Genomic DNA, 56,709 nt, shown 5'->3' with positions numbered 1-56,709 from the left:
GGGAGCGTGCTTTCTGGACTGGTAATAGTGGACAAGCCGCAAGGCTGGACCAGCCACGATGTGGTTGGACGGATGCGGCGGCTCGCCGGTACCCGAAAGGTGGGCCACGCCGGCACCCTGGATCCCATGGCGACGGGTGTTCTGGTAGTCGGGATCAACAAGGCCACCCGCCTGCTGACCTACATTGTGGGCACTTCCAAGACCTATACGGCCACCATCCGCCTGGGCGAATCAACTGTCACCGACGACGCCGAGGGCCAGGTCACAGCCACCCGCAGTGCCGCCTCGGTCACCGAGGGTGCGGTCCGGGCCGGCGTCGCCGCCTTGACTGGTGAGATCGAACAGGTCCCCAGCAGCGTCAGCGCCATCAAGGTCAACGGCGAGCGCGCCTACGCCCGGGTCCGCTCCGGCGAAGAGGTCACGCTGGCCGCACGGCCGGTCACCGTCCACCGCTTCGAGGTCCACGGGATCCGTCGCGTCCACGCGGGGGAGTCAGACGTCGAGGCGCTGGACGTGGACGTGACCGTGGAATGCTCCTCCGGCACCTACATCCGGGCGCTGGCCCGCGACCTCGGCGAGGCGCTCGGCGTCGGCGGGCACCTGACGGCGCTGCGCCGGACCCAGGTGGGCCCCTACACGCTGGACCAGGCCCACACCCTCGAACAGCTCGCCGAAGAGTTGGACATGCTCGAAATGTCCCAGGCCGCGCGCGCGCTCATGCCCAACCGTGAACTCAGCGACGAGGAAACTACCGAGATTTCCTTCGGCCGCAGGATCGCCGCAGGAGCAGCCGCCGGCACGCCCGGGGCCGCCACACCGGAGACTCCGGCCGCCGCGTTCGCCCCGGACGGGACGCTCGTGGCACTGCTCGCCGACAAGGGGAGCTACGCCAAACCGGTGCTGGTCTTCGCCCCGGACAATGAGAAGCGCGCCCCGAAGCAGCCGGCTGTGGAACCGCAGGCGGGGCAGTAGTGGACGCGTATTTCTACATCATTTTGGTGGTCGGGCTGGTCTCCACCGTCGTCTGCCTGACCGCGGCCATCCTCAAGAAGGCCCCGAACGACACGACGATCCTCTCGGTGGCCGCCGTCGAACTGTCCCTGCTGGTGTACCTGGTCGGTTCGATCATCCGGGTCGCGGGCGGGGAACAGATCGCGGGGGAGCCCTGGGAGTTCTGGGGCTACCTGTTGACGGCGCTCCTGCTGCCGGTCGGCGCGGTGTACTGGGCCATCCTGGAACGCACCCGCTGGAGCAACTTCGTGCTGGCCGCCGTCGGCGTCACCGCGCTGGTGATGGCCGCCCGGATGAATCAGATTTGGTACTGACGTGGAAGAGGCAAAAAACGTGACGGCGAAACCTTCGCACGAGGACATCGGAACGACGCCGTACCCGGCGGCGGCCCCGGCCGGGACGGCGCGGGATACCCGCAATACCGGCCCCGGCCGGCTGCTGATCGCCGTCTACGCCGTGTTCGCCATTTCGGCGACGGCCCGGGCGGGATACCAGATCCTCACCAAGTTTTCCGAGGCCCCCGTGGCGTATCTGCTGTCGGCGTTCGCCGCCGTCGTCTATCTCGTGGCGACGGTGTCCCTCGCGAAGGCGGGCCGCACCTGGTTCAAGGTCTCCGTCGCGGCGGTGCTCGTGGAACTGGTGGGTGTACTGGTGGTCGGGGCGCTCAGCGTGTTCGACCCGGTCAACTTCCCGCATGAGACGGTCTGGTCGCTGTTTGGCCGCGGCTATGCGTTCATCCCGCTGCTGCTGCCGATCCTGGGCCTCATCTGGCTGTACCGCCGCCGTCCGGCCCCGAAACGGGCCTAAGAGGCCCAGCCGGGTGTGCCCGCGTTGAGGAGCCTGCTGCGAAGGCCTGGCCAGGCCGCGCCGAAGCCGGGATGCAAGTCCTTGCCGCCGACGAGCTCGACCGGCACCCACTGCAACTCCAGGCTTTCGGGGTCGCTGATCTCCGGTTCGAACGCGTCCATAACTTCGACGGCGACAGTCGTGTAGCTCCAATAGCCGACGTCGAATACCGAGGTGAACAGCACGCGCACGTTCTCCGGCGGCACGGCGGCTTCTTCTTTGGCCTCCCGCAGGGCGCCGTCGACTGCTTCTTCGCCCTCGTGCAGGGCCCCGCCCGGGAGACCCCAGGTGCCACCCTTGTCGCTCCACAGGGCGCGGTGCTGGAGGAGGACGCCCTTGGCGGGGTCATGTACCAGCAGTCCGGCCGAGCCAAATCGCCCCCAGAACCGTCCGCGGTCGCCCTCAACCCACGCGTCGCCTGGATCGCGGGGCCCGAGGGGGCGGCGCAATTCAAAGGGGAGCTCGGTGGAGTGTGCTTCGCCGGGCCGCCCGGTTTGGGGGCTGGCCGGGCTGGATGTCGGGGCAACAGTGCTGTCCATGCCCTCAGTTTCCCACGGACCGTGCCCGTACCTGCCGAAGTGTGACACCGCGGGAAGACATTTCAAACGGTCTGCGCGCCGGGGGCACGGCGGGATCCGTCGGTCAGCAGCGGGCGGTTTCCAGTCTTCGCCGCAACAGGTTGGCGCGATGGCATTGAGGTCGAGGTGACCTACTAAAACGGCACCAAGGAACGAGCCGTCTCATCCTCTGAAGCAACCAGACGCCTGGCCTGCTAACTCCCAAGAGGGTTTGCCAACGGAAACTCCCGGCCCAACACTTCGGTTATCCACATAGGGGAGCCACCGAGGGCCACCACAGCTGGAATCGGGAATCATTGGAGGTAGCCCCCCGGGGAGCCGGAGCAACGAATCATTCCCTAAGACCTGGTGATTACAGCTATCTCTCCGCCCGTATGTTCTTCAGGAGATTCCACAAAGTCACGGGCCCCCAGAATGTCACAGCATCGAGGAAGAATTTGGCTATGAAAGCCAGTGAAGATTTCATCCCGCTACAGGCCACACGGCCTGGCGCCGGACTACTCCTCGGAATTCCCCGGCTGACGCCCGTTCCACACGCAGCGGTTGACGTGAACTGTGCCCTGGATGGGGCGCTGGTCCTGCTGCGCTCTGCAAACGGGACGGCGCTGCCTGATGCTGCGATGTTTGGAGTGACCGAAGCCTCGGACTTTGCCGGGAGCGTCGAGGAGTTGTCCCGTATCGTCGACTACCTGCAACTTGTGGCCGCGGCGGCCGTCGACCGGACCCGAAACCAGGCGGCGGCAGCCAGGAACGCGGCTGCGAAGTGTGGGTCTGGTGCCCGTGCCGGCTGGTTGACCGGCTGGAACACTGACGCGACGGCGACGACCGCTGAAACCCCAACCCCGGCCACGACTGCGAACCCGGCCACGACCACGACCACGACTGCGACTATGCCGGTGCCGGCGGCTAAGGCTGCCGGGCCCGATTCCGGTTGGAACGTCCAGGGCGGCGCGGACCGTGCGCAGGGCTGGGTCGATGACGGGTACCGGAATACCACCGAGTTCCTGCGGGCGCGGCTGCGGATCACCGCGGCGGAGGCGCGGCGCCGGCTGGCCCTGGCATCGGACGTTCTGCCGCGCACCGGCTTGTCAGGGCAACCCCTGCCGGCAGTGCGGGAGGAACTCGCGGCTGTCCTCACAACCGGGGACATTGCCTCCCGGGCAGCCACCCTGATCAGCCTGTCCATGGACCGGGTCAGGCATGTGGCCGCGCCCGGGGACGTTGTCCGGATGGAACATGCACTGACCCGCACGGCGGTGGAGAACGACCAGGATTTCCTGACCCGGATCGCGAAGCGCTGGACGGACGCACTGGACCAGGACGGTGCCGAGCCCAGTGAGCCGGAACTGCGCCAGCGCCAAGGCGCGTTCATCCGCCGGTCCCACCGTGGGCTGCAGCACCTGGAAATCTTCGCCACCGCCGACCAATTCGAGCACCTGCTCACGGTCATGAACACCGCCACCAACCCACGGACCGGTCTTGCCTCCGACCCCAACGCAGGCACGGCAGAAAATGCCGGTCCTGACGCCGGTCCTGACGCCAACGCCGACGCCGGCGCCGTGGACGATGCCGCTGCTGACGAGGCGGCCAGTGCCGGTCGGCTGGATCAGCGCACCCGTCCGCAACGGCTGCTCGATGGCCTGGTCGGTGCGTGCAAGGTGGCCCTCGCGGCCGGAGAACTGCCCGCTTCCGGAGGCCTTCGCCCACAGGTAATGGTCACCGTCGACTACCGGGACCTCCTCGAACAGCTCGGCGCCGCCAACCCGCAGACACTCGGGCCGGGATCCGGCGCGGGAGCCCTGATGTTCACCGGACCGGTCACGGCCTCGACCGTGCGCAAGATCGCCTGCGACGCCGACATCATTCCGCTCGTGCTCGGCGGCAACGGCCGCGTCCTGGACATCGGCCGGGCCTCACGGGTCTTCCCTCCGCACATTCGAAAAGCCATCATGGCGCGGGACGGGGGCTGCGCGTTCCCGCAGTGCACCATCCCCGCGCCCTGGTGCGAGGCTCACCACATCGACTACTGGTCCCGCGGCGGAACGACTGGAACAGAGCAAGGCGCTTTGCTCTGCTCACACCACCACCACGTCATCCACAAAGAACAGTGGACCATCCAGGTCCGCAGCGGCGTTCCATGGTTCATCCCGCCGCCGCACATTGATCCGCGCCAGGTGCCACGGCGGAACAGCTACTTTCGCCTGGAATGATGCCGGAGATCAGTGCGCGTCCGCGGGAAAATCCGGGACTACCGGAACTGCGCAAAGACCCGAACCGGCGCTGAAGAGTCTGTCGGGTTCCCGGGTATAAGCCGTCCAGCCTACAGACTCGTACAGCGCCAGCACCTCGGAGTCGGGAACAGGATTGCCGGTTAGGACTGTGAACTCTGGCATCGGAACAGTGTCGCACACGGCCGTCCCCCGGTCGCGGACGGGAGGTGCTAGCGTATCGCCGATGCGCAAAAAAGGGGGCCGGACCCTGTGTTGGCTACATCCAAGGGGGGACAAACCATGAACACATCCGTGAACATCCGCCAGTGCGCGGCGGACGATCTTCCCGCCCCCTCCCGCGTCCTCTTCTACGGAGTGACCGGCAGCGGCAAGTCGACAGCCGCCCGCGCCTACGCCCAGGCCACGGGGTTGCCCGGGTTCTCGGCGGACGCCGACATCGGCTGGTTGCCCGGCTGGCAGCAGCGCACCGTCGAGGAGCAGCGTGGCATCGCAGCCTCGATTGCAGCCCAGGACCGCTGGGTGCTGGACAGCGCCTACGGTGCCTGGCGCGACGTTGTGCTGCCGCGGGCGGAGCTCATCGTGGGCCTGGACTATCCGCGCTGGCTCTCGCTGGCCCGGCTGGTACGCCGCACGCTGCGCCGGGCGCTGACCCGGGAACCTGTCTGCAACGGCAATGAGGAAACCATTGCCAGGATCTTCATCGAGGACTCTATTCTCCGGTGGCATTTCCGGTCCTTCACGCGGAAGCGGCAGGTGATGCGGGGGCTTGAGGCGGACCCCGGGATGCCGGCAACGATCCTGTTCCGCCATCCCCGGGAACTCGACGCCTGGCTCGCGCAGCTGCCCGCCAAGTCTGCCCGGGCCGAAAGCCCCTGAACAGACAACGGGCCGCGGCTAGGCTGGAGGCATGGCTGGACTCAAAGCGCCACGAGAGTTGCGGAAGGCGCAACGTACGTCCCTGCTGAGGGCCGTGAAGGCATTCCACACCTTTGCCTGGTTCACGATCGAAGCCTGCATGGTCTATGTCCTGTACGCCGGTGTCCGCGGCCGCACGGACCGGCGGGTGGGCCTGGCCGCCGGCGTCGTGACTGCCGAGACCCTGGTCTTTGCCGCCAACGGCTTTCACTGCCCGCTCACCGCCGTGGCCAAGGACCTGGGCGACGAGACGGGCTCTGTCACCGACATCTATCTGCCGCACTGGTTTGCGAGGAACCTTCCGGGCATCCACGTTCCACTGATCCTGGCCGCCGTACTCCTGCACTGGCGGAACTACCGTGCCGCCGGTCGCACAGCCGTGTGGCTCAGTCCCGGCACGGTGGCCGGCGGAGTTGCGGACGCTAGCGCAACGGGTTGCCGCTGAGGTCGACGCGGAAGTGCTCGATCACCTTGTTGGTCGCCGGGTCGATGATGATCACGGACTCTGCCGGCCAGGACGGATCGGGAACAACGGTGTACGGAACGTCCGTGATTTTCGTGGGCCGCCCGGCGTCGTTGATCTTCCGGCTAAAGGCATCGACCACGGTGTTGGTCCTCGTGTTGATGGCCACCGTTTCCTGGGGGAGCGCCGCGGTGTTGGCGGAGGCCGGCGTGGCGTTCCACCAGCCTTCGTAGCCGCCGACCGCCGGTCCCGGCGCCGCCGCCGCCGCCGTGCCCGACCCGGTGGAATTCAAGGGAACGACGGCGTTCCCGGCCGCTTCCGCTGCACCGCCGCAGGCGCTCAGCGACATTCCCGCAGCGAGAATCAAACAAACGGTGGCAAGCTGCGGCGTCCTGGCGGTGAAGCTCACGATGATGTCCCCCAACATTGACCCGGCCGGCGGTCTCCGGCGCGGATGGGATGACCCTACCAGCCCCGCTTGCCGCCTGCCGTGTGCCCCGACTACTTCTTCCCGAACAGGCCGCCCAGGATCCCGCCGAGCCCGCCGGGCTGGTCGCCCTCTTCCTTCCGTTCGTCCGGCTGGCTCTCCGGGAGGTCGACGTCGATCAGCTCGCCGGGGCGCGGCGCACCGCCGTCGGGCCGGCCCTGCGGGTGAGCCTGTGGTTCCCGCGGGGCGTCCGGCCCGGCTTCCGGAACGGCCGCGGGTATCTTCGGCTGGCCCCGCCGAGCAGTCCGCCCAACAGGTCGCCCAGCCCGCCGCCCCCGGCCCCTCTGGCACCGCCCAGGATCCAGCCCAATATGCCGCCGAGGTCAATCCCGCCGGCCTGGCCGGACCCGCCACTACCGCCTGATCCATCCGCCCCGGAGGACTGTCCGCGGCCTCCGAGGACCTTGTTCGCAAGGTAGGACATCACGATCGGAGCCAGGATCGGCAGCAGCCTTTTTGCTCAGGTCCCCGCCCACACCACCGGGTTGGGACGTCCGGCCAGTTGGCTGGCCACCGAGGCATCGACCCCGCCCTCCATCAGCCCGCCCCGGTGCTGGCTGAGCGCCGACTCAAGCGAGGCGGCGCCGTCGGAGGCTCGAGGGTTGTTATGCATACCGGCCAGCAGCGTGGGCGCCGCGGCCTCCACTGCGTCCTGCGCTGTCTGCCGGTCCGTGCCGAGCATGCCGGCAATCTGGTCTACCGGGATCTGCCTCAGGATGTCGTCGAACTCGGTCATGGGGTTCTCCTTCAGCCGCACCTCGGGCGGTCCTCGCCGTAAGCGGCGCCCGCGCAGACGCCGCCGGATTGTTGCCTCTGCATCCTGGCCAGGGTGTCCTGAACCCGAAAGGGCGCTGCCGGCGCCCCGGCAGTACCGTCGGAAGCCCGCCGCGTTTGCGGGTAATCTAGGAGAGTTCCGGAGCCGGCAGGTTTCTCCGGAGGTGCACATGGCAGGAAGCAAAAGGCGAGGTTGATGGTCCACATCTGGAACGATCCGTCCGAAGTCCCAGCGGACTTTGGTCCTTCCGTCGTTACCTTCGGCAACTTTGACGGTGTGCACCGCGGCCACCAACAGGTGCTTTCCCAGCTCATCCGGGTCGCCCGCCTCAACCACGCCCGGGCTGTCGCCATCACCTTCGACCCGCATCCGGCGCAGGTCCACCGCCCCGAATCCGCTCCGGAACTGATCATGGGTCTGGAAGACAAGCTGGTCGCGCTCGGCGAACTGGGCCTCGACGCCGTTCTGGTGATGAAGTACTCACTCGAGCTGGCAAGCCTCACCCCCGAAGAATTCGTCGCCGGCGTCCTGGTCGGCTGCCTCAAGGCGAGCCATGTGGTGATCGGCCACGATGCGCGGTTCGGCCGGAACAACTCCGGGGACCTGGAGACCATGCAGGACCTCGGCCGGAAGCTCGGCTTCGAGGTGCTGGTCATCAGCGAGTTCGGCTCGGAAGGTTTTCCGCTCCACGGCGAAGGACACGGCGAAGGACACGGCGAAGTTCACGACGGCGGCGACGGCGGGGACCGCCGTTGCTCCTCCACCTGGGTGCGCGAGGCACTGCGGGAGGGCGACGTCGCCACGGCCGCCGCCGTCCTCGGGCGGTCGCACCGGATGCGGGGCGAGGTGGTCCACGGCGCCGCCCGTGGCCGCGACCTCGGCTTCCCCACAGCCAACCTCGCCTCCGACGCGAGCGGCTACATCCCGGCAGACGGCATCTATGCCGGCTGGCTCGTGGACCAGGCCGGCACGCGCTGGCCTGCTGCCATCTCCGTTGGCTCCAACCCGACCTTTGACGGCGTCAGCCGGCAGGTCGAGGCGCACGTCATTGACCGGCCCGAAGAGGCCGTCGAGGACTTCGATCTGTACGGCCAGACAGTAGTGGTGGAATTCGTCGCCCGGCTGCGGGGCATGGTGGCGTACCGTGGCCCTGAAGCGTTGGTGGACCAGATACGCCTGGACGTCGTCCAGGCCCACAACATTCTGTACGCGCGCTAGGGCGCCAGGGCGCTGAACCGCTGCGATCAGCCGCCGTGCTGGACCTCCGCACCGCTGAACACGCCCGGAGGCGCAGGCCGGCGGCGGCCGGTTCCGGCGGGTTCGCCGGCCGGTCCGCGCGGTGAGGCACGGCCATTGGGCAAGGAAGGCAAGAAACGTGACGATTGAGAAAAATACGCGGGAGCTGGACAAGGACATTGTCCGCGACTTCAGTTCCCGGATGAGCTACGCGTCCTACCTGCAGCTCCCGACGCTGCTGAGCGCCCAGCAGCCGGTCAGCACGCCGGAGCACCATGACGAGATGCTGTTCATCATCCAGCACCAGACCACGGAGCTGTGGCTCAAGCTGGTCCTGCACGAGCTCCGCAGCGCCGCCGCCTGGCTCCGCTCCGACGACCTCGGCTCGGCGCTGAAGGCGATCGCCCGGGTCAAGCACATCCAAAAAACCCTCACCGAGCAGTGGTCCGTGCTGGCCACCCTCACACCCACCGAGTACTCGCAATTCCGCGGCTTCCTGGGCAACTCCTCGGGATTCCAGTCCAGCCAGTACCGGGCGGTCGAGTTCCTGCTCGGCAACAAGAACCGCAAGATGCTGCCGGTGTTCGAATCCGACCCCGAGGCCCACGCGATGCTGCTGGAAATCCTCGAATCCCCGAGCATCTACGACGACTTCCTCGCCTACCTCAAGCGCCAGGGCTTCGACGTGCCCGCCGCACTGCTGGAGCGGGACGTCACCAAGGCGCACGAGTTCTGCGCCGAGCTGGTCCCGGTGTTCAAGTACATCTACGAGAACGCCGCGGACAACTGGGGCGCCTACGAGGCCTGTGAGGAACTCGTGGACCTCGAGGACAACTTCCAGCTCTGGCGCTTCCGCCACCTTCGCACGGTGCAGCGCACCATCGGCATGAAGTCCGGCACCGGCGGCTCCAGCGGAGCCGCCTTCCTGCACAAGGCCCTCGAGCTGACCTTCTTCCCCGAACTCTTCGCCGTCCGGACGGAGATCGGCCAGTGAGCGCCCTGCACCCGGCAGAGGCCGCGGCAAAGAACGGCGACGCCCTGCTGCAGCGCGCCCGGGAACTGGACGCCGCCGATCCGCTAGCCGCCTACCGCGACCACTTCATCGGCGCCGACACGGAACTTGCCTACCTGGACGGCAACTCCCTCGGCCGGCCGCTCAAGCGCACCGTCACCGACATCAGCAGCTTTATCCAGGACAGCTGGGGCGGCCGGCTGATCCGCGGCTGGGACGAGGAATGGCTGGAACTCCCGCAGGCCATCGGCGACCAGCTCGGCCGGGCCGTCCTCGGCGCCGCCGCCGGGCAGACCATCATCGCCGACTCCACCACGGTGGTGCTGTACAAGCTGATCCGGGCCGCGCTGGCTGCGGTCGGGGACCCGGCGCGCACCGAAATCGTGCTGGACACGGAGAATTTCCCCACCGACCGCTACCTCGTCGAGGGCATTGCCCGCGAGGAGGGACTGACGCTGCGCTGGATCGACGCCGATCCCTCCTCCGGCGTGACCGTCGAGCAGGTGCGCGCCGCCACCGGCCCGGCCACCGCCGTCGTGGTCCTGAGCCAGATTGCCTACCGCTCCGGGTTCCTCGCGGACCTGCCGGGGATCACCGCGGCAGTGCACGACGCCGGTGCGCTGGTGGTGTGGGACCTGTGCCATTCCGCCGGGTCGGTGGAGATCGCCCTGGACGCCGCCGGCGTCGACTTCGCCGCCGGCTGCACGTACAAGTACCTCAACGGCGGACCGGGTTCGCCTGCGTTCGCCTATGTCAACGCCCGGCACCTCCCAGGTCTGCAGCAGCCGATCTGGGGCTGGATGGGCCGCAAGGACGCCTTCGAAATGGGACCCGGCTATGAGGCCGCCGCCGGCATCCGCGGCTTCCTCAGCGGCACCCCGGCGGTCTTCGGGATGCTCGCCATGCGCGGCACCCTGGACGTGCTCGAGGAAGTCGGCATGGCCGCGGTCCGGGAGAAGTCACGCCTGCTGACCGCCTTCGCCGTCGAACTCCACGACGCCCGGCTCGCCCCGGCGGGTGTTGAACTCTCGACGCCGCGGGACCCGGAGCTGCGCGGCAGCCACATCACCGTGGACCACCCCGCGTTCCGGGAGATGACCGCGGCGCTGTGGGAGCAGGACGTCATTCCGGATTTCCGGGCGCCGCACGGCCTCCGGATCGGGCTGTCCCCGCTGAGCACATCGTTTACCGAGGTGTACCGCGGGGTGGCCGCCATCCGCGAACGGCTGGATGAGGGCCCTTCCGGGCAACAGCAGGACCGGCCGTTTCGACAAGATTAGCGGCGTGCCGGTAAACTAAACGTTGGATCCGGCTGCAGTCCGTGGCGGCTGGCTCTTGTTGTGTACGGGAAATCCTCTCTTCGGAGCAGAATCACCGGCGCAGCACCCCCGGCAGTGAGTTACTGATTCGGGCCTCACGGCACATCTCTAGGAGTTATCGTGGCACTTGAAGCCGCTGTAAAGACGTCCATCATTCAGGATTTCGCAACGTCCGAGGGCGACACCGGTTCACCGGAGGTCCAGGTTGCAGTCCTGACTCAGCGGATCAAGGATCTCACTGAGCACATGAAGGTGCACAAGCACGATTACCACACCCAGCGCGGTCTGCTGGCCATGGTTGGTCGTCGCAAGCGCATGCTGACCTACCTCAAGAACACTGACATCACCCGCTACCGTGCGCTCATCGAGCGTCTCGGCCTGCGCCGCTAGTCAGCTTTAAGGGGCGGCCCCTTCCGTGACGGAAGGGCCGCCTTCTTCACACAAAACTCAACAGGAGGATCAACCGCATCACGCATTCGCGGTCTTCGGTAGTGACTTCCGGGAACGGCTTCAACGAGTGAAGCCTTAGCCCGTGGGTCTCGATCGATGACCGGGTGCAGTGCAGGCCAGCAGACAGATGCTGGACTGGGTTGATGCGGCTGGACTCCGTGAACCATGAAACGGAGGTGACTCTCTATGGAGGGTCCCGAAATCCAGTTCTCAGAAGCAGTCATTGACAATGGCCGCTTCGGCAAGCGTGTAATCCGCTTTGAAACCGGCCGCCTTGCCAAGCAGGCAGCCGGCGCAGCGATGGTCTACATCGACGAAGAGACCGCGCTGCTGTCCGCAACCACCGCCGGCAAGCACCCGCGTGAAGGTTTCGACTTCTTCCCGCTGACCGTCGACGTCGAAGAACGTATGTACGCCGCCGGCCGCATCCCGGGTTCGTTCTTCCGCCGCGAAGGCCGTCCCTCCACGGAAGCCATCCTGGCCTGCCGCCTGATGGACCGTCCGCTGCGCCCCGCCTTCGTCAAGGGCCTGCGCAACGAGGTCCAGATCGTCGTCACCGTGCTGTCCATCAACCCGGACGAGCTCTACGACGTGGTCGCGATCAACGCGTCCTCGATGTCCACCCAGCTCTCCGGCCTGCCGTTCTCCGGCCCGATCGGCGGCGTCCGCGTTGCCCTCGTCCAGGACGAGCACGGCCCGCAGTGGGTTGCGTTCCCGAAGCACTCCCAGCTCGAGAACGCCGTCTTCAACATGGTCGTTGCCGGCCGCATTGCAGGTGACGACGTCGCCATCATGATGGTTGAAGCCGAAGCCACCGACAACTCCTGGAACCTCATCAAGGAACAGGGCGCCACCGCCCCGACCGAAGAGGTTGTCTCCGAGGGCCTCGAGGCTGCCAAGCCGTTCATCAAGGCACTCTGCGAAGCACAGTCCGACCTGGCAGCACGCGCCGCCAAGCCGACCGTCGAGTTCCCGGTCTTCCTGGACTACCAGGACGACGTCTACGTCGCTGTGGAGTCCGCTGCCGCCGAGAAGCTGGCTGCTGTCTTCCAGATCGCCGACAAGCAGGAGCGCGACACCGCCTCCGACGAGCTCAAGGACGAGGTCACCTCTTCCCTGGCCGGCCAGTTCGAAGGCCGCGAGAAGGAGCTGTCCGCAGCCTTCCGCTCCGTCACCAAGCAGGTTGTGCGCCAGCGCATCCTCAAGGACCAGATCCGCATCGACGGCCGTGGCCTGACGGACATCCGCCAGCTCACCGCCGAGGTTGAGGTTCTGCCCCGCGTCCACGGCTCGGCCATCTTCGAACGCGGCGAGACCCAGATCATGGGTGTCACCACGCTGAACATGCTCAAGATGGAACAGCAGATCGACTCGCTGTCTCCTGTGACGCGCAAGCGTTACATGCACAACTACAACTTCCCGCCGTACTCCACCGGCGAGACCGGCCGCGTCGGTTCCCCGAAGCGCCGCGAAATCGGTCACGGTGCCCTCGCAGAGCGCGCCATCATGCCGGTGCTGCCCTCCCGCGAGGAATTCCCCTACGCCATCCGCCAGGTGTCTGAGGCTCTCAGCTCCAACGGTTCGACGTCGATGGGTTCCGTCTGCGCCTCCACGCTGTCCCTGCTCAATGCAGGTGTGCCGCTGAAGGCCGCCGTTGCCGGTATCGCCATGGGCCTGGTCTCCGACCAGGTTGACGGCCAGACCCGCTACGCCGCCCTGACCGATATCCTCGGCGCCGAAGATGCCTTCGGCGACATGGACTTCAAGGTCGCCGGTACCGCTGAGTTCGTCACGGCCATCCAGCTGGACACGAAGCTCGACGGCATCCCGGCCTCCGTCCTGGCCGCCGCCCTGAAGCAGGCCCGCGAAGCGCGCCTGCACATCCTGGACGTCCTGAACTCCGCGATCGACACCCCGGACGAGCTCTCCGAGTTCGCGCCGCGCGTCATCGCGGTCAAGATCCCGGTAGACAAGATCGGCGAGGTCATCGGCCCGAAGGGCAAGATGATCAACCAGATCCAGGAAGACACCGGAGCCGACATCTCGATCGAGGACGACGGAACTGTCTACATTGGCGCCACGAACGGCCCGTCTGCCGATGCAGCACGGTCCGCGATCAACGCCATCGCCAACCCGCAGATTCCGGAAATCGGCGAGCGCTACCTGGGCACGGTCGTCAAGACCACGACCTTCGGTGCCTTCGTTTCCCTGACTCCGGGCAAGGACGGCCTGCTGCACATCTCCGAGCTGCGCAAGATCGCCGGCGGCAAGCGCGTGGACAACGTCGATGACGTCGTCTCCGTCGGCCAGAAAATCCAGGTGGAAATCACCAAGATCGATGACCGCGGCAAGCTCTCCCTCTCGCCCGTTGTGGCTGATGAGGCAGGGTCAGAGAACCCCGCCGACGCTGAGGTCTCCCTGGAGTCCGCAGAGTAGTCTTTCCTGACTCAAGCGGCGGGGCCGGTGGATCTTCCACCGGCCCCGCCGCCGTTTAAGTTGCCGGTGCCGGTGCCGGACCGTCGGGGGAGTGCCCCGCTGGTACGATTGCAGGCAGATTTGGCATGTGTTTACTGAAAGGCCTTGATGACTGTCGTCCCCCTGCCGCTCGAGCAGAACCAGCACGCTGACACCCTGATCCACGGCGCCGACGGCGGTTCCGAGGTGCGCCGTTCGGTGCTGCCCGGCGGCGTCCGCGTGCTGACCGAGGCGATGCCGGGCCAGCGCTCGGCCACCATCGGCTTCTGGGTCGGTGTCGGCTCCCGCGACGAGGCGCCCGGACAGCACGGCTCCACCCACTTCCTGGAGCACCTCCTGTTCAAAGGCACCAAGCGGCGCACCGCCCTGGAGATCGCGTCGGCCTTCGACGAGGTCGGCGGGGAATCCAACGCCGCCACGGCGAAGGAAAGCACCTGCTACTTCGCCCGCGTGCTGGACACCGACCTGCCGATGGCCATCGACGTTATCGCGGACATGATCACCGGTGCCGTGCTGGACCCGCAGGAGATGGAGCAGGAACGCGACGTCATCCTCGAGGAAATCGCGATGGACAGCGACGACCCCACCGACGTCGCGCACGAACACTTTGTCGCTGCCGTGCTGGGCACCCACCCGCTCGGCCGCCCGATCGGCGGCACCCCGGACGCCATCCGCGCCGTCGCCCGCGACTCCGTCCGGGACCACTACCGCCGCTACTACCGCCCGGACGAGCTCGTCATCACCGCCGCCGGGGGGCTGGACCACGACGTCGTCTGCGGACTCGTCGTGGAGGCCCTGCACTCCGCGGGCTGGAGCCTGGAGCCGGACGCGGCCCCGGTGAAGCGCCGCTCCACCGATCGGGCCGCCATCACCGGCACCGCAGGCCTGCACGTGGTCAAGCGTCCGGTGGAACAGGCCAACATCATCATGGGCTGCCCCACCATCGTCGCCACCGACGACCGCCGCTTCGTGATGAGTGTGCTCAACGCCGTGCTCGGCGGGGGCATGTCCTCCCGGCTGTTCCAGGAAGTCCGCGAGAAGCGCGGGCTGGTGTACTCCACCTACTCCTTCGCCTCCTCCTACGCCGACGCCGGCTACTTCGGCATGTACGCCGGTTGCACACCGTCGAAAGTCCGGCAGGTCGTCGACCTGCTCGGGGCCGAACTCGACAAACTGGCCGGGGGCGGGATCTCCGAGGAGGAACTCCGCAAGGCCGTCGGGCAGCTGTGCGGCGGCATCGTGCTGGCGCTGGAGGACACCGGCTCACGGATGTCCCGGCTGGGACGCGCCGAACTCGTGTCCGGTGAATACCAGGACATCGACGAGACGCTGCGCCAGATCAAGGCCGTGACCGCGGCCGAAGTCCAGGAGCTCGCCCGCGAACTCGCGGCCGCCCCGCGGACCGTCACGGTGGTGGGTCCCTTCGAGGAAACCGAGACGTTCGGCCTCTGAGTCAGCCCGGTCCACAGGCCCCGCAGGCCCCTGAGCTGGGCCTGCACCGGCCGGAGTGGCGGGCCCGGACCTAGACACGGCAGGCGGCGCCGCGTGATGATGGGGACGGGGCCACCCCGGAGGGCCCCACCCGGAAGGAACCCCTGGAAGGAAACCCTGGAAGGAAAAAATGGACCGGCCGCTGCCAGGCAGTGCACACGAGGCGCTTGAAGCGTTCCTCGGGCATTGGGTGGGAACCACACAGTGGCAGGCCACGCCCTGGGGCCCGGCCCGTGAGGCCGCCGTCGAACTGACGTTCGCCCGCGCAGCCGCCGGGCTGGCCGTCACCCACAGCTACCGGCACACAGAGGCCGACGGCATCCGCTCCGAAGGCCACGGGGTCTTCACCATGGACCCGTCCCGTCTGGACACTCTCTGGTACCACGTCAACAGCATGGGGCTGCCCCCGGAGGCGCCCGCGCGCGCCAGCTGGCAGGAGGGCACCCTCACGATGGAACGGCGCAGCGACCGCGGCACGTCCCGGCACACCTTCCGGGTGGACGACGGCGTGCTGACGCACAGCGCCGGGCTCCGGCTCGGGTCCGCGAGCGAATTCACGCCCTTTATGACCTCGGTCTGCCGCCGCGCGGCCGCGGACGCCGCCGTCCCCGCCTGAGCGCCACAGCCGCCCGCCCGCGTCCCTTTCGTCTCCTCGCGTCCGGACTGCGACACGGCTGCGTCCACTGGATTCAAAGCTGGCGCCTCACTATTCACTCAGTGTATAGATGGGGGTGTGAACAACTCTCTCACCCTGTTGGGCCTCTTGAGCCGCGAGCCCAGCTACGGCTACGACCTCAAGCACTCTTATGACCGCTACTTCGGAACCGGAAAGGCCCTGGCCTTCGGGCAGGTGTATTCCACCCTGGCCCGAATGGTCCGTGACGAGCTGATCCGGGCCCTGGGTGAGGAGACCGGCGGCGGTCCTGACCGGAAGAAGTATGAGATCACCGTGGCCGGCCAAGACAGGGTGCGCGAGTGGCTGTTCACTCCCGACGTTCCGTCAGAGTCCCTGCAAAGCGAGCTTTTTGCCAAGACCGTGATCGCCTTGCTGCTCAACGACGACGCCGACCGGCTGCTCGATGTGCAGCGCGGTGAACACATGGCACGCATGCGTGAACTGACCCGGCTGAAGAAGGACGCGGACCTGCTCCGGATCCTGATGTGCGACCACGGCCTGTTCCACATTGAAGCGGACCTGCGCTGGATCGACCTCACCAGCGCCCGCCTGACCCAACTCAAGAAGGAGCTCCAGAGCGCATGAGCACCCATAACACCGTTGCACCGATCCTCAGTGCCCGCGGCCTGCACCACTCCTTCGGCCAAACCGAGGCCCTGCGTGGCGTCGACCTCGACGTCCACGCAGGGGAAGTGCTCGCCGTCATGGGCCCGTCCGGATCCGGCAAGTCCACGCTGCTGCACTGCCTGGCCGGTGTTCTTGTCCCCGACGGCGGTTCGGTGACCTACCGTCCCGCAGGGCGGTCTCCGATGGAGACAAGTGCCCTCGGGGAGCCGCAGCGGGCCCGGCTGCGGCTGACCGATTTCGGGTTCGTCTTTCAGTTCGGCCAGCTGCTGCCGGAGCTGACGGCGGTGGATAACGTCAGCATCCCGCTGCTGCTGGCCGGGACCCGGCGGCCGGAGGCATTGCGCCGCTCCACGGAGCTGCTGGAACGCCTTGGTCTGGACGGGCTTGGGGCCAAGCTGCCTGGTGAACTGTCCGGAGGCCAGGCCCAGCGCGTCGCCGTGGCCCGGGCTCTGGTGACGTCCCCTGCCGTGTTGTTCGCTGATGAGCCCACGGGTTCGCTCGATTCCCTCGCCTCGGAGAACGTGCTGACGCTGATGCTCGAGTTGGTCCGTGAAGAGGGCACCACGGTGGTGATGATTACCCACGATGCGCGCACTGCAGCGTATGCGGACCGGGAAGTCATCGTGCGCGATGGAGCAATCGGTGCCGGCTACCGGGTGTCCGCGTGAATCCGGGGTTGCTCAAGTTGGCAGTCGTCGGCAGCCGGTCCGCCTATGGCAGGCTCGCCGGAATCGCGGGAGGAGTCGCCGTCGGAGTATGCCTGCTATTGCTGCTGTGGGGCGGCGCCAACGGCCTGAGTGCACGTGATGACCGCGGTGCTTGGCTGCGCGAAACCGGACGCCCGTCCGTCGCGGCCCCGCCAACGGAAGATCCAACCACTTCAGGACCGGGGACTCCGGTACCGCTGACCCCCGCCACGGTGCTCATGGAAGCCAACCCGGTGGAGGTCTTCCGCGACCAACTGATTAACCGCCGCGATGTCGCGGCTCTGGATGCGGCCACCGTCAGGATCCCCGGGATCGGCAAACCTCCGGAGTCGGGCCATTACTACGCATCCCCGGCACTGCAGCGCCTGATCGAATCAACGCCTCGGGATCAGCTCGGTGACCGTTTCGGGAAGTTTGCCGGCACGATTGACGATGCTGCCTTACCCGGGCCGGACTCCCTGATCGTCGTCACGGGAGCAACGGAAGCCGAACTCCGCCAGAACGGCAGGGCCGTCCTGGTGTCAGACTTCACCACCGACCCCTACGGTGGCAGCGCGGCCGCCTACAACACGGTGCTGTCCATCGGGGCCATCGCAGTGTTCTTCCCCGTTCTGCTGCTGATCAGCATTGTCACCGGCCTGGGCGCCGCCCAGCGCCGTGAACGCTTCGCGACCCTGCGCCTCATCGGCGCATCCCCACAGCTCATCTCTCGGATCGCCGCCGTCGAAATCGCCGTCCCCAGCCTGATCGGCGCCGTGTCGGGCGTCGTGCTGGCCATCGTGCTGAGGCCGGCTGCCGCGCAAATACCCGTCAACGGCACCAGAATGTTCGCCGCCGACCTGGCCATCGGCCCGGCGGCGGCCGCCGCCGTCGTCGCCCTGGTGGTCGCGGCCTCGACGTTAGTCGCCGCGCACCGCACGGCCCGCGCCGGGATTGGCCCCCTGGGCGTGACGAGGGCCGTGCACGAAAAAACACCCACAATGTGGCGGACTGCGCCCGTGCTGACCGGACTCGCCGCCATGATCACGGCTGTCCTCGCGATCCGGACCGGCGACGCGGGACTACTATGGCTGGCATCACCGCTCCTTATCCTCGGCTTTCTGCTCATCCTCGTCGGCATCGTAGTCATCGGCCCCTGGCTGACCCGCCTGGTGAGCCGGATCGGACTGCGCCAGGCGCGAAGCGCGGCAGGAGTCATTGCCGCCAGCCGGATCCAACAAACCCCGGTCGCGACCTTCCGGTCCGTATCAGGACTGGTCATCGCCGTGTTCGTGGTCTCCGTCTTCGCCGGAGGATCCAGCATCATCGAATCCACTGAGGTACGCCCGGCCCGGCCAGGCCTGCTTCAGCCCACCAGCCTCCACGCCACCATAAGCAGCGGCCACACCCCGGCGCAGGCTACGGAGGCCGCCCGCCAGGCCAGGGACCTGCCCGGAATCCGCAGCGCCACCGTCGGCTTCGGTCCGGCAGCGCTCTCCGAAAGGGGTGCCGGTTCTAAGATCTACCTTCGCGCCGCGGACGCCCCTGGCCTCGGATTCCGGGACATCCCGGCCGCGGAGACCGTCGCCGTTGATTCCTCGTTCCTCCACTACTGGACCACGCAGCCACTGGCGCTGACCCCGGCGCCCGCCACCAACCTGGACGGACTGGTTCCTGTCGTGATGGTGCTCGGCACCGATGGGACCCCCGAGGCCATGGACCGCGCCCGGACAGCATTAAACGGTTCAGGCATCACGGCCATCCCGGCCACTTCCCCGTTGGACCTCAAACTCCAATCCAGCACGCGATTGATTCAGGGCCTCGCCGTGCTCGCCTACCTCGGCATGTTTGCCGCGATCGCAATCGCCGGCCTGTCGCTGGCCGTCGCCACCGCTTCCGCCGTTCTGGACCGGAAGAGGGTTCTGGGTCTGATGCGGCTGATGGGGATGCCGGTGTCCGTCCTGCGCCGCATCATCACCCGTGAAGCCGCCGTCCCACTCCTGGCCGTGCTGCTGCTCTCGATCGGCCTCGGATTCCTTGTGGCCTGGCTGATGGTGTCCTTCATCGACGACACCTATCGGGTGACCTGGCCGGCGCAGGAATACTTCATGGCCTTGGGTTTCAGCCTGGTCCTGGCCCTCGGAGCAGTCACCGCGACATTCGGCTTCATCCGGGGCAATACGGCAATGACGGCGGCACGCTTCGAATAGGTGATTGGATGCCGGCTGTGGGGTGCGGGGAAGTCGCAACCCCAAGCGTCTTCCTCAAACCGTTGCCATAACGTTGCAAAGCGGCCCAAGAAACCCGTTGACACGCCCTGAGCTGCGCCATAGATTTGCCGTAATCTGAATCACCTTTCAGGTTCAGCGCATTTCCTGTCCGATCTCCTGCTCAGATCTCCTGCTCAGTTCCCGGCGGGAGTTTCAACGAAAGGCATCCCGTGAAGGATACAAAGAAGTTCCTGATGGCCGCCGTTATGGCCACCGGGCTGGCCCTCAGCGCCTGCGCACCCACCGCGGGCAGCGCAGCGCCGGCCGAATCCGGCGGCACCAAGGCCGCCGAACCGGTCAACGTCGGCATCATCTACTCCAAGACCGGCCCGCTGGCCGCCTACGGCGCCACCTACTACGAGGGCCTGCAGGCGGGCATCGACCACGCCACCGGCGGGACCGGCGCCGTCAACGGTGCCAAGATCAACCTCACCTACGCCGACGACGGCGGCGATCCGGACAAGGCCGTCACGGCTGCCAAGGACCTGATCGGCAAGGGCTACAAGATCATCGGCGGCACGGTCGTCTCGGGCATCGCGCTCAAGCTCTCGGAACAGGCTGCACAGAACAAGGTCCTGTACATCTCCGGACCTGCCGCCACCGACGCCATCCAGGGCATCAACAAGTACACCTTCCGCTCGGGCCGCCAGAGCCTGCAGGACGTGGCCACCGCCGGTTCCTTCATCGACACCAAGGGCAAGAAGGTGGTTGTCTTCGCGCAGGACAACGCCTTCGGCCAGGGCAACGTCGCAGCCGTCAAGGCCGTCCTCGGAGCCAAGGGCGCCACCGTCGAATCCGTCCTGGTTCCGGACGGACAGGAACTCACCCCCTTCGCCCGCCAGCTCATCGATGCGAAGCCGGATATGGTCTTCGTGGCCTGGGCAGGGGCAACGTCCGGAACCATGTGGCAGACCCTGAGCCAGCAGGGGGCCTTCGACGCCGCCCCGATCGTCACCGGGCTCGGCGACGCCGCCACCTTCGGCGCCTATGGTGAGGCCACCGCCAAGATCAGCTTCCTGAACCACTACTTCCCGGGCGCCTCGGGCACCGAGGTGGAGAAGAAGATGATCGCGTCAGTCGAGAAGGCCGGCAAGAAGGCCGACCTCTTCACCCCCGACGGCTTCGTGGCCGGCCAGATGATTGTCCAGGCCATCAAGGAGGGCGGCTCCGACGCCGACGCCATGGTCAAGGCACTCGAGGGCTTCGGCTTCGACGGCCCCAAGGGCAAGGAAACAGTCCGCGCCTCGGACCACGCCCTGGTCCAGGACATGTACCAGGTCAAGCTCGTCCAGACGGGCGGCACCTGGGCCCCGGAGCTTATCAAGGTGGTCCCGGGCGACACGGTCGCCCCGCCGGAAAAGAAGTAATCCGACGCGGCGCTGTGCCGCACAACACGCTGCAGAACGCTGCACACCATGGCACAGCGCCGCCCACCACCCTCACGGCCCAGCGAGAACACAAAGGACCCGAATGAATTCCCCAGCCCTGCCCGCCCTCGCGGTGGACGGCCTCGGTCTGCAGATCGGCGGTGCCCGCATCCTTCAGGACGTGGGCTTCGCCATCGGCACCGGCGAAATGGTCGGCGTCATCGGCCCCAACGGTGCCGGCAAGACCACCCTGTTCAACCTGATTTCCGGTGTGATGCGGCCCACCGCGGGCACCATCACACTGAACGGCAGGGAGATCACGGCCGACCCGGTCCACCGCCGGGCCAAGGCAGGGCTGGGCCGGACGTTCCAGACCTCCAACCTGTTTCCCCGGCTCAGCGTGCTCGAAAACGTCCGGCTCGCCGCCCAGGCGAAACTCGGCGGCAGTTTCAGTATCCTGCGCTTCCCGTCCGCCTCCGACGAGGCCACCCGGATTGCCCGCGGCACCATTGAGGAAGTCGGGCTCACCGGCCAGCTCACGACGGCGGCGGGGGACCTCTCGCACGGCGAGAAACGCAAGGTGGAGATCGCCGTGCTGCTGGCGACGGATCCCGCCGTCGTGCTCCTGGATGAGCCGATGGCCGGGGTGGCGTCGGGGGACGTCCCGTCCCTCACCGCGATCATCCGGGGAATGCACCGGGACCGCGGCTGCACCGTGATGATGGTGGAGCACCACATGGACGTGGTCCTGGGCCTCGTGGACCGGGTGGCCGTGATGCACCACGGCAGCCTGCTCGCCCTGGACACCCCGGAGGCCGTGATGTCGGACCCGACCGTACAGAGTGCCTACCTTGGAGAACCCGTATGACCGCCGCAGTGGAAGCCCGCCCGATTCTTAGGCTTGAGGGCCTCAACGCCCACATCGCCGGACAGCAGGTCGTGGAGGACGTCTCCTTCACCGTCCCGGCCACCGGCATCACCGCGCTGCTGGGCCGCAACGGCGTCGGGAAAACCAGCACCATCAAGGCCATCATCGGCCTGATCGACCGCACCGGGGCCGTGGAGCTCGACGGCGTGCGGATCGAGAAGGACCCGACGTTCAAGATCATCCGCAGCGGGGTGGGCTACGTCCCCGAGGACCGGGAAGTGTTCTCCAAGCTCACCGTGGCGGAAAACCTCCGGCTCGCCGAACGCGACGCCGCACCCCGGCGCCAGCTCGTCGAGGAGCTCTTCCCGGACCTCCTGGCCCGGTCCGCCCAGATGGCCGGCACGCTCTCCGGCGGCCAGCAGCAGATGGTCTCGCTGGCCCGTGCGCTGTTGAACACCAACAAGATCCTCCTCGTCGACGAACCCACCAAGGGCCTGGCCCCGAAGATCGTCGCCGAGGTCGCCGAGACCCTGGCCGAAGCCGCCAGGACCGTCCCCATCCTCCTGGTCGAGCAGAACCTGCACGTCGTCCGGCAGCTCGCCGCGGGCGCCGTCGTCCTCTCCGGCGGCCGGGTGGTCCACACCGGCAGCGCCCTGGAATTCCTCGACGACGCCGAGCTGACCCAGCGCCTGCTGGGCGTCTCCGCTGAGGGCCACGCACGGGAGAATACCGGGAAAACAGCCGAAACACCGGCCGGGAAAGGCGCCGCCCTGTGAGTACCGTCGTCCTCCTGCTCTTCACCGGGCTGGGCCTGGGTGCACTGTACTTCCTCGTGGCCGCCGGCCTGTCCCTGATCTACGGGCTCATGGGCGTGCTCAACTTCGCGCACGGCGCATTCCTGACCCTCGGAGCCTTCACCGGCTGGGAAATCGCCCGCCGGACCGGTTCCGACAACTGGGGGACGTTCCTGCTGTCCCTCCTGGTCGGGGCCGCGTCAGGGGCCGCGTTCGCCGCCTTCACCGAGTTCGTCCTGATCCGCCGGCTGTACCAGCGGCACATCGAACAGGTCCTCATCACGGTGGGCCTCTCGCTCGCCGCGGTTGCCCTCTTCGACGGCATCTGGGGCACCGACCCGGTGTTCATCCAGGGACCTGCCTGGTTCAAGGACACCACCGAGATCCTCGGCGCCCGCGTCCCCAATGACCGGTTCGTCTGCATCATCGCCGCCGTCCTGGTGCTGCTGGCCCTGGTGTTCTTCCTGAAGAACACCCGCTACGGCATGATCATCCGGGCCGGCGTCGAGAACCGCTCCATGGTGACGGCCCTCGGCATCGACGTCCGGAAGGCCTTCACCCTCGTCTTTACGATCGGCGGTGCCGCCGCGGGGCTGGGCGGCGTCCTGGCCTCGCACTACTTCGGCTACGTCTCGCCGATGTTGGGCGGCTCGCTGCTGATCTTCGCCTTCATCGTCACCGTGATCGGCGGACTGGGCTCACTGACCGGCGCGGCCATTGCCGCCGTCGCCGTCGCCGTCCTGCAGCAGTTCGCCAACTTCTACCTCGGCGGCACCGGCGACTTCGTCGTCGTGCTGGCGCTGGCGCTTGTGCTGCTGTTCCGTCCCTCCGGCCTGCTCGGGAGAACCTCATGACCACTGATACCGACGCCGCCGGCACCAACCGGGCGGGCACCGACAGCACCGACACCCAGGGCACCGGCGGGGGCACAACGGGAACCCGCCCCGCCAACCGGCACAACCAGCCCGGCCGGCCGCGCCTGACCCGCCGGAAGATCGCCGGCACAGCCGCCGGGGTCGCCGGCATCGTGCTCCTGGTCCTGCTGCCGCTGCTCAACCTGTCCCTGCCCGGAGTGCTGCCCGGACCGACGTACACGCCGGGATCCCTGCAGCTGCTCGCGATGTGCATGCTGATGGCCGCCGCCGCCCTGACCTACCACCTGCTGCTCGGCGTCGCCGGGCTGTTGTCCTTCGGCCATGCGCTGTATTTCGGCGCCGGGGTCTACGGGCTGGCAATCATCCTGCAGAACCTGGACATCCCGCTGCTGCCCGCGATGGGCCTGACCCTGCTGATCGTGATCGTGCTGGCCCATGTGGTGGGCAGTATCAGCCTGCGGGTCAGCGGCATTCCGTTCGCCATGGTCACACTCGCGTTCGCCCAGGCCGGCTCGGTGATCGTCGGACGCAACCCTGACGGCACCACCGGCGGAGACGAAGGCCTGACGCTGCGCACCGACAACCTGCCCGACTTCCTCGTGGGCGTGGTCAATACCCGCAACCTCTACTGGCTGGCCCTGGCGGTGCTCGTGGCCGTCTTCGTCGTGGTCACCTGGGTGCAGTCCTCCCGCGCCGGCCACGTCGCCGCCGCGGTCCGCGAGAACGAACTCCGCGTCCGCGTCCTGGGCCTGCAGCCGCACCTCGTCAAGCTGCTGATTTTCGTGGTCTCCGCCATCCTGGTCAGCATCATCGGCATGGTGTTCCTGCTGCTGCAGAGCGGCGCCGTCCCGCGGGCCATGTCCGCGGACCTGACCATCACCTTGCTCGTGATGGTGGTCCTGGGCGGCGTCGGCTCGCGCTGGGGTGCGGTGATCGGCGGGGTCTTCTACACCATCCTGGACCAGCGACTCACGACGCTGGCGAACTCCGACGCCATCGATGCGCTGCCGGACATCCTGCGGGTACCGTTGTCTGAACCCCTGTTCATCCTGGGCACCCTGTTCATCCTCGTGGTGCTCTTCCTGCCCGGCGGCCTGACGGGAACCGCGCAGCTGCTGGCCCATCGCCGGGACCGGCAAAAAGCGCGGCGCGGCGGCCGCGGTGCGGGACCTGACAGCCCCGGACATGACAGCACCGGAAGTGAAAGGACAGCGATGTCCCGCGAGATCCTGGAGGAATCGGCATGAGCACCTCCGGAACCGGACGGCCTGTCGGGCTGCACACCCTGGGCCGCTGGACCACGGACCGCAGCCTCGCCACGCCGCAGCGGATCGCCATCGACGACCGCGGCTGCACGCTGAGCTACGGCGAGCTGGAACGCCGGGCGGCCGGCCTCGCCGCCGGCCTGACGGCGGCCGGTTACGCCACGGGGGACCGGATCGCGACCCTGACCGGCAACAGCTCGGACCACGTGGTGGTGTTCTTCGCCTGCGCCAAGGCCGGGCTGGTCCTCGCCCCGCTGTCCTGGCGGCTCTCGCCCAAGGAACTCGCCGCGCAGCTTGAGCTCGCCGACCCGCAGCTGCTGCTCGTCGAGGACGAACTGGAGTCCCTCGCTGCGGGGGCCTGCACGCTGCTGGCGCACCGGCCGCGGACCGCCGCACTGGGCCCCGGCGGCGTTGAGAAGTCCGTGCCCCCGCCCTCGCGGCCGGTCAGCGGTGGCCGGCATGAAGTCCGCACGGACGTGCGCGACGACGACCCCCTCCTGATGATCTTCACGTCCGGCACCGAGGGGGCCAGCAAGGCCGCCGTGCTGACCCATGCGAACTGCTTCTGGACCAACCTCTCGCTGTCCCGGACGCTGGACCTGGGCAGCACCGACGTCGTACTGGCGGTGCTGCCGCAGTTCCACGTCGGCGGCTGGAACATCCAGCCCCTGCTGGCGTGGTGGACCGGCGCCACCGTGGTGCTCGAACGCGGCTTCGAACCCGGCAGGGTCCTGCAGCTGATCGCGGAGCGGCGCGTGAGCATGCTGATGGGCGTCCCCACCCAGTACATGATGCTCGCCGAACATCCCGACTTCGCGTCCGCCGAGCTTGGCAGCCTCCGGCACGCCGTGGTGGGCGGTGCGCCCATGCCGGCGCCGCTGCTGCGGATCTGGCACCGCAGGGGAGTGGCGCTGAGCCAGGGCTATGGACTCACGGAGGCGTCCCCCAATGTGCTCTGCCTGGCCAACGAGGACGCCGCCCGGATGGTGGGGTATTCGGGCAAGCCGTACCCGCATGTCGCTGTCGCCGTGGCCGACCCGGTGACCGGGGAAATCCTCGACGGCGCCGCCACCGGGGAACTGCTGGTGGGCGGCCCCGGGGTTTTTGCCGGCTACTTCCGTGACCCGGCGGCGACTGCCGCCGTCCTGGCCGGGGACTGGCTGCGCACCGGAGACCTGGTGGAACGCGACGCCGACGGCTACATCAAAGTCGTGGACCGGCTCAAGGACATCTACATTTCCGGCGGCGAAAACGTGGCCCCGGCCGAGGTCGAGGCGGCGCTGCTGGCCCATCCGGCGGTGGCGCAGGCCGCCGTCGTCGGCGTGGAAGACGAGCGCTGGGGCGAAACCGGTGTGGCCTTTGTGGTGATCCGCCCCGGCCTGGCCACGGACGAGCAGGAACTTCTCGAGCACTGCGCTGCCCAGCTGGCGCATTTCAAGGTTCCCGCACGGATCGAAATGGTTGGAGCCCTGCCCCGCACGGCGCTGAACAAGGTGCTGCGGACCCGGCTCCGCCAGCAGCTCGACGGGAGCGGACCGGCAGGACGCCCCGAACACCCGGCCGCTGCAGTGCCCGCGGACGGGGGCCGGCGGTGAGCGCCGCGCCGCGCACCGCCAGGGGCACCCGCACCCGGGCCAAGCTGCTGCAGGCCGCCGAAACGGTGTTCGCCTCGGTGGGCTACCACGAGGCCTCGATTGTGAAAATCACCGAGGAGGCCGGCGTCGGCCTTGGCACCTTCTACCTGTACTTCGAGGGCAAGCAGGCCATTTTTGACGAGGTCGTCGAGGACCTGAACCGGCGGGTCCGGCACGCCATGACGGATGCCGCGCGCTCAGCCGGGACCCGGCTCGCGGCCGAACGCGCGGGCTTCCGGGCCTTCTTCAAGTTCACCGCCGAACATCCTGCGCTGTACCGGATCATCCGGCAGGCCGAATTCGTCTCGCCCGGCGCGCTGCGGCTGCACTACACCCGGATCGTCAACGGCTACATCGAGGGGCTCAAAGCCGCGCAGCTCAGCGGCGAAGTCCGGGCGATGGATCCCACCGTGGCGGCCTGGGCCCTGATGGGCATCGGTGAGCTGATCGGCATGCGCTGGGTGCTGTGGGATGAGGAAGGCACCGAACCCGCCCAGGGCGCCCGGCCGGATGTCCCGGAGGAAGTCTTTGAGGAAATGATGCAGTTCATCGAGCGTGCGCTCGCCCCGGCCCCGGGCGCCGCCCCCGGACCCGGCCCCGACTTCGGAACCATTCAGACCCCGGAAGGGACAGCCCCATGATCCAGGCAACCAGCAACTCCAGCTACCGGACCACCGAGGTCGCGGTCCGGGGCGGAACCCTGCACACCGCCCTCTGGGGCCCCGAGGACCCGGCCGCCCCGACCATCCTGGCGGTGCACGGCGTGACCGCGTCCCACAAGGCCTGGCCGGCGCTGGCCCAGGCCCTGCCGGACATCAGGATCATTGCCCCGGACCTGCGGGGCCGGGGCCGGAGCAACGCCCTGCCCGCGCCGTACGGGATGCCCTCCCACGCCGAGGACCTCGCGGCCCTACTGGCCGCGCTGAGCACCGGGCCCGTGGTGGTCGTTGGCCATTCGATGGGCGCCTTCGCCTCCGTGGTCCTCGCGAACCTGTACCCGGAGCGGGTGCGGTCCCTGGTACTGGTCGACGGCGGACTGCCGCTGCAGGTGCCGGCGGGACTCAGTGACGAGCAGATCGTCGCTGCCGTGCTCGGTCCGGCGGCGGAGCGCCTGAACGCCACCTTCGCCAGCCGGGAGGTCTACCGGAGCTTCTGGCGGCAGCATCCGGCGTTCAGCGCGGACTGGAGCCCGCTCGTGGAGGAATATGTCGACTACGACCTCACCGGCGAGGCGCCGGTGTTCCGGCCGGCCACACGGTACCAGGCGATGGCGGACGACACCGCCGAGCTGCACCGCGGCGCCTCACTCCTGAAAGCACTGGAGGAGCTCGCGGTGGAGACCCTCGTGCTGCGGGCGCCGCGCGGCCTGCTCAATGAGCCCGGCGGCCTGTACGCGCCCGGTTATCTGGATGCCTGGGCGGAGAAGCTGCCGGCGTTGACCGTCCGCGAGATCCCGGACGTCAACCACTACACGATCGTCATGGGCAGGACAGGCGCCGCTGCTGTCGCGGACACCGTGCGGGAGGCGCTGGCGGTCGCGTAGCCAGGTGGCGCCGGGGTGGCGCCGGCGCATCAGACGGCTGACTCCAGGATCCGGGTTTTCGGGGCACCCTGGAGGGCCGGGGCCGCTGCGGGGGACGTCCAGACGTTCGCCTCAAGGCTCGCCAGGAGGGCTTCCGCCTGGGCCCGCCGCTCGAAATCGAGTTCGACCACCACATAGTGCCGGTCCTCCACCGGCCGGCTGATCCGGTGCTCGGTCACGCCCGACGCCGCGCGGTTGACGGGGTCACGGTCGAATGCGCTCTTCCAGAGGCCAAAATCCTTGATCCCGTGCTCGATCTGCAAGGTGTACATCACAATCTTTCCTTCCGTTGGTGTCCCCTCGTTGCGGGGATGTTCCACGCTAGGCGTACGCGGGCAGCGTGCGGTATCCCAGAAATCTGGAGGCGGATTCAGCAGGCAAAGCCCAAGGGGCATACTGAATCCATGACCACCAGCTGGGCGCTGAGCCGGAGCCTGGAACGCATCGGGCAGCTCTGCCGCGACGTCCCCGACGACCGGGAGCTGCGCCGGGGGGTGCTGGCGGAACTGGGCCGTATGGTGCCGTTCAGCGCCTATGCCTGGCCGCTGGCGGATCCTGAATCGGCCACCGGCATCTCGCCGATGGCCAGGATCCCCTGTCCGGACGAGCTTCCGGACCTGATCCGGCTCAAGTACCTGACACCGGACTGCCGCTGGACCGCCCTGATGGGCCAGCCGCGGCCGGCCACCACCCTGCTGATGGCGACGGGCGGGCATCCGGCGCGCAGTCCCTTGTGGAACGGGCTGCTGGTCCGCTACGGGGTGACAGACGTGCTGTCCGCGGTCTTCGCCGACAAGCACGGCTGCTGGGGCTGGCTGGACCTCTGGCGTTCCGGGGACGAGGGCATTTTCGCCGAGCCGGAGGCGGAGTACCTTGCCACGGCGGCGCCGCTCGTGGCGGCCGGGCTCCGGCGGAGCCGCGCGGCACAGTGCCGGCGGGACGCGGACGGGAGCGGCCCTGCCGGGCTGGCAGTCCGGAATCCCCTGCCGCCGCAGGCCGTACTGACGCTCGATGAGGAGCTGTCCGTGGTGGGACAGACCGCCTCAGCCGGCGACTGGCTGGGGCTGCTGCAGCGCGGACCCCGGCCGTACGAGGGCATTCCGGCGGAGGTCCTCAACGTCGCCGCCCAGCTGCTGGCCAGGGAAGCCGGGGTGGACGCCCGCCCGGCGATGTCCCGTCTTCCCGTGGGCCGCGGCGCCTGGGCGCTGCTGCGTTCCACCAGGATGGACGCCAGCCGGCCGGGGGCAACGCCTCCGCTCGCGGTGACCATCCAGGAGTGTCCGGCGGCGGACCGGCTGGAGGTGTTCGCCCGCTGCTTTGCCCTGACCCCGCAACAGCACCGGCTCCTGGGACTCACCGCCGGCGGACTTAACACGTCCGGGCTGGCAGCCGCCCTGGGAATCCGCCCCTACACCGTGCAGGACCAGTTCAAGGCTGTTTTCGCTGCCTGCGGCGTCCGGAGCCGGAGCGCGCTGCTGGGCCTGGCCCTTGGCACTGCGGCTGTGCCGCCCGGGCCAGGCGCGGCGGGCGGCCGGTCGTGACGAGCCCCCGCGGCGCCTGGCGGGCCGGGCCTAGCCGCCGGCGAACGGCGGCAACACGTCGACGACGTCGTCCGGCTTCAGCGCCGCTGCACGGTTCCGCACCGCCACCTCGTTGAGCAGGAAGCTGCTCCGGGACAGCAGGCGCGCCAGCGGAGGGGTCCCGGCCGGTGGTTCCGGTCGGTCGACGGCGAGGATCGCGTCCAGGAGCGAGGCGACGGTGGCGTTCACGGGGAGGTCGAAGTGCTCCTCCTCGACGCCGGCGGCAGCGCGCGCGGCAGCGAAGTAACGTACGTTCACAGGTGGTTCAGCCTCCGATGGCGCTCATGCTGCGGTCCGGCTGGACGAAGTCCGGGGCGTCCAGTCCGACGTGGTCCATGCCGTGGGCCTTGGGCTTGATCCACATGGCGTCCTGCCAGCGCCCGGCGAGTTGTTCGTCGCTGGCGCCTTCGCGGAGCAGCCCCAGCAGGTCGACTTCCTCGCGGGAGAAGAGGCAGCTCATGATCTTGCCCTCGGCCGTGATGCGGGTGCGGCGGCAGTCGGAGCAGAACGGCTCGGTGACAGAGGCGATGATCCCCACGGTTCCCAGCACCGGGCCGGCAGCCTCGGCCGTGCCCGGGACCCTGGCCCGGACCTCGAAGCGTTCCGCCGGGGCGCCGTCGCGGTCCCGGGGATCGGCGCTGAGCACGTAGTCCACGGAGAGCAGCTCACGGATTTCCGCGGCCGTGATCATGTTCCGGCGGGTCCAGCCGTGGTCGGCGTCGAGCGGCATCTGCTCGATGAACCGAAGCTCGTAGCCGCGGTCCAGCGCCCAGGCCAGCAACGCCGGGGATTCGACGTCGTTGATGCCGCGCATCAGCACGGCGTTGAGCTTCACGGGACCCAGTCCGGCCGCCCAGGCCGCGTCCACGCCGGCCAGGACCTTGTTCAGGAAGGGGCGGCGGGTCAGCCGGGTGAACGTCTCCTCATGCAGCGAGTCGAGCGAGACATTGATGCGGGACAGTCCGGCGGCCTTGAGCCCGGCAGCCTTCTTGTCCAGCCCGACGGCGTTCGTGGTCATGGAGATGGGAAGGTCAGGGTGGGCCTGGCGGAGCGCCCAAATGATGTCCAGCAGATCGGCCCGGACCAGAGGTTCCCCGCCGGTGAGCCGCAGCTCGCGCACACCCAGCATGTCGACGCCGATCCGCACGATCCGGACTATCTCCTCCGCCGACATCACCGCCTGCTTGGACAGCCACTCCAGGCCCTCGGCCGGCATGCAGTAGGTGCAGCGCAGGTTGCATTTGTCCGTCAGGGACAGCCGCATGTCGGTGGCACGGCGGCCGTAACGGTCCACGAGGCCGGCGGGCATTCCGGCCGGGCGCGCGGCCAGCTGCGCGCCGGAGGTGCCCGCGCCGGAGGTGCCCGCGCCGGAGGTGCCCGCGCCGGGTCCGTCATCCGCGCGGGGCTGGGGCATACCTAGCTGAACACTCATAACGTCAGGCTACGCCACCCCGGCGCCGGCATCACTCCTGTTGTGCCAGGATTCCGCCGTCGGCGGTTCCGCCGGTCCGGCGCGTACCTATGCTGGTGGAGTGAACACCACCCCGCACGCTCACTCAGGCACGCCAGGCGCCACACCGCGGCCCGGCCGGCAGACGCCTGGCACGCCCACTTCCGGGACGGCCATCCCCGGGCCGCAGAAACCCGGCCGGCGAAGTCCGGCCCGGCACGTGACCGCCTGGGCGGCCGCAGCCGGAGTCGTGGCCGTCGGAACGGGGCTTGCCCTGGGGGAGCTCGCGGCAGGGTTCGTGAGCCCCTCACTGTCCCCGGTAACTGCTGTCGGCGGCGCCGTGATCGACGTGGTCCCGCCGGGCGTTAAGGATTGGGCTGTGTCGCTCTTCGGCACGGCGGACAAGATTGCCCTGCTGGGCGGCATGGGGCAACTCATCGCTGCACTGGCCGCGCTGTCCGGAATTGTGGAGCTGCGGCGCCGGCTCGCCGGGGTCGCCATCATCGCCGTCTTCGGGGTGGTGGGGCTCGTGGCCGTCCTTGGCCGGACCGAACTGACCGTGAACGCGATCCCGGTCCCGCTGCTCGCCGCCGTCCTGTCCATGATCCTGCTGCGGTGGCTGGTCCGGGGGCTGGGGGAGCGGCACACCGGCGAGGCTCGCCCGCCCGCGGATCCCGGTCCGGAAGCTGCTGTCCCGGAAGCAACTGTCCCGGAAACGACCGCCCCGGAAACGACCGCCCCCAGGCAGCCTCCCTCCCGCCGTCGCTTCTTCCAGGCGCTCGGCGGAACGGCCGCCGTCGCGGCCGTCGCCGGCGTCCTGGCCTCGACGATCCGGGGCGCCGCCGCCGTCGTGAGTGAACTGCGCAGCAAACTGGCGCTCCCCGCGCCGGCGTCCCCGGCCCCGCCGGTCCCGGCCGGAGCGGAGGTCCGGCTGGACGGCGTGGGCCCGCTGGTGACTCCCAATAAGGACTTCTACCGGATCGACACCGCGCTGCGCGTCCCGGTGGTGGACCCGGGCCAGTGGACCCTCAAAGTCACCGGCCTCGTGGAGCGCGAGATCTCCCTGGACTTCGCCGCGCTGCTGGCCAAACCCCTGATCGAACGGCACGTCACTATTGCCTGCGTCTCCAATGAGGTGGGCGGGGACCTGATTGGCAACGCCCGCTGGCTCGGCTGGCCGGTCCGGGAACTGCTGGCACTCGCACGCCCGAAGGACGGGGCGGACATGGTCCTGTCCCGCAGCACTGACGGCTGGACCGCCGGCACCCCGCTGGAGGTGCTGACGGACGACCGGGACGCGCTCCTGGCTGTTGGCATGAATGGCGAACCGCTGCCGCTGGAGCACGGCTTCCCGGCCCGGCTGATCGTCCCCGGCCTGTACGGCTACGTGTCGGCCACCAAATGGGTCACCGAGCTCAAGGTGACGCGCTTCGCGGATGACGCCGGATACTGGACGCCGCGCGGCTGGAGCGAGCGGGGGCCCATCAAGACCTCGTCCCGCATCGATGTGCCCCGGGACGGCCGCTCCGTGCGCGCCGGCACTGTGGCCTTCGGCGGGGTGGCCTGGGCCCAGCACACCGGAATCGGCCGCGTGGAGCTCAGGGTCAACCGCGGCGCGTGGCAGCAGGCGGAGCTCGCTCCCGGGATCTCCCACGACACCTGGTACCAGTGGAAACTCGACCTGCCGCTGACCCCCGGCCAGTACGAGGTCCAGGTCCGGGCCACGGACCTTAACGGCGCCGCGCAGGTGGAGGACCGCGCGCCGGTGGCGCCCAGCGGGGCCACGGGCTTTCACACGGTTAGAGTTGACGTGAAGTCCTAACGGGCCGGGCCAACACGCCAGGCCACGGAGCCGGGCCAGGGAGCCGGACCGGCGAACTCAGCCTATGGCTCAAGACGAGGGGTCACCAACGCATGCACCGCACCCAGGCACGGCACGTCACCGTGGAAGCGCACCGCGAAGCGGTCCGCCAGCTGCTGGCCCCGCTCCGCACCCCGGACCGGGTTGAACGGCTCCCGCTCCTTTCGGCGCTGGGCCGCGGGCTCGCGGCGGACATCGTGGCTCCGCTGGACCTGCCGCCGTTCGCGAATTCGCAGATGGACGGCTTTGCCATCCGCAGCGCCGACGTGCCCGACGGCGGCGCCGAACTGCGCGTCGCCGCCCCCGTCGCGGCCGGGGCCGCGCCCCCTGAACTGGCCCCCGGGACAGCCGCCCCGATCATGACCGGGGCCATGATGCCGCCCGGGGCGGACGCCGTCGTGCCGATCGAACAGGCCATCCCCGACGTCTTCCCGGCACCGGGGGTGCCGGCCACGGTCCGGCTGCCCGCCGCCCCGGCCCGGAACTTCGTCCGCGACGAGGGCAGCGACATCCGCACCGGCGAGCCCGCCCTCGCCGCCGGAACCTGCCTCGGACCCGGACAGCTGGGACTCCTGGCCGCCCTGGGATTCACCGAGGTCCCGGTCTACCGCGCGCTGCGGGTCCTGCTGGTCACCACGGGGGACGAAGTCGTGGAGCCAGGCAGCCCGCTGGGCACCGGCAAGATCTACGACTCCAACGCCACCCTGCTGGAGTCGTCCATGCGCCAGGCCGGCCTCGACGTCACCCGGACCGGAATTTCCACCGACCGCCCGGAGGAACTCGCCCGCCTGCTGCGCCGGCACGCGGCAGACGTGGACCTGGTCGTCACCACCGGCGGGGTCAGCAAGGGGGCGTACGAGGTGGTCCGGCAGGCGATGGAGGGCCACAACGTCGACTTCCTCGCCGTCGCGATGCAGCCCGGCGGACCGCAGGGGATCGGCACCTTCGACGGCGTCCCGGTCCTCGGCTTCCCGGGGAACCCGGTGAGTTGCCTCGTCTCCTTCGAAATGTTCCTTCGGCCCGCGCTGGGAAACCTGTTCGGCTCACCCGCGCCGCGGCCTGTGGCCAGGGCGCGGCTGGCCGGGGCGCTGACGTCGCCGGCGGGCAAGCACCAGGTGCGGCGCGGCACGGTCCTCCCCGACGGCACCGTCCGGCTGGAAGGCGGCGCCGGCTCCCACCTCGTCAGCGCCCTGGCGCACTCCAACGCCCTGATCCAGGTGCCGGAAGGAATCGCCGTGCTCGCCGAGGGCGCGGAGGTGGAAGTATGGATGTTGTGAACGAAGAAAACCCCGCACCTGAACACGCAGGCCTGACCCACCTCCGGCAGGACGGCACAGCCCAGATGGTCGACGTGTCCAACAAGGCGTCGAGCACCCGCGAGGCCACGGCCACCGCCACCGTCCGCAGCACGGCCGAGGTCCTGGCCCTGCTCGGCGCGGGCGACCTGCCCAAGGGCGATGCACTCGCCGTTGCCCGGGTCGCCGGCATCATGGCCGCCAAGAGGACCGCGGACCTGATCCCGCTGTGCCACCCGCTGCCGCTCGCCAAGGTCACCGTCGACTTCGAACTCGACACTGACTCGGTCACGGTGTTCGCCACGGTCAAGACCCTCGGGGTCACCGGCGTCGAAATGGAAGCGCTGACCGCGGCCTCGGTGGCCGCCCTCAGCGTGTACGACATGATCAAGGCCGTGGACAAACACGCGGTACTGACGGACATCAAGGTGCTGGCCAAAAGCGGCGGCAAGAGCGGGGACTGGACACGATGAGCATGCCCGAACCACACCGGCACGGCGAAGCCACCGGGCGGAAGGCCGGCGTGGTGATTGCCTCCACCCGCGCCGCGGCCGGAATCTATGAAGACCTGACCGGCCCCGTCATCATCGACTGGCTCACCGAACACGGATTCGAGGCCTACCCGGCCATGGTGGTCCCGGACGGCGACGCCGTCGGTGCCGCCCTGCGCGCACTCCTGACGCAGGCGCCCGCCGTCATCATTACCAGCGGCGGCACCGGCCTCAGCCCCACCGACGCCACCCCGGAACAGACCCTTCCCCTGCTGGACCGGGAGATCCCGGGCATCATGGAAGGCATCCGGGGCGCCGGGACCGCCAAGACCCCCATGGCGATGCTCAGCCGCGGCCACGCCGGCGCCGCCGGCCAGACCTTCATCGTCAATCTCCCCGGATCCCCGAAGGGCGTGATGGACGGACTCAGCGTGCTGGACCCCATCCTTGGACACCTGTGCGACCAGCTGGAAGGCAGCCATGGCCACTAAGCCAGCCTTTGAACCAGCCTTTGTAGTGGTGAACGCGGTGCTGAGTGCCGAGCCCATCTCCGTGGACCAGGCCATCGCCGCCGTCGAATCGGACACCGCGGGCGCCGTGGTCAGCTTCAGCGGCGTGGTCCGGAACCACGACGGCGGCAAACCCGTCCAGCGGCTCAGCTACAGCGCGCACCCGACGGCGCACCAGGTGATGGCCGACGTCGTCGCGCAACTCGTTGCCGAACAGGCCGCCGGGACAGCCGCCGCCGGAACAGAAACTGCAACCGGCGCTGAGACCGACAGCACCACAGCCCAGCCGGTACGGATCTGGGTGGCACACCGGATCGGGATGCTGGAGATCGGCGATCCCGCCCTGGTCTGTGCCGTCTCCGCCGCGCACCGGGGCCAGGCCTTCGAGGTCTGCTCGGAACTCGTCGACCGGATCAAGGCCCAGGTTCCGATCTGGAAGGAACAGTTCTTTACCGACGGCACCGTCGAGTGGGTGGGCGCGGGGGCATAGTCCGGCCCAACGTACGCAGTCCGAAGTACGCATCCCGAAGCAGGCAGCCCGAAGCCCGCGGGTGGAAGAACAGGGCCCGAAGCACGCAGCCCGGCGACGTGCGGGAAGCCTGTAACGCAGGGCCGCGGTTCCGGCGGGCAGCCGCCCCGGCGGTAGGGTTGAAGGCATGACCGAACAACTCGCAGTCGCCGTGCTGGGCGCGAACGGGCGCATGGGCGCCGAAGCCGTGCAGGCCGTCGAGGCCGCCGCGGACCTCAAACTTGTCGCCGCGCTGGGCCGGAATGATTCCCTGGACATCCTCGTCGACGCCGGAGCCCGGATCGTGGTGGATCTGACGGTCCCCGGGAGCACCGAAGCGAACGTCGCCTTCGCCGTCGAACACGGCATGCACGCCGTCGTGGGGACCACCGGCTGGGATGCGGAGCGGCTGGGCCGGCTTGAGGAACTCCTCGCCGGCCAGCCCGGCGTGGGCGTCCTGATCGCCCCGAACTTCGCCCTCGGCTCGGTCCTCGCCTCCGCGTTCGCCGCCAAGGCCTCGCGCTATTTCGAATCGGTCGAAATCATCGAACTGCATCACCCGGACAAGGTGGACGCCCCGTCCGGAACCGCCGTGCGCACCGCGCAGCTGATCTCCGCCGAGCGCGCAGCCGCCAACCTGCCCGGCAGCCCCGATGCCACCACGAGCGAGCGCCCCGGTGCGCGCGGCTGCGACGTCGACGGCGTCCGCGTCCACAGCGTCCGGCTCCGCGGCCTCGTGGCGCACCAGGAAGTCCTGCTGGGCGGGCCGGGGGAGCAGCTGACCTTCCGGCACGACTCCTTCGAGCGCGCCTCGTTTATGCCCGGCGTGCTGCTGGGTGTGCGCAACGTTGCCGGGAACCCGGGCCTCACCGTGGGCCTGGACGGCTACCTGGACCTGGGGCTCTGAGCGCCGTGGCCAACGTCCTGACTGCCTTCAAGGCCAACCGCACCAAGATCTGGGTCGGCGCCGTCACCCTCCTGCTTGTCTTCTACCTCGTGGTGTCCTTCCAGCGCTCGGTGCTCCTGATGACGGACGCCAACCCGGTGGCCAAGGCGATTGGCGTGGCCTACCTGCTCCTGCCGGTGATCGGAGCCTGGGCCCTGGTCCGCGAGCTGCTCTTTGGCGCCCGGACCGAACGGCTGGCGAAAATCCTCGAGGCTGAGGGCGGGCTGCCCGAGGACAACCTGCCGCGCACCCCCGCGGGACGGATCATCCGCGAGGCCGCCGACCTGGAATTCGAGAAGTACCGTGCCGAGACGGAAGCCGCGCCGGAGGACTGGCGCTCCTGGTTCCGGCTCAGCTGCGCCTATGACGCCGCGGGCGACCGCAAGCGGGCCCGCGCCTCGATGCGCGACGCCGTCCGGCTGTACCGGACCGGATCCCGCCAGGCCTGAGCCACCCCGGCCTGGCCCAGGCCCGCCCGTGGGCCCGCCCGGATAGAACCACAGCGGGCAGAGCCGCGGTACTGAGCCGCGGTACTGAGCCAGTCAGCGGACCCGGGCCGGCTGGTAGCGGCCGAGCTGGTTGGCGGCATGAGCCACCCACTCCAGCGGCCCCCGCCACGCCAGGGCCGCGAAGATTCCGCCCAGGGCCAGGATCGCCACGGCCTGCGCCCAGTACACGCCCTCAACCGTCCACCCCGATGGCAGCGGCTGGCCGTACAGCGAGGCCATCACGCACAGGTGGGCCGTGTACAGGCTCAGGGTCATGGCACCGGCACCCCGGACCGGAAGCAGCACGTCCACTCCGGCGCGCTCCACCAGCCGGCCCAGCAGCAGGCAGGCCCCGGCGACGGCCGCCGCCACCCCCGAGGTGTGCAGCAGATCCAGCGTGGTCCCCGAATGCGGGGCGCTGGAGGCGAGCCACCAGGCGGAGCCGGTTTGGTCCACGCCGGCCAGGTTGACCTGCAGGAGACTTTCCAGCGGATAGGAGGGATTCAGCAGGGACGCCTGCAGCGCCGCCCGGCCGCCCCAGTCCTCCATCAACACCACGCTGAGCCACTTGGCCAGGACCGCCACCACGGTTCCCACCGCCAGCAGCAGTACCGGGACCACCGCCGTCGTGAGGGCCAGCCGGCCGATCGCGAGGCCAATCAGCAGGTAGGCGATCCACTGGAGGACGGGGTAATAGCCGGTCAGGAAAAGGTCCCCGAGCAGCACGGCGGGGGTGGACAGATCCTCCCACTTCGGATTGTGGCCCAGCTGCAGGGGAGGCGATGCGGTGAGGAGCCACGGCCGCAGGAGGAAGGCGAGGGCCGGGGTGATGAGCACCCAGCCGGCAGCCAGAACCAGCAGATGTTTGACGTCCAGGCCGAGGAAGGGCAGCACACACAGGAACAACACTGCGTAGTGGACCAGGATGATGGCGATGTTCACCTCGAGCCCGCCGATGGAGAACCCGACGGCGCCGACCACCAGCGCCCGGAGGGCGACCCCCCGGCGGGCCGCCCACAGCTGCGGACCCTGGAACGGCTGCTGCTTGCCGGTTGACAGGGCCAGCCCGATCCCTGCGAGCACAGCGAAGAGGGCCGAGGCCCGTCCGGAAAACACGAGACCCACCCAGGTGGGTGTGAGCTGGGCGTTCGACTCGAAGGTGGGGAACACGTGGGTGGCCATCATGCCCAGGAGGGCCAATCCGCGGGCGGCGTCAATGCCTGAGAGCCGTATTCCGGTGGTGTTCGCCGCGTTCCTGGACTTGTTCCTGACCCTGCTCCTACCCCGGGCGGTCCTGGATGAGGAAGCCAATCCGCGCGGGGTCATGCCTCGATCGTCTCATATCCGCCTGTGCTGGGCCTGTCGAAAATTGTGTGACCGCCGCGGCCTTGTATTCGAATATATGTTCGAATACCATAGGGCCATGAACAACACACCAGAGCCCGTCGTTCCCGCATCCGGGACGCGCGACTCCACCCGGCCGGAACAGTGCGGCCCGGACCCGGCGTCCGGCGTCCTCAAAGCGATGAGTCCCGGCGTCGTGGATTTCCTCTTCCGGCAATTGGTGGCCGGCGAAGCGGCCGAGGACATCCAGTGGCAGCGGGAAGGCACGGTCCTCTCCGCGCAGGCTCCGGGGGCGGAATTGGCCCGCCGGCTCGCCGAGACGGACCTCGAATCGCTGACTCCCACCGAACTCTTCCACTACGTGCGGGCAGCGCAGCGGCTCGCGTCGTGGGCCGAGTCCCTGCGCGAAACCGCCGTGGGCCGCTACTGCACCACGCCGCCCGGGGGTGGTGCCGACTGACCTTCCCTTCCCGTATCCGAACAACCATCCGGACAACCATCCGAACAACCATCCGGACAACGGGCCCGCTGGAATACTGCGGTGCCTGGGATGGCAGGGTGAGAACCGCACTGACGCTTTCCGCCATCCAGTACACGGCCCTCGACGGCGGCATTCGCGCCAACGCCGCCGAACACGTCCGCCTCATCGAGGACGCGGACAGCCATGGCGCCCGCCTGGTGGTGTTCCCCGAACTCTCCCTGACGGGCTACGACCCGGACGGACTGTCGGACCCGGGGCGGTGGGTGACGGCCGCGGACCGGCGGCTCGACGGCCTCCGCGAAATCTGCCGGCGGACCGGGATCACCGCAGTCGTGGGTGCCCCCTTCCGGGAAACGGACGGCACGCCACGCCTGGCATCGCTCGCCCTGCACCCCAGCGGTGAGCTGGAAACCGGCTTCAAGGTCTGGCTCCATGGACCGGAGCGGCAGGTGTTCAGCGCCGGAGACCGGACTGCCGTCCTGACGCTGGACGGCTGGAAGGTCGCTTTGGCCATCTGCCTGGATACCGCCCGCCCGGTCCATGCCGGCGAGGCGGCCGCGGCCGGCGCGGACGTCTATGCCGTATCGGCCCTCTATACCGCGGGCGAGGACCACCGGCTGGCCCTGCATCTGGGAGCCCGGGCCATGGACAACCGGATGTTCACCGTGCTGGCCAACCTCGGCGGCAGCACTGAATGCGGGCCCTCGACCGGCAGGAGCGGCTTCTGGGGACCGGACGGACTCGTGATCCGGCAGGCGTCCGGAACGGGGACTGAGGTGCTGACCGCCACCCTGCAGCACAACGTCCTGGACTGCTACGCCCAGGAGAGTGCTGCCCTGAAGCGGACGGCTCCGGCATCCCGACAGCCGGCCCCCGGGTGAGGCTGACGGCCCGGGTTTGATCTTCATCACGTCGCCGTCATTGTCACATCATGCCGGGGACAGGGTAACGTTTTTCATATGGCTGACTCTCGCGCTCGCTCTTACACGTTCGGATCCCTCGTAACCGCCATGGTCACGCCTTTCACTTCCGACGGTGAGGTCGACTACCAGCAGAACGCCGAGCTGGCCAACAAGCTTGTCGACGACGGCCACGACGCCCTCGTCATCTCCGGTACCACGGGGGAGACCTCCACGCTGGAAGACGACGAGAAGGAAAAGCTGTTCCGGGTCATCGTGGAAGCCGTCGGGGACCGCGCCAAGGTGATCGCCGGGACCGGCACCAACCACACCTCGCACTCGATCGAGATGGCCAAGCGGGCCGCCAAGGCCGGGGCCCACGGCCAGCTGATCGTCACCCCGTACTACAACAAGCCAAGCCAGGCCGGCATCCAGGCCCACATTGAAGCCGTCGCCGACGCCGCCGACCTTCCCGTTATGGTCTACGACATCCCCGGCCGGGCCTGCGTGCCGATCCTGCCCGAAACCATGATCCGGCTCGCGGACCACCGGAACATTGTTGCGCTCAAGGACGCCAAGGCCGACTTCGCCGCCACCACGCGGGTCCTCGCCAACACCGACCTTGACGTCTACTCGGGCGACGACGGACTGACGCTGCCGTGGATGGCAGCCGGCGCCGCCGGGCTCGTCAGCGTCTCCGCGCACGTCGCGACGCGGCAGTTCCGCGCCATGATTGATGCCGCACTTGCGGGCGATTTCGCCACCGCCCGCACCATACATTTCGAACTGGACCCCGTGGTCCGTGCAGTGATGACCCATATCCAGGGTGCTGTTGCTGCGAAGCAAGTTCTTAAGTGGCAGGGAGTCCTGCCCAACTCGGTTGTCCGTTTGCCCCTCGTGGAGCCGGACAAAGCTGAGATCGAAACCATCCGCGAGGACTTGGCGGAAGCTGGAATGGTCTTTTCCTGATCAGGTGCTTGATTCTGATGAGTAAGGACCAGGCCGGTACCCGCCTGGAAAGTAGTGCATTATGACCCAAACCGCCCTTCCCGGCCTTGTCACGCCGCCGAAACTGCTCAAGGACACCCTGCGGATCGTTCCGCTCGGCGGCCTGGGGGAGATCGGCCGCAACATGACCGTCTTCGAAATCGACGGCAAGCTGCTGATCGTCGACTGCGGCGTCCTCTTCCCGGAGGAGACCCAGCCCGGCGTCGACCTGATCCTGCCCGATTTCTCCTACATCAAGGAGCGCCTCCAGGACATCGTCGCCGTCGTCCTGACCCACGGCCACGAGGACCACATCGGTGCCATCCCGTACCTGCTGCGCCTGCGCGCCGACATTCCCCTGGTGGGCTCCCGGCTGACGCTGGCCCTCATCGAGGCGAAGCTGCTGGAACACCGGATTAAGCCGGTCACCCAGACCGTCACCGAGGGCCAGGTGCAGAAGTTTGGCCCATTCGAATGCGAATTCGTGGCCGTCAACCACTCGATCCCCGACGCCCTCGCTGTGTTCCTCCGCACCAGCGGCGGCACCGTGCTGCACACCGGCGACTTCAAGATGGACCAGTTGCCGCTGGACGGCCGGATCACCGACCTCCGCCACTTCGCCAAGCTCGGCGAAGAAGGCGTGGACCTGTTCATGTCGGACTCCACGAACGCCGATGTGCCGGGCTTCACCACTGCCGAGAAGGAAATTGGTCCCACCCTGGACCGGCTCTTCGGCCAGGCCTCCAAGCGCCTGATCGTCGCGTCCTTCTCCTCGCACGTGCACCGCGTCCAGCAGGTCCTCGACGCCGCGGCCAACCATAACCGCAAGGTTGCCTTTGTTGGCCGCTCGATGGTCCGCAACATGGCGATCGCCGAGAAGCTCGGCTACCTCGACGTTCCCCCGGGCATCCTGGTCGACATCAAGAACATCGACAACCTGCCGGACAACCGCGTGGTGCTGATGTCCACCGGTTCCCAGGGTGAGCCGATGGCGGCCCTGTCCCGCATGGCCAACGGTGACCACCGCGTCGTCGTCGGCCAGGGAGACACCGTCATCCTCGCCTCCAGCCTGATCCCGGGCAACGAGAACGCCGTCTTCCGCATCATCAACGGCCTGCTCAAGCTCGGCGCGGACGTCATCCACAAGGGCAACGCCAAGGTGCACGTCTCCGGCCACGCCGCCGCCGGCGAGCTGCTGTACTGCTACAACATCCTCGAGCCGCTCAACGCGCTGCCGGTGCACGGTGAAACCCGCCACCTGATCGCCAACGGCAAGATCGCCCTGGACTCCGGTGTCCCCGAAGAGAGCATCCTCCTCGCGGACAACGGCACCGTCATCGACCTCCGCGACCACCAGGCCGACATCGTCGGCCAGGTCGAAGTCGGCTTTGTCTACGTCGATGGCTCCAGCGTCGGCGAAGTCACCGAAGCAGACCTGAAGGACCGCCAGACCCTCGGCGATGAAGGCTTCATCTCCATCATCACCGTGATCCACCGCGCCACCGGCAAGGTCGTCTCGGGCCCCGAAATCCACGCCCGCGGCGTGGCCGAGGACGACTCCGTCTTCGACGAGATCATCCCGAAGATCAACGCCGCGCTGGAAGAAGCCGTGCTCAACCGCTCGGACCACACCACGCACCAGCTGCAGCAGGTTGTCCGCCGTGTGGTGGGCACCTGGGTCAACCGCAAGCTCCGCCGCAAGCCCCTGATCATTCCGGTGGTCCTGGAGGCCTAAGTACCCGCGCGCCGCGCACGAACAGCACTCCGGCGGCCTTACCGGCCTTCCCGGCCTGCCGCAGGCTTCGGCTTGCGGCGGACCGGGAGGGCCGTTCTTGTGTCCGGGCGGCAAAATGGACCCCGCCCAGGCCCGGAAATCCGCGGTTTTCGGCCCGGCGTCGGGTACCGTAGCGGGTATGGCGACACGTACTTCCTCCGCGCCTAGAGGAAACCCCAGCGGTAAATCAGGCAGCTCTCCGGCCCGGGGCTCCGGCCCGGCTGCGTCCAAAACCAGCAAGCCTTCCGGAGCAACGGGCACGGCGCGCACCCGCCAGTTGGCCGCCGTCGAACCCAAACAGCCCTGGCTGGTCCGGGTTGTGGCCGGCGCCTGGCTGGGCATTGCCCACGTCGTCGGCGCGGGAGTCCGCCGGATCGGCTACGACGTCAGCGACCTCGCCCCCGAGGACCGCCGCGACGGCGCAGCCCTGTTCAACCTCGCCCTCGGGGTCTTCGTCGCCACCTTCGCCTGGTGGGGATTCCAGGGCTGGTTCCCGGACACGGTTTACGGAATCGTCAACGGAACCTTCGGCTGGATGTCGCTGCTCCTGCCGCTCATGCTGATTGTCTGCGCCTTCCGGCTGTTCCGCCAGCCCGTCGACGGCCGCGGCAACAACCGGATCGGGATCGGCTTCCTGATCATGACCTTCGCCGGCTCCGGCCTGGCCCACATCATCGGCGGGGAACCGACCGTCGCCGAGGGATTCGACGGGCTGCGCCGCGCCGGCGGCATGCTCGGCTACCTCGCGGCGGCCCCGCTGGCCGCCATCCACCCCGCCGTCCCGCTGGCCGCCTACAGCCTGCTCGCCTTCACCTCGCTGCTGATCGTCACCGCCACGCCGTTCGGCGCCATCCCCGGCCGGCTGCGTGGCGCCTACGAGCACCTCATGGGCATCGACCTGCAGGACCAGGATCACGACGGCGACGGCCACGACCGCAGCTACCTCTACGAAAACGACACCCCGGCTCCGGCGAAGAAGAAGCGCCGCCGCCTCTTCGGCAAGGACCACAACGAGGACGCCGGACTCGACGGCTACGTCGGCGACGAAGCCTTCGAGCGGGCGCTCATTGCGGACGAGGAAGCCGAGGCCGCCCGGGTCGCCGGTGGCGCCAAGCCGGTCGCCCCCGGCGTGCGCCGGCCCACCCAGGCCGAGCTCGCCGTCGAGAAGATCAAGGCAGCCCAGGGGCTCGGCAGCAATGCGGGCAGCGCCGCCGCCTCGGCGGGGGAGAACGCCACCGAGGCGATCCCGCTCGTCACCCCGGGCATGATCGCCGCCGGCTCGCTGAACGCGGCCCCGCAGGCACCCGGCGCCGCCGCCGTGGCCGCCGCCGCGAAGGTCCCGTCCAATCCCGTGGCCGCGGCACCGCTGCCCACCCCGATTCCGCAGCGCACCGAACAGCTGTCCCTGGCCGGCGACGTGACGTACACGCTGCCGCCGTCGGACGTCCTGACCCCTGGATCCATTCCCAAGGAACGCACCGAAGCCAACGACGCGATTGTCGCCTCGCTGACCGAGACCCTGAACCAGTTCAACGTGGAGGCCCAGGTCACCGGCTTCAGCCGCGGCCCCACCGTGACCCGCTACGAGATCGAGCTCTCCCCGGGCACCAAGGTGGAACGCGTCACCGCGCTGTCCAAGAACATCTCCTATGCCGTCGCCAGCTCGGATGTGCGCATCCTCAGCCCCATCCCCGGCCGGTCCGCGATTGGCATCGAGATTCCCAACACGGACCGCGAGACCGTGTCGCTGGGCGATGTGCTGCGCAGCCAGAACGCCCGGCGGACGGAGCACCCCATGGTGATCGGCGTCGGCAAGGACGTCGAGGGCGGCTACGTCGTCGCGAACCTCGCGAAGATGCCGCACCTTCTCGTGGCGGGCGCCACCGGTGCCGGCAAGTCGGCGTTTGTGAACGCCATGATCACCTCCATCCTGATGCGCGCCACCCCCGATGAGGTCCGCATGGTCATGGTGGACCCCAAGCGGGTGGAGCTCACCGCCTACGAGGGCGTCCCGCACCTGATCACACCGATCATCACCAACCCCAAGAAGGCCGCGGAGGCCCTGCAGTGGGTGGTCCGCGAAATGGACGCCCGCTACGACGACCTCGCCAACTACGGGTTCAAGCACATCGACGACTTCAACAAGGCTGTCCGCGCGGGCAAGGTCCACCCGCCGGAGGGATCCAAACGGGTCATCCGGCCGTACCCGTACCTGCTGGTGATCGTGGACGAACTCGCCGACCTCATGATGGTCGCCCCGCGCGACGTCGAGGACTCGATCGTCCGCATCACCCAGCTGGCCCGTGCGGCCGGCATCCACCTCGTGCTCGCCACCCAGCGTCCGTCCGTCGACGTCGTCACCGGCCTGATCAAGGCCAACGTGCCGTCCCGGATGGCGTTCGCCACGTCCTCGGTCACCGACTCCCGCGTGGTCCTAGACCAGCCAGGTGCCGAGAAGCTTATTGGCCAAGGTGACGCCCTGTTCCTGCCGATGGGCGCTTCCAAGGCCATGCGCGTCCAGGGCGCCTGGGTCACGGAATCGGAAATCCACAGGGTGGTCGAGCACGTCAAGGGCCAGCTCAAGGCCGTCTACCGCGACGACGTCGCCCCGGAAGCTCCGAAAAAGCAGATCGACGACGACATCGGCGATGACCTCGAGGTCCTGTTGCAGGCCACCGAGCTCGTGGTCACCACCCAGTTCGGTTCCACCTCGATGCTGCAGCGCAAGCTGCGGGTCGGATTCGCGAAGGCGGGCCGGCTCATGGACCTGCTCGAATCCCGCGGCGTGGTGGGCCCCTCGGAGGGCTCCAAGGCCCGCGACGTGCTGGTCAAACCCGATGACCTCGCAACCGTCCTCGCGGCCATGAAGGGCATGGACGTGCCCGCCATCGCCGATACCCAGACCGCGGCACTGAGCGATAACGCCAACGCGAACATCGCCCAGGGCGGTTACGCGGAGGACCTCGTCGCCGCCGACCTGGACCGGCGGGCGCAGAACACCGAGTATTATGACGGCGCCGACGGGGGTTCGGGGGATGACGAAGGCGGCTCCGAGGACGCCTGGTCGCTCACCGGACGGTAGCCTAGGAAGGTGACTAGCGCCGAAGCAAACGAGGCCGGATCCGCTCCCCGGATCTGGAACCTGCCCAACATCCTGACGATGCTGCGGATTGTGATGGTGCCGTTCTTCGTCTGGTTCCTCCTGCTCGACGCACCCGGACTGGTCGCCCAGAACGGCGTCTGGCGGTGGATTGCCGCGGTGACTTTCGCCGTCGCCATCTACACGGACAAGCTCGACGGCGACATCGCCCGCAGCCGCGGCCTCATCACCGACTTCGGCAAGATCGCCGACCCGATCGCGGACAAGCTGCTGATCGGCTCCGCCCTCGTGATGCTCTCGCTGCTGCAGGAGCTGCCCTGGTGGGTCACCATCCTGATCCTGGTCCGTGAATGGGGCGTCACCGCGCTGCGCTTCTTTGTCATCCGCTACGGCGTGATCCCGGCCTCGCGCGGCGGCAAACTCAAGACCGTCATCCAGACCGTGGCGATCTTCCTGTACATCCTTCCGCTGGCCTCGATCGCGCCGTGGCTCGGCTTTGTGGCCTTTGCGGTCATGATGGTGGCCCTCGCGATCACCGTCTGGACGGGCGGCGAATATGTTGTCGAGGCACTCAAGCTGCGCGCCAGCGGCATCCGGGCACAGCAACAGAAGATCCAGGAGGGCAAGCCATGACCAGTCTCCACCACTCGATCAACCTGCATCACCTGGCCGAAGAAGCCGTCACCGGGGCGATCGGCCTCGGCGTGACTGTCGCTACGGCAGAATCCCTCACCGCCGGCATGGTCGCCGCCGTACTGGCCGACACGCCCGGCGCGTCCGGGATGCTCCAGGGCGGTGTGGTGTCCTACCAGAACGCCGTCAAGGCCGATGTGCTGGGGGTGCCCCGGGAACTGCTGGACACCGTCGGAGCCGTCGACGGCCAGGTGGCAGAGGCCATGGCCGAGGGGGCGCGCCGGATTTGCGGCGCCGACATCGGCGTCTCCACCACCGGCGTCGCAGGTCCCGAGCCGCACGGCGGCAAGGACGTCGGCTCCGTCTACATTGGTGTCGCCACCGCGGAGGGCTCGACGTCGTACGGGTACAGCTTCGAGGGCAACCGGCCGGAAATCCGCGGCCAGGCCTGCGCTGCGGCGCTGGAACGCCTGCTGGAGGCTCTGGCAGCCAAAGGCTACCGGGCGTAAAGTTGCCGGGAACAAAACTTGATTCCTAATAGTTGTTACATTGTGTCGCTTCCGAATAAGGGAGGCGCCTAGGATGAAAGCATCATCAGTGTCCGCTTTGACCAGCGGGCTCAACATAAAGAGGGAGCAAGGCGATACAGATGGTAAAGCAGCCCGTATCCGTTAACGGCGTTGTCCGCTGGAAGGATGTGGGCCTCGCCGATCAGGCTAAGAGCGAACAGAAGGAGCGCAAGATGGTTGTACTTCGTCACGAAATCGGTGATGTCCTGCGCGATGTCCGCCAGCGCCAAGGCCGTACCCTCCGCGAAGTCTCGCATAGTGCCCGCGTTTCCTTGGGCTACCTGAGTGAAGTGGAACGCGGCCAGAAGGAAGCCTCCTCGGAGCTGCTCTCCTCGATCTGCTCGGCCCTCGATGTTCCGCTCTCCAGCATGCTCCGCGAAGTCAGCGACCGCGTCGCCGTCGCCGAGGGAGTTGCGGTTCCGGACACCGTCCCGCAGGAGTTTGCCCAGCGCTACGGCCGTGACCTGGACCGTGAGCTCAACTCCGACCTCAACGACGAGTTGGCCAAGGGCCTTCTCTCCGGGGCACGCTAGCCCCGACACCCACTACTCGACAAAAGACCCCGGCGGTGTGCCGGGGTCTTTTGCGTGCCGGGTGGAACTTCCCGCTAGTGGGGTTCGTCCCGGGGGAAACCGTCACGCTCGTAGGTGGCATTGAGTTTGGCGATGTAGCGGGACAGGGTCTGCAGATCCTCCGTCTGCCACTCGCCCAGCCGTTCGCGGAACACTTCGCGCCGGGCGTCCTGCACCTGGTGCATCCTCTCCTCGCCCATGGGCGTCAGTCGGATCATTTGCGCGCGGCCGTCGAGCGGATCGGCTTCCTTGGAAACCAGGCCCAGGCCTTCGAGGAACGCGACCTGCCGGCTCACCGAAGGTTTCCCGACGCCGATGCTGGACGCCAGCTCGGTCAGCCGGATGGAGCCCTGGCGGCGGATCACGGTGAGCAGGCCGTACGCGGCCGGTTCCATGTCCGGGTGGACCTGGCGGGAGAGGTGATGGGAGATCGAGCGGGCACGGCGCCAGAGCAGGCTCAGCTGGTGCTCGACGGCGGTCAGCGCCGCGTCGGTGGAATCGTCAGTGCCGCCGGGGATACCGGGGCCAACGGCTGAGTTGCTCATGGCAACCATTCTAGAGTCCCGCCGCACCGTGAGAGACTCTATGGGTGCGAATCAGTGACTTTTGGCGCCTTATGGACGACGAATTCGGGGCAGGGTACTCCCGCGTCCTCAGCAGCTCCCTGGTCCTCGCGGGCGTCGGTGGCCGGACCGCCGACCAGGCCCTGGGCGCAGGTGTGCCTCCCCGCCAGGTGTGGCTGGCGCTGTGTGAGGTCCAGGACGTCCCGCCCGAGCGCCGGCTGGGCCGCGACGTCAAGCCGCGCTGACGCGGCTTCGCCCCTGACACGCCGCAAGGATTGTTCGAATATCTGTTCGGGTAGGACTATGCTTTTTTCAGAGTGTTTTCCACATATGCGGGGCCGGCAGGCAACTCTGTCGGTGGGTGCCAGTAGCTTCAGTAATGAACTGATCACCAACCTGATCAAGAACACTAAACACAGGGCCGGAACGGGCCCCTCCACAGCGAGAAAGTAATAGAGGTGTGAACCATGGCCGCAGCCCCGGATCGCCAGAAAGCGCTCGACGCAGCGCTTGCCCAGATCGACAAGCAGTTCGGCAAAGGCTCCGTCATGCGCCTTGGCGACGAAGTCCGTGCGCCCATCGAGGTTATTCCGACCGGCTCCATCGCCTTGGACATTGCCCTGGGAATTGGCGGCCTGCCCCGCGGCCGCGTTGTCGAAATCTACGGTCCGGAATCCTCCGGTAAGACCACGGTGGCCCTGCACGCGGTCGCCAGTGCCCAGCGCCTGGGCGGCATTGCCGCCTTCATCGACGCCGAGCACGCCCTCGATCCGGAATACGCCGCCAGGCTCGGCGTCGACACGGATGCCCTCCTGGTCTCCCAGCCCGACACCGGCGAGCAGGCCCTGGAAATCATGGACATGCTGATTGGCTCCGGTTCCCTTGACGTCATTGTCATCGACTCCGTCGCGGCCCTCGTTCCCCGCGCCGAAATCGAAGGCGACATGGGCGACAGCCACGTGGGCCTGCAGGCCCGCCTGATGAGCCAGGCGCTCCGGAAGATCACCGGCCGCCTGAGCCAGACCAAGACCACGGCCATCTTCATCAACCAGCTGCGCGAAAAGATCGGCGTCTTCTTCGGCTCACCGGAAACCACCACCGGTGGTAAGGCGCTGAAGTTCTACGCCTCGATCCGCATCGATGTCCGCAGGATCCAGACCCTCAAGGAGGGCGCGGACTCCGTCGGCAACCGCACCAAGGCCAAAATCGTCAAGAACAAGATGGCGCCGCCCTTCAAGATCGCCGAATTCGACATCATTTACGGCCAGGGCATCTCGCGAGAAGGCGGGATCATCGACATGGGTGTCGAACACGGCCTGATCAAGAAGTCCGGCTCGTGGTTCACCTACGACGGTGACCAGCTGGGCCAGGGCATGGAGAACTCGCGCCGCTTCCTGCGCGACAACCCGGAGCTGGCTGCCGAGCTGGAGCGCCTCATCAAGGAAAAGCTCGGCGTCGGAGTGAAGGCCCCCGCCGAGACCGAGGCATCACCGAAGCTGAAGGCCGTTGACGGCTTCTAACCGCCGGCCGCGCAAAGGGGCAGGATTCCCCTCCCGGGATCCTGCCCCCGGCCTGACGGGCCTGACCGGCCTGACCGGCGTTCACGGACCCGGAGACGGGCCCGGGGAACGTGCGGGGAAGGGGACCCGCCGTGCGGGTCCTTCCACCGAACAGGACCGTGACGCGGACCCGGCAGCGGTCGCACGTGCCATTGTCCTGCGGCAGCTGACCAACTCGCCCAAGAGCCGGCTGCAGCTCGCCCGCAAACTGGCCGAGTGCAACGTCCCGGACGACGTCGCCGAAGCCGTGCTGGACCGCTTCGAAGAAGTGAAACTCGTTGACGACGCGGACTTCGCCGACATGTGGGTGCGGTCCCGTTCGCAGAGCCGCAAACTCGCCAAGGGCGCGCTCCGGCGGGAACTTGCCGAGAAGGGCATTGAGGCGGAAACTGCCGCCACCGCGCTGGAACAGCTCAGCGACGAGGACGAGGAATCCGCGGCCCGCGAACTGGTCCAGCGGAAACTCCGGGGCGTGACCGGGTTCGAGGACCGCGCCGAGCGGGACAAAACCACCCGCCGGCTGGCTTCCATGCTCGCCCGCAAGGGCTACCAGCCCTCGCAGGCCTTCCGGATCGTGGGCGACGTCCTCGACGAGGCTGTGGCATGTTCCGGCGCAGGAGCCGAGCCGGATTCCTGAGCACGCCCCGGGGCCGCGCCGACCCGGTACCCTTAACAGGTGAGTTTGACCATTCCCTCCCCAGCAGCCGGCACCACCCCTTCCACCGACGCCTCGTCAACACCTGGCGCCGCGGCACAGCCCTCCGCGCCGCAGGCCCGCACGTACCAGGTGCGGACGTTCGGCTGCCAGATGAACGTGCACGATTCCGAGCGCATGTCCGGGATGCTCGAAGCCGCCGGTTATGTCCCCGCCGCCGGGGAACTGGCCGACGTCGTGGTCTTCAATACCTGCGCGGTGCGGGAAAACGCCGACAACAAGCTCTACGGAAACCTCGGCATGCTGGCGCCGGCTAAGGCCGCCAATCCCGGAATGCAGATCGCCGTCGGCGGGTGCCTGGCGCAGAAGGACCGCGACACCATCCTCAAGAAGGCCCCCTGGGTGGACGCCGTCTTCGGCACCCACAACGTGGGTGCCCTGCCTGCCCTGCTGGAACGGGCCCGCCACAACAACGAGGCACAACTCGAAATCCTCGAGTCGCTCGACGTCTTCCCCTCCACGCTGCCGACCAAGCGGGACTCGGTCTACGCCGGCTGGGTGTCGATCTCCGTCGGCTGCAACAACACCTGCACCTTCTGCATCGTCCCGGCCCTGCGCGGCAAGGAAAAGGACCGCCGCCCCGGCGACATCCTGGCCGAGATCCAGGCCCTCGTTGCCGACGGCGCCATCGAAGTAACCCTGCTGGGCCAGAACGTGAACTCCTATGGCGTTGAATTCGGCGACCGGCAGGCTTTCTCCAAACTGCTGCGCGCCTGCGGTGATATTCCCGGCCTGGAACGCGTCCGCTTCACAAGTCCGCACCCCGCCGCCTTCACCGACGACGTCATCGACGCCATGGCCGAGACCCCGAACGTTATGCCGCAGCTGCACATGCCCCTGCAGTCCGGCTCGGACAAGGTCCTCAAGGACATGAAGCGGTCCTACCGTTCCGCCAAGTTCCTCGGCATCCTGGACAAGGTCCGCGGGAAGATCCCGCATGCCGCGATCTCCACGGACATCATCGTCGGCTTCCCCGGCGAGACCGAGGAGGACTTCCAGGCCACGCTCGACGTCGTGGAGAAGTCCCGCTTCGCCACCGCCTTCACGTTCCAGTACTCCAAGCGGCCGGGCACGCCCGCCGCGGAGCTCCCGGACCAGCTCCCCAAGGCCGTGGTGCAGGAACGCTTCGAACGCCTCACCGCCCTGCAGGACAAGATCGCCGCCGAGGAGAACGCCCGCCAGCTCGGCCGGCGCGTGGAGGTCATGGTCACGGCCCACTCCGGACGTAAATCCGAGGAAACCCACCGGCTCTCCGGCCGGGCCCAGGACCAGCGCCTCGTCCACTTCTCCGTGCCCGACGGCGCCGAGTCGCCCCGCCCGGGCGACCTCGTCACTGTGACGATCACCGAGGCCGCGGCGTTCCACCTCGTCGCCGACCCGGCGTCGGCGCAGGACTACAGCCTTCGGCGCTCCCGCGCCGGCGATGCCTGGGACAGGTCGCAGGCGGACTCCTGCGGCGCACCCGCGCCCGGGTCCCCTTCCGGCACAACGGGCGTCTCGCTGGGCATGCCCACCCTCCCCGTCCGCGGCCGCTAGTCCGTGACAGCTCCGCAGGACGCCGCGGCCGGCAAAGGGTCCGCCGACAAAGCCGACAAAGCCGACATCGGGGCCGGACCCACACCGGACGGCGCATTACCGGCTCTGCCGGTCGTCGCCGTCGTCGGGCCAACCGGCTCCGGCAAGTCCGATCTTGCCGTCTCGCTGGCACTGGAGCTCGACGGCGAAGTCATCAACGCCGACTCCATGCAGTTCTACCGCGGTATGGACATCGGCACCGCGAAAATCACCGAGGCCGAACGCAGGGGAGTGCCACACCACCTCCTGGACATCCTGGACGTCACCGAGGAAGCCAGCGTCTCGGACTTCCAGCAGCAGGCCCGGGAGCTCATGGCCGGCATCCAAGCCCGCGGCAAACGCGCCATCCTGGCCGGCGGTTCCGGACTCTACGTCCGTGCCGCGCTGGACGTGCTGGAATTCCCGGGTACCGATCCTGCCATCCGGGGCCGGCTCGAAGCGGAACTGGAATCCGGCGGACCGGCGCCGTTGCGGGCGCGGCTGGAAGGCGTGGACCCGGTCTCCGCCGGCCGGCTTGGCGATGGACGCCGGATTGTCCGTGCCCTCGAGGTGTTCGAACTGACCGGGCGGCCGTTCAGTTCCTTTATGCCCACCCGCGAGTATTTCCAGCCCGCCGTGCAGATCGGGCTCGAGGTGGACCGGGAACAGCTCCGGGAACGGCTCGCACGCCGGGTCCACGCCATGGTGGAGGGCGGGCTGCTCGAAGAGGTCCGGAGGCTCGACGCCGCCGGACTCCGGCTCGGCCGCACAGCCCCGCGTGCCCTCGGCTATTCCCAGTTCCTCAAGGTCCTCGACGGCGAATCGGACACGGCGCGGGCAGCGGAGGAAACGATTGTCGCCACCCGGCAGTTCGCCCGCCGCCAGCTCACCTGGTTCCGGGCCGACCCCCGCATCCATTGGGTCGACTGGCAGGACCCGGAACTCGTGGCGAAGGCCGCCGCGCTCTGCGGCGGCGCCAAGTGACGGTGCTGTTTTGACGGTGCTGTTTTGACGGCGCTGTTTTGACGGCGCCCAATGACGGGATGATTGACGCGGGCATTTTCCGGCGGCCCGCACCGGAACGGTAACCTTGGAGCATGGACGAAACCCTGGCCGTGGCCGCTGACCGCAACCCCACCGGTGACACTGCAGCCCTGAGCGGACTCAAGTTTTCCAAAGGCCACGGGACGGGCAACGACTTTGTGCTCCTCGCCGACCCCAACGGCACCCTGGCAGTAACCCCGGAGCAGGTCGCCGCGCTCTGTGACCGCCACCGCGGAATCGGCGGCGACGGGCTGATCCGCGCCGTCCCGTCCCGGCTGCTCGCCGAGGGCCGGCAGCTGCTCACGCACCACCCGGACGCTGAATGGTTCATGGACTACCGCAACGGAGACGGCTCGCTGTCCGAGATGTGCGGCAACGGTGTCCGCGTCTTTGTGCACTTCCTGATCACCGAAGGCCTCGTAGACCTCCCCGCCGGCGAGTCACTGACCATCGGCACCCGTGGCGGCGCCAAGACGATCGTCCGCACCGCCGGCGGCTACGCCGTCGACATGGGTCCCTGGGAGTTCATCTTCCCGGGCGAGGCCACCGCGCGGGCCATGGACTCGCTGGTCAGCGCGGCGGGGCTGGAGGTCGCCCGGCCCGCGCTGTCCGTGAGCATGGGCAATCCGCACACCGTCGTGGCGCTGGCCGAACTCGCCGAGCTGGAGGCCACGCATCTGTTTAGCGCTCCGCACGTGGATCCGGCCCCGCCCCACGGCACCAACGTCGAGTTCGTTGTGCCCTCCGAGCCGCTGGTCCATGAGGGCGTCGGCACCATCACGATGCGCGTTCACGAGCGGGGAGTCGGGGAAACGCAATCCTGCGGCACCGGCGCCTGTGCCGCAGCGGTCGCAATCCGCCACTGGGCCGGCCAGGGCGCCCCGGACGTTTGGAACGTCCACGTCCCGGGAGGCGCCGTCGGCGTGAAGTTCTTCCTCGGTGCGGAGGGCCACGAGCACGTCGAGCTCAGCGGACCCGCGGTGATCGTGGCTAGCGGGACGCTTTCCTGACCCGAAGGATGCGGAACGACTTTGAGGTGCTCTCGCGCGTCACGGTGAAGCTGCTGTCCAGCTCCGCTGCGAGCCAGCGCTGCAGTGAATCCGAGCCCAGGTTCTTCTGCACGACAAGCCACGCGGAACCGCCTGGCGCCAGCCGCGGCAGCCAGAGGAGCAACAGGGCGTGGAGTTCGTCCTTGCCGATCCGGATGGGCGGGTTGGACCAGATGGTATCAAAGCGGAGCTCCGGGTCGACGGCGTCGGGCGTGCTGGCCGTGACATTGCCCAGTCCCAGCAAGGCCGCGTTTTCGTTGGTCAGCGTTACGCAGCGTTCGTTGACGTCCACGGCGTAGACCTGCGAGTGCGGTGCCCGCAGGGCCATGGTCAGCGCGATCGGACCCCAGCCGGAGCCGATGTCCAGCAGCGTGCCCTGCGGTGCCGGGGCGGGAGCCTCGGCCAGCAGCACGGCCGTGCCCTTGTCGATGTTGTCCGGGCTGAAGATGCCCGAGGACGTCTGCAACTGCCTGGTTTCACCGGCCAGCTCCACGGTCAGTGGCTTGCGGGTGAACGGCCCGGCAGGCTGGGCGCTGAAATAGTGTGCAGACTCCATAACTGCCCAGATTAGTTGGCTGACGGCCCGCAGGCGAAACCGCGGCGGGGGACCGGGGGTGCCTTTCCCATCTGCTAGTCTTAAAGACATGTTCCTGAACTTCAAGTAGCCGGCACGGGTTAACACCCGTCCCCGCAGCGACGCAGGTAGTTACCTTCCGCTCAGTGCGCCACCCCACGATGCTCCTGAAAAGGACCCACCGCTGGCGCCCGACCCTCTTGGAGTTTGGCAGTGCTCACTGGAGCGCGGCCGGGCGGACAGTCTCTCCCTCCCCAAGGCGACCACCACGCCTGTTCCCCCTTCTCACCGCTCCTGCGCGGAGCCCACCCTGCCCCCGGCACCGCTGCCGCAGGCATCCAGGAGACACCGATTGACCAATAGTCGTCAGCCCAGCGCGAATACCGCCCCACCCAGCCCCGATCGGCACTATTCTGAAACTGCCGAACCTCTAAAGGAGACCATGACCAGTCAGCCCAACACCGGACCCGATTCAGCAGCCCAGGACATGAGTCCTGCGGAAATCCAGGCTGTCATCGACCGGATCCTCTCCAAGGACACCCCTGCCCGGAAGGCAGCCCCGGCTGCCGGTGGGCCCACGTCGGTGCTCGGCAAGGCGCAGGCGATCTCCCGGCTGGACGAGGGACACAGCACGTACGACGGCGACCAGCAGGACCTCGAGGAACGGCACGCCCTGCGCCGTACCGCCGGCTTGTCGACCGAACTCGAGGACGTCACCGAGGTCGAATACCGGCAGCTGCGCCTCGAGCGCGTCGTCCTGGCCGGTCTCTGGAGCGAAGGAACCCTCGCCGATGCCGAGAACTCGCTCCGCGAACTCGCCGCCCTCGCCGAGACCGCCGGGTCGGAGGTCCTGGACGGCATCGTCCAGCGCCGCGCCAAGCCCGACCCCGGAACCTTCCTCGGTTCCGGCAAAGCCCAGGAGCTCAAGGACATCGTGATGTCCACCGGCGCGGACACCGTCGTCGTCGACGCCGAACTGGCCCCGTCCCAGCGCCGCAGCCTCGAAGACATCGTCAAAGTCAAGGTCATCGACCGCACCGCCCTGATCCTGGACATCTTTGCCCAGCACGCCAAGAGCCGCGAGGGCAAGGCCCAGGTGGAACTGGCCCAGCTCGAATACCTGCTCCCGCGCCTGCGCGGCTGGGGTGACTCGATGTCCCGCCAGGCCGGTGGCCAGGTGGGCGGTGCGGGTGCCGGCATGGGTTCGCGTGGTCCCGGTGAAACCAAAATCGAACTGGACCGCCGCCGGATCCGCACCCGGATGGCCAAGCTGCGGCGTGAAATCGCCGCGATGAAGCCGGCCCGCGAGACCAAGCGGGCCAACCGCCGTCGTAATGCTGTGCCCTCCGTCGCGATCGCCGGGTACACCAACGCCGGCAAGTCCTCGCTGCTGAACCGGCTGACCGACGCCGGTGTCCTCGTGGAGAACGCCCTGTTCGCCACGCTGGACCCGACGGTCCGCAAGGCGGAGACCTCGGACGGGCTGGGCTACACCCTCGCCGACACTGTCGGCTTCGTCCGTTCGCTGCCCACACAGCTCGTGGAGGCCTTCCGCTCCACCCTGGAGGAAGTCGCCGACGCGGACCTGATCCTGCACGTCGTGGACGTCTCCCACCCGGATCCGGAAGGCCAGATCGCCGCGGTCCGTAAGGTGTTCAGCGAAGTCGACGCACGCAAGGTGCCGGAAATCATCGTCCTGAACAAGGCCGACGCCGCCGACCCCTTCGTGATCGAACGGCTCAAGCAGCGCGAACCGCGCCACGTTGTGGTCTCGGCACGCACGGGCGAAGGCATCCCGGAACTGCTCAAGGCCATCAGCGAAGGCATCCCGCGGCCCAGCGTGAAGCTGGAACTGATGATCCCGTACAACCGCGGCGACCTGCTCAGCAAGCTGCACGAGACCGACGCCGAGATCGTCAGCCTCGACCACGAGGAAGCGGGCACCCGCGCCGTCGTGATGGTGCGCGAAGGATTCGCCGCTGAACTGGATTCGTTCATCAGCAATGACTGAGGCAGCGGTGACCGGGGCGGACACAGACACGGGCGATCCGGCGGGGGAGGACCCGGCAACTCAGGGCCCGGCACCAGTGGACCCCGCCGGGACGGACGCCGGGGAGACTGCATCCGCCGGAAAGCGTTCAGCCAGGACAGGCGGCCCGGCCGGCGAGGAGTTCGTCATCGAACTCCTCGACCGTGCCGTGTCGGGCATGGGTGGCCAGAGCCGCGACGGC

57 protein-coding genes (1 of these 57 cut by a window edge) are annotated in these 56,709 nt (G+C 68.3%); 48 read left to right on the top strand and 9 right to left on the bottom strand.

The window, feature by feature from the left end:
- The first annotated feature begins 6 nt into the window (after positions 1-6).
- From truB to ACZY0Y_RS02690, 3 genes are read left to right on the top strand one after another with little or no spacing between them, the layout of a single operon-like run.
- Positions 7-972 carry a tRNA pseudouridine(55) synthase TruB gene (gene truB, locus ACZY0Y_RS02700; RefSeq protein ID WP_463956708.1) on the top strand — a complete coding sequence of 322 codons (966 nt, stop codon included), beginning with the start codon at positions 7-9 and terminating at the stop codon, positions 970-972.
- The gene (locus ACZY0Y_RS02695; RefSeq protein ID WP_463880459.1) at positions 972-1,325 is read left to right on the top strand and encodes a hypothetical protein; all 354 of its coding nucleotides are present in this window, start codon (positions 972-974) and stop codon (positions 1,323-1,325) included. Before truB ends, ACZY0Y_RS02695 begins: the two co-directional genes overlap by 1 nt.
- A 46-nt stretch (positions 1,326-1,371) precedes the next feature.
- On the top strand, positions 1,372-1,818 hold the full coding sequence (locus ACZY0Y_RS02690; RefSeq protein WP_463880678.1) for a hypothetical protein: 447 nt from the start codon (positions 1,372-1,374) through the stop codon (positions 1,816-1,818).
- On the opposite strand, the gene ACZY0Y_RS02685 is transcribed toward ACZY0Y_RS02690, so the two are convergent.
- Positions 1,815-2,396, bottom strand: coding sequence for an NUDIX domain-containing protein (locus tag ACZY0Y_RS02685; RefSeq protein ID WP_463880461.1), 582 nt, complete (start codon positions 2,394-2,396; stop codon positions 1,815-1,817). The genes ACZY0Y_RS02690 and ACZY0Y_RS02685 overlap by 4 nt on opposite strands.
- Positions 2,397-2,878: 482 nt before the next feature.
- On the opposite strand from ACZY0Y_RS02685, the gene ACZY0Y_RS02680 reads away from it, so the two are divergent.
- The 3 genes from ACZY0Y_RS02680 (at position 2,879) to ACZY0Y_RS02670 (ending at position 6,026) form a co-directional block, all read left to right on the top strand.
- On the top strand, positions 2,879-4,645 hold the full coding sequence (locus ACZY0Y_RS02680; protein ID WP_463956706.1) for an HNH endonuclease signature motif containing protein: 1,767 nt from the start codon (positions 2,879-2,881) through the stop codon (positions 4,643-4,645).
- 300 nt (positions 4,646-4,945) lie between these two features.
- Complete coding sequence (locus ACZY0Y_RS02675; RefSeq protein WP_463956704.1) at positions 4,946-5,542, top strand: P-loop NTPase family protein; 597 nt, start codon at positions 4,946-4,948, stop codon at positions 5,540-5,542.
- Positions 5,543-5,573: 31 nt separating this feature from the next.
- A complete protein-coding gene (locus ACZY0Y_RS02670; RefSeq protein WP_463880470.1) occupies positions 5,574-6,026 on the top strand; it encodes a hypothetical protein in 453 nt (150 codons plus the stop codon).
- Here ACZY0Y_RS02670 and ACZY0Y_RS02665 read toward each other — a convergent pair.
- Entirely contained in the window at positions 6,004-6,453 is a 450-nt protein-coding gene (locus ACZY0Y_RS02665; protein WP_463956702.1) for a hypothetical protein, read from the bottom strand. The two genes, ACZY0Y_RS02670 and ACZY0Y_RS02665, sit on opposite strands and share 23 nt — an antisense overlap.
- A gap of 538 nt (positions 6,454-6,991) precedes the next feature.
- On the bottom strand, positions 6,992-7,267 hold the full coding sequence (locus ACZY0Y_RS02660; protein ID WP_463956700.1) for a DUF937 domain-containing protein: 276 nt from the start codon (positions 7,265-7,267) through the stop codon (positions 6,992-6,994).
- A 234-nt stretch (positions 7,268-7,501) separates the two neighbouring features.
- Between ACZY0Y_RS02660 and ACZY0Y_RS02655 the strand changes: the two genes are divergently transcribed.
- The 18 genes from ACZY0Y_RS02655 to ACZY0Y_RS02570 all read left to right on the top strand — a co-directional run bounded on the left by ACZY0Y_RS02655 (position 7,502) and on the right by ACZY0Y_RS02570 (position 27,894).
- On the top strand, positions 7,502-8,524 hold the full coding sequence (locus ACZY0Y_RS02655; protein WP_463956699.1) for a bifunctional riboflavin kinase/FAD synthetase: 1,023 nt from the start codon (positions 7,502-7,504) through the stop codon (positions 8,522-8,524).
- A gap of 157 nt (positions 8,525-8,681) precedes the next feature.
- The gene (kynA, locus tag ACZY0Y_RS02650) at positions 8,682-9,536 is read left to right on the top strand and encodes a tryptophan 2,3-dioxygenase (protein WP_463956697.1); all 855 of its coding nucleotides are present in this window, start codon (positions 8,682-8,684) and stop codon (positions 9,534-9,536) included.
- A 5-nt stretch (positions 9,537-9,541) separates the two neighbouring features.
- Positions 9,542-10,834, top strand: coding sequence for a kynureninase (gene kynU / locus ACZY0Y_RS02645; protein ID WP_463956782.1), 1,293 nt, complete (start codon positions 9,542-9,544; stop codon positions 10,832-10,834).
- 159 nt (positions 10,835-10,993) lie between these two features.
- Positions 10,994-11,263, top strand: coding sequence for a 30S ribosomal protein S15 (gene rpsO / locus ACZY0Y_RS02640; RefSeq protein WP_069951170.1), 270 nt, complete (start codon positions 10,994-10,996; stop codon positions 11,261-11,263).
- A 246-nt stretch (positions 11,264-11,509) separates the two neighbouring features.
- On the top strand, positions 11,510-13,759 hold the full coding sequence (locus tag ACZY0Y_RS02635) for a polyribonucleotide nucleotidyltransferase (RefSeq protein WP_463956695.1): 2,250 nt from the start codon (positions 11,510-11,512) through the stop codon (positions 13,757-13,759).
- A gap of 147 nt (positions 13,760-13,906) precedes the next feature.
- Positions 13,907-15,250 carry a M16 family metallopeptidase gene (locus ACZY0Y_RS02630; protein WP_463880489.1) on the top strand — a complete coding sequence of 448 codons (1,344 nt, stop codon included), beginning with the start codon at positions 13,907-13,909 and terminating at the stop codon, positions 15,248-15,250.
- A gap of 229 nt (positions 15,251-15,479) precedes the next feature.
- Positions 15,480-15,905: a DUF1579 domain-containing protein gene (locus ACZY0Y_RS02625; RefSeq protein WP_463956693.1), complete on the top strand. Its 426-nt coding sequence runs from the start codon at positions 15,480-15,482 to the stop codon at positions 15,903-15,905.
- A 117-nt stretch (positions 15,906-16,022) separates the two neighbouring features.
- Entirely contained in the window at positions 16,023-16,550 is a 528-nt protein-coding gene (locus ACZY0Y_RS02620; RefSeq protein WP_463956691.1) for a PadR family transcriptional regulator, read from the top strand.
- On the top strand, positions 16,547-17,260 hold the full coding sequence (locus ACZY0Y_RS02615; protein WP_463956690.1) for an ABC transporter ATP-binding protein: 714 nt from the start codon (positions 16,547-16,549) through the stop codon (positions 17,258-17,260). The genes ACZY0Y_RS02620 and ACZY0Y_RS02615 overlap by 4 nt, the downstream gene beginning before the upstream one ends.
- Positions 17,261-17,268: 8 nt before the next feature.
- Entirely contained in the window at positions 17,269-19,488 is a 2,220-nt protein-coding gene (locus ACZY0Y_RS02610) for an FtsX-like permease family protein (protein ID WP_463956689.1), read from the top strand.
- A gap of 230 nt (positions 19,489-19,718) precedes the next feature.
- Positions 19,719-20,915, top strand: a complete 1,197-nt coding sequence (locus tag ACZY0Y_RS02605; RefSeq protein ID WP_463956688.1) for a substrate-binding domain-containing protein — start codon at positions 19,719-19,721, stop codon at positions 20,913-20,915.
- A 103-nt stretch (positions 20,916-21,018) separates the two neighbouring features.
- Positions 21,019-21,783: an ABC transporter ATP-binding protein gene (locus tag ACZY0Y_RS02600; protein ID WP_463880494.1), complete on the top strand. Its 765-nt coding sequence runs from the start codon at positions 21,019-21,021 to the stop codon at positions 21,781-21,783.
- Positions 21,780-22,559, top strand: a complete 780-nt coding sequence (locus ACZY0Y_RS02595) for an ABC transporter ATP-binding protein (RefSeq protein ID WP_463880496.1) — start codon at positions 21,780-21,782, stop codon at positions 22,557-22,559. Before ACZY0Y_RS02600 ends, ACZY0Y_RS02595 begins: the two co-directional genes overlap by 4 nt.
- Entirely contained in the window at positions 22,556-23,431 is an 876-nt protein-coding gene (locus ACZY0Y_RS02590) for a branched-chain amino acid ABC transporter permease (protein WP_463956686.1), read from the top strand. The genes ACZY0Y_RS02595 and ACZY0Y_RS02590 overlap by 4 nt, the downstream gene beginning before the upstream one ends.
- Positions 23,428-24,699: a branched-chain amino acid ABC transporter permease gene (locus tag ACZY0Y_RS02585; protein WP_463956685.1), complete on the top strand. Its 1,272-nt coding sequence runs from the start codon at positions 23,428-23,430 to the stop codon at positions 24,697-24,699. Before ACZY0Y_RS02590 ends, ACZY0Y_RS02585 begins: the two co-directional genes overlap by 4 nt.
- Positions 24,696-26,312 carry a class I adenylate-forming enzyme family protein gene (locus ACZY0Y_RS02580; RefSeq protein WP_463956684.1) on the top strand — a complete coding sequence of 539 codons (1,617 nt, stop codon included), beginning with the start codon at positions 24,696-24,698 and terminating at the stop codon, positions 26,310-26,312. Before ACZY0Y_RS02585 ends, ACZY0Y_RS02580 begins: the two co-directional genes overlap by 4 nt.
- The gene (locus tag ACZY0Y_RS02575; protein ID WP_463956683.1) at positions 26,309-26,992 is read left to right on the top strand and encodes a TetR/AcrR family transcriptional regulator; all 684 of its coding nucleotides are present in this window, start codon (positions 26,309-26,311) and stop codon (positions 26,990-26,992) included. Before ACZY0Y_RS02580 ends, ACZY0Y_RS02575 begins: the two co-directional genes overlap by 4 nt.
- Positions 26,989-27,894: an alpha/beta hydrolase gene (locus tag ACZY0Y_RS02570; protein ID WP_463956682.1), complete on the top strand. Its 906-nt coding sequence runs from the start codon at positions 26,989-26,991 to the stop codon at positions 27,892-27,894. The genes ACZY0Y_RS02575 and ACZY0Y_RS02570 overlap by 4 nt, the downstream gene beginning before the upstream one ends.
- A gap of 29 nt (positions 27,895-27,923) precedes the next feature.
- Here the strand turns inward: ACZY0Y_RS02570 and ACZY0Y_RS02565 are convergent, their stop codons facing one another.
- Entirely contained in the window at positions 27,924-28,205 is a 282-nt protein-coding gene (locus ACZY0Y_RS02565; RefSeq protein ID WP_463956780.1) for a hypothetical protein, read from the bottom strand.
- A 132-nt stretch (positions 28,206-28,337) separates the two neighbouring features.
- Between ACZY0Y_RS02565 and ACZY0Y_RS02560 the strand changes: the two genes are divergently transcribed.
- A complete protein-coding gene (locus ACZY0Y_RS02560; protein WP_463880511.1) occupies positions 28,338-29,474 on the top strand; it encodes a helix-turn-helix transcriptional regulator in 1,137 nt (378 codons plus the stop codon).
- Between the two features lie 30 nt (positions 29,475-29,504).
- Here ACZY0Y_RS02560 and ACZY0Y_RS02555 read toward each other — a convergent pair whose 3' ends face one another.
- Positions 29,505-29,771: a MoaD/ThiS family protein gene (locus ACZY0Y_RS02555; protein WP_463880514.1), complete on the bottom strand. Its 267-nt coding sequence runs from the start codon at positions 29,769-29,771 to the stop codon at positions 29,505-29,507.
- 7 nt (positions 29,772-29,778) lie between these two features.
- Positions 29,779-30,945 carry a GTP 3',8-cyclase MoaA gene (gene moaA / locus ACZY0Y_RS02550; protein WP_463956681.1) on the bottom strand — a complete coding sequence of 389 codons (1,167 nt, stop codon included), beginning with the start codon at positions 30,943-30,945 and terminating at the stop codon, positions 29,779-29,781.
- A gap of 238 nt (positions 30,946-31,183) precedes the next feature.
- Here moaA and ACZY0Y_RS02545 point away from each other — a divergent pair, with 238 nt between their 5' ends.
- From ACZY0Y_RS02545 to ACZY0Y_RS02515, 7 genes are all read left to right on the top strand, one after another.
- The gene (locus ACZY0Y_RS02545; RefSeq protein ID WP_463956680.1) at positions 31,184-32,785 is read left to right on the top strand and encodes a molybdopterin-dependent oxidoreductase; all 1,602 of its coding nucleotides are present in this window, start codon (positions 31,184-31,186) and stop codon (positions 32,783-32,785) included.
- 92 nt (positions 32,786-32,877) lie between these two features.
- A complete protein-coding gene (locus tag ACZY0Y_RS02540; RefSeq protein WP_463880521.1) occupies positions 32,878-34,101 on the top strand; it encodes a molybdopterin molybdotransferase MoeA in 1,224 nt (407 codons plus the stop codon).
- A complete protein-coding gene (gene moaC, locus ACZY0Y_RS02535; RefSeq protein WP_463880523.1) occupies positions 34,089-34,592 on the top strand; it encodes a cyclic pyranopterin monophosphate synthase MoaC in 504 nt (167 codons plus the stop codon). The genes ACZY0Y_RS02540 and moaC overlap by 13 nt, the downstream gene beginning before the upstream one ends.
- The gene (locus ACZY0Y_RS02530; protein WP_024366770.1) at positions 34,589-35,101 is read left to right on the top strand and encodes a MogA/MoaB family molybdenum cofactor biosynthesis protein; all 513 of its coding nucleotides are present in this window, start codon (positions 34,589-34,591) and stop codon (positions 35,099-35,101) included. The genes moaC and ACZY0Y_RS02530 overlap by 4 nt, the downstream gene beginning before the upstream one ends.
- Entirely contained in the window at positions 35,091-35,609 is a 519-nt protein-coding gene (locus ACZY0Y_RS02525; protein WP_463956678.1) for a molybdenum cofactor biosynthesis protein MoaE, read from the top strand. Before ACZY0Y_RS02530 ends, ACZY0Y_RS02525 begins: the two co-directional genes overlap by 11 nt.
- 166 nt (positions 35,610-35,775) lie before the next feature.
- Positions 35,776-36,534: a 4-hydroxy-tetrahydrodipicolinate reductase gene (gene dapB, locus ACZY0Y_RS02520; RefSeq protein ID WP_463880529.1), complete on the top strand. Its 759-nt coding sequence runs from the start codon at positions 35,776-35,778 to the stop codon at positions 36,532-36,534.
- A gap of 5 nt (positions 36,535-36,539) precedes the next feature.
- Positions 36,540-37,022 (top strand): hypothetical protein, encoded by a 483-nt coding sequence (locus ACZY0Y_RS02515; RefSeq protein ID WP_463880532.1) that lies wholly within the window; start codon positions 36,540-36,542, stop codon positions 37,020-37,022.
- Positions 37,023-37,115: 93 nt separating this feature from the next.
- On the opposite strand, the gene ACZY0Y_RS02510 is transcribed toward ACZY0Y_RS02515, so the two are convergent.
- On the bottom strand, positions 37,116-38,387 hold the full coding sequence (locus tag ACZY0Y_RS02510; protein WP_463880534.1) for a heparan-alpha-glucosaminide N-acetyltransferase domain-containing protein: 1,272 nt from the start codon (positions 38,385-38,387) through the stop codon (positions 37,116-37,118).
- Positions 38,388-38,484: 97 nt separating this feature from the next.
- On the opposite strand from ACZY0Y_RS02510, the gene ACZY0Y_RS02505 reads away from it, so the two are divergent.
- The 8 genes from ACZY0Y_RS02505 to ACZY0Y_RS02470 all read left to right on the top strand — a co-directional run bounded on the left by ACZY0Y_RS02505 (position 38,485) and on the right by ACZY0Y_RS02470 (position 47,381).
- Complete coding sequence (locus ACZY0Y_RS02505; RefSeq protein ID WP_463880537.1) at positions 38,485-38,865, top strand: hypothetical protein; 381 nt, start codon at positions 38,485-38,487, stop codon at positions 38,863-38,865.
- A 98-nt stretch (positions 38,866-38,963) separates the two neighbouring features.
- Complete coding sequence (locus ACZY0Y_RS02500) at positions 38,964-39,767, top strand: carbon-nitrogen hydrolase family protein (protein WP_463956677.1); 804 nt, start codon at positions 38,964-38,966, stop codon at positions 39,765-39,767.
- A 78-nt stretch (positions 39,768-39,845) separates the two neighbouring features.
- Positions 39,846-40,754: a 4-hydroxy-tetrahydrodipicolinate synthase gene (dapA, locus tag ACZY0Y_RS02495; RefSeq protein ID WP_463880542.1), complete on the top strand. Its 909-nt coding sequence runs from the start codon at positions 39,846-39,848 to the stop codon at positions 40,752-40,754.
- A 61-nt stretch (positions 40,755-40,815) separates the two neighbouring features.
- Entirely contained in the window at positions 40,816-42,507 is a 1,692-nt protein-coding gene (locus ACZY0Y_RS02490; RefSeq protein ID WP_463956676.1) for a ribonuclease J, read from the top strand.
- Between the two features lie 178 nt (positions 42,508-42,685).
- The gene (locus tag ACZY0Y_RS02485; protein WP_463956674.1) at positions 42,686-45,628 is read left to right on the top strand and encodes an FtsK/SpoIIIE family DNA translocase; all 2,943 of its coding nucleotides are present in this window, start codon (positions 42,686-42,688) and stop codon (positions 45,626-45,628) included.
- 9 nt (positions 45,629-45,637) lie between these two features.
- Positions 45,638-46,279, top strand: coding sequence for a CDP-diacylglycerol--glycerol-3-phosphate 3-phosphatidyltransferase (gene pgsA, locus ACZY0Y_RS02480; protein WP_160666703.1), 642 nt, complete (start codon positions 45,638-45,640; stop codon positions 46,277-46,279).
- Positions 46,276-46,788, top strand: a complete 513-nt coding sequence (locus ACZY0Y_RS02475; RefSeq protein ID WP_463880550.1) for a CinA family protein — start codon at positions 46,276-46,278, stop codon at positions 46,786-46,788. Before pgsA ends, ACZY0Y_RS02475 begins: the two co-directional genes overlap by 4 nt.
- 140 nt (positions 46,789-46,928) lie before the next feature.
- Positions 46,929-47,381, top strand: a complete 453-nt coding sequence (locus ACZY0Y_RS02470) for a helix-turn-helix domain-containing protein (protein ID WP_066434909.1) — start codon at positions 46,929-46,931, stop codon at positions 47,379-47,381.
- Between the two features lie 74 nt (positions 47,382-47,455).
- Here ACZY0Y_RS02470 and ACZY0Y_RS02465 read toward each other — a convergent pair whose 3' ends face one another.
- A complete protein-coding gene (locus ACZY0Y_RS02465; RefSeq protein WP_463956673.1) occupies positions 47,456-47,965 on the bottom strand; it encodes a MarR family winged helix-turn-helix transcriptional regulator in 510 nt (169 codons plus the stop codon).
- A gap of 44 nt (positions 47,966-48,009) precedes the next feature.
- Here ACZY0Y_RS02465 and ACZY0Y_RS02460 point away from each other — a divergent pair, with 44 nt between their 5' ends.
- The 6 genes from ACZY0Y_RS02460 (at position 48,010) to dapF (ending at position 53,865) form a co-directional block, all read left to right on the top strand.
- On the top strand, positions 48,010-48,228 hold the full coding sequence (locus ACZY0Y_RS02460; protein ID WP_160666697.1) for a DUF3046 domain-containing protein: 219 nt from the start codon (positions 48,010-48,012) through the stop codon (positions 48,226-48,228).
- Positions 48,229-48,450: 222 nt separating this feature from the next.
- Positions 48,451-49,503, top strand: a complete 1,053-nt coding sequence (gene recA, locus ACZY0Y_RS02455) for a recombinase RecA (RefSeq protein ID WP_160666695.1) — start codon at positions 48,451-48,453, stop codon at positions 49,501-49,503.
- Between the two features lie 190 nt (positions 49,504-49,693).
- The gene (locus ACZY0Y_RS02450; protein ID WP_463956779.1) at positions 49,694-50,179 is read left to right on the top strand and encodes a regulatory protein RecX; all 486 of its coding nucleotides are present in this window, start codon (positions 49,694-49,696) and stop codon (positions 50,177-50,179) included.
- Between the two features lie 39 nt (positions 50,180-50,218).
- Positions 50,219-51,793 carry a tRNA (N6-isopentenyl adenosine(37)-C2)-methylthiotransferase MiaB gene (gene miaB, locus ACZY0Y_RS02445; protein WP_463956672.1) on the top strand — a complete coding sequence of 525 codons (1,575 nt, stop codon included), beginning with the start codon at positions 50,219-50,221 and terminating at the stop codon, positions 51,791-51,793.
- Between the two features lie 66 nt (positions 51,794-51,859).
- Positions 51,860-52,795, top strand: coding sequence for a tRNA (adenosine(37)-N6)-dimethylallyltransferase MiaA (miaA, locus tag ACZY0Y_RS02440; protein ID WP_463956777.1), 936 nt, complete (start codon positions 51,860-51,862; stop codon positions 52,793-52,795).
- Between the two features lie 113 nt (positions 52,796-52,908).
- Positions 52,909-53,865, top strand: a complete 957-nt coding sequence (gene dapF, locus ACZY0Y_RS02435; RefSeq protein WP_463956671.1) for a diaminopimelate epimerase — start codon at positions 52,909-52,911, stop codon at positions 53,863-53,865.
- Here the strand turns inward: dapF and ACZY0Y_RS02430 are convergent.
- Positions 53,846-54,460: a class I SAM-dependent methyltransferase gene (locus ACZY0Y_RS02430; RefSeq protein WP_463880561.1), complete on the bottom strand. Its 615-nt coding sequence runs from the start codon at positions 54,458-54,460 to the stop codon at positions 53,846-53,848. The genes dapF and ACZY0Y_RS02430 overlap by 20 nt on opposite strands.
- 460 nt (positions 54,461-54,920) lie before the next feature.
- Between ACZY0Y_RS02430 and hflX the strand changes: the two genes are divergently transcribed.
- A complete protein-coding gene (gene hflX / locus ACZY0Y_RS02425; RefSeq protein WP_463956670.1) occupies positions 54,921-56,489 on the top strand; it encodes a GTPase HflX in 1,569 nt (522 codons plus the stop codon).
- Positions 56,482-56,709 carry the start of an ATP-dependent DNA helicase gene (locus ACZY0Y_RS02420; protein ID WP_463956669.1) on the top strand. The gene runs 1,962 nt beyond the window's last position, so only the first 228 of its 2,190 coding nucleotides appear in the window; the start codon lies at positions 56,482-56,484; its stop codon lies off the right edge, out of view. The genes hflX and ACZY0Y_RS02420 overlap by 8 nt, the downstream gene beginning before the upstream one ends.

The organism is Pseudarthrobacter kochi, assembly GCF_055412805.1.
The sequence above is the reverse complement of the archived record's forward strand: the minus strand, read 5'-3'. Positions and strand labels throughout refer to the sequence as shown.

Coding starts and splice junctions, on each gene's coding strand:
- dapB (WP_463880529.1), top strand. CDS start 35,776: ATGACCGAACAACTCGCAGTCGCCGTGCTGGGCGCGAACGGGCGCATG.
- dapA (WP_463880542.1), top strand. CDS start 39,846: ATGGCTGACTCTCGCGCTCGCTCTTACACGTTCGGATCCCTCGTAACC.
- ACZY0Y_RS02595 (WP_463880496.1), top strand. CDS start 21,780: ATGACCGCCGCAGTGGAAGCCCGCCCGATTCTTAGGCTTGAGGGCCTC.
- ACZY0Y_RS02615 (WP_463956690.1), top strand. CDS start 16,547: ATGAGCACCCATAACACCGTTGCACCGATCCTCAGTGCCCGCGGCCTG.
- ACZY0Y_RS02670 (WP_463880470.1), top strand. CDS start 5,574: ATGGCTGGACTCAAAGCGCCACGAGAGTTGCGGAAGGCGCAACGTACG.
- ACZY0Y_RS02675 (WP_463956704.1), top strand. CDS start 4,946: ATGAACACATCCGTGAACATCCGCCAGTGCGCGGCGGACGATCTTCCC.
- ACZY0Y_RS02680 (WP_463956706.1), top strand. CDS start 2,879: ATGAAAGCCAGTGAAGATTTCATCCCGCTACAGGCCACACGGCCTGGC.
- hflX (WP_463956670.1), top strand. CDS start 54,921: ATGACCAGTCAGCCCAACACCGGACCCGATTCAGCAGCCCAGGACATG.
- ACZY0Y_RS02530 (WP_024366770.1), top strand. CDS start 34,589: ATGAGCATGCCCGAACCACACCGGCACGGCGAAGCCACCGGGCGGAAG.
- ACZY0Y_RS02430 (WP_463880561.1), bottom strand. CDS start 54,460: ATGGAGTCTGCACACTATTTCAGCGCCCAGCCTGCCGGGCCGTTCACC.
- ACZY0Y_RS02510 (WP_463880534.1), bottom strand. CDS start 38,387: ATGACCCCGCGCGGATTGGCTTCCTCATCCAGGACCGCCCGGGGTAGG.
- ACZY0Y_RS02565 (WP_463956780.1), bottom strand. CDS start 28,205: ATGTACACCTTGCAGATCGAGCACGGGATCAAGGATTTTGGCCTCTGG.
- recA (WP_160666695.1), top strand. CDS start 48,451: ATGGCCGCAGCCCCGGATCGCCAGAAAGCGCTCGACGCAGCGCTTGCC.
- moaC (WP_463880523.1), top strand. CDS start 34,089: ATGGATGTTGTGAACGAAGAAAACCCCGCACCTGAACACGCAGGCCTG.
- ACZY0Y_RS02475 (WP_463880550.1), top strand. CDS start 46,276: ATGACCAGTCTCCACCACTCGATCAACCTGCATCACCTGGCCGAAGAA.
- ACZY0Y_RS02525 (WP_463956678.1), top strand. CDS start 35,091: ATGGCCACTAAGCCAGCCTTTGAACCAGCCTTTGTAGTGGTGAACGCG.
- ACZY0Y_RS02580 (WP_463956684.1), top strand. CDS start 24,696: ATGAGCACCTCCGGAACCGGACGGCCTGTCGGGCTGCACACCCTGGGC.
- ACZY0Y_RS02470 (WP_066434909.1), top strand. CDS start 46,929: ATGGTAAAGCAGCCCGTATCCGTTAACGGCGTTGTCCGCTGGAAGGAT.
- ACZY0Y_RS02540 (WP_463880521.1), top strand. CDS start 32,878: ATGCACCGCACCCAGGCACGGCACGTCACCGTGGAAGCGCACCGCGAA.
- ACZY0Y_RS02570 (WP_463956682.1), top strand. CDS start 26,989: ATGATCCAGGCAACCAGCAACTCCAGCTACCGGACCACCGAGGTCGCG.
- ACZY0Y_RS02485 (WP_463956674.1), top strand. CDS start 42,686: ATGGCGACACGTACTTCCTCCGCGCCTAGAGGAAACCCCAGCGGTAAA.
- ACZY0Y_RS02630 (WP_463880489.1), top strand. CDS start 13,907: ATGACTGTCGTCCCCCTGCCGCTCGAGCAGAACCAGCACGCTGACACC.
- ACZY0Y_RS02600 (WP_463880494.1), top strand. CDS start 21,019: ATGAATTCCCCAGCCCTGCCCGCCCTCGCGGTGGACGGCCTCGGTCTG.
- ACZY0Y_RS02660 (WP_463956700.1), bottom strand. CDS start 7,267: ATGACCGAGTTCGACGACATCCTGAGGCAGATCCCGGTAGACCAGATT.
- ACZY0Y_RS02490 (WP_463956676.1), top strand. CDS start 40,816: ATGACCCAAACCGCCCTTCCCGGCCTTGTCACGCCGCCGAAACTGCTC.
- dapF (WP_463956671.1), top strand. CDS start 52,909: ATGGACGAAACCCTGGCCGTGGCCGCTGACCGCAACCCCACCGGTGAC.
- ACZY0Y_RS02505 (WP_463880537.1), top strand. CDS start 38,485: ATGAACAACACACCAGAGCCCGTCGTTCCCGCATCCGGGACGCGCGAC.
- ACZY0Y_RS02560 (WP_463880511.1), top strand. CDS start 28,338: ATGACCACCAGCTGGGCGCTGAGCCGGAGCCTGGAACGCATCGGGCAG.
- ACZY0Y_RS02465 (WP_463956673.1), bottom strand. CDS start 47,965: ATGAGCAACTCAGCCGTTGGCCCCGGTATCCCCGGCGGCACTGACGAT.
- moaA (WP_463956681.1), bottom strand. CDS start 30,945: ATGAGTGTTCAGCTAGGTATGCCCCAGCCCCGCGCGGATGACGGACCC.
- ACZY0Y_RS02635 (WP_463956695.1), top strand. CDS start 11,510: ATGGAGGGTCCCGAAATCCAGTTCTCAGAAGCAGTCATTGACAATGGC.
- ACZY0Y_RS02585 (WP_463956685.1), top strand. CDS start 23,428: ATGACCACTGATACCGACGCCGCCGGCACCAACCGGGCGGGCACCGAC.
- ACZY0Y_RS02655 (WP_463956699.1), top strand. CDS start 7,502: ATGGTCCACATCTGGAACGATCCGTCCGAAGTCCCAGCGGACTTTGGT.
- ACZY0Y_RS02685 (WP_463880461.1), bottom strand. CDS start 2,396: ATGGACAGCACTGTTGCCCCGACATCCAGCCCGGCCAGCCCCCAAACC.